Origin of the sequence: Aeromonas sp. Prich7-2 (genome assembly GCF_017939255.1) — a bacterium.
Taxonomy (GTDB): Bacteria; Pseudomonadota; Gammaproteobacteria; order Enterobacterales; family Aeromonadaceae; genus Aeromonas; species Aeromonas caviae.
Genome location: NZ_JAGKRI010000008.1, coordinates 1 through 56,554, shown reverse-complemented (window position 1 = coordinate 56,554; position 56,554 = coordinate 1). Strand labels below are relative to the sequence as shown.

Here is a 56,554-nt window from a genome sequence, read left to right as displayed (position 1 = left end):
CGGATCCACCCTTTCACAGTCAGGGTGGTGCCGACCGAATACTTACCGGCCAGCACATCAACTACGGATGCGTGCGTCATCGAAATATTGTCTCCAGCTTGTTCTTGCAGCGCTATTTGCAACACTAGGGGTCTGGCCCGGGCGCAGTTGGCCCACCATGGCAGACTAAGCCGTTCATCTTACCCGCGCAGGTTTGATAAACAAGCAAAAATGTCGGACCCTTGCGGGGATTTCCCCATGCATCGTGCATGGATCATGGCGGCTGGACGGGGGTGAAGGTGAAGGAGCGCAGGCGGGGGCCGGATGGCTGGATACGGGTGTTGCAGGGGCTGGTGATCCTCTGCTGGGGCGGCTTTGTCGCCCTGCTCTCCCTCTATCACTTCGCCCGGCCAGAGGTGGCTTACGGCTTTCTGGTCTATGGGGGCGTCAAGGTGCGCCAGAGCTGGGATCCCCTGCTTACCCCCTGGCTGGAGCGCGGGCTCTGGGGTTGCTGCCTGCTGACCCTGATGGTGCTGGTGCTGGCCCGTGGCCGCAGCCGTCGGCAGGAAGATGCCCGCCACGTCAATCTCTTCATCCTGCTGCTGATCCTGGTGGCCTGCCTGCTACTTTACTACCGGGGCTGAGGGCCGTCGCCGTCATCCAGCTCCTGAGAGGCGGGGCGCTTGCCTATCTGGCGCTCCACGCTGTCGAGCATCTGGTTGTAGGCGAGCGCCACCCGGCCAATCTCGTCCCCTTCATCCCCCTCCAGCCTGTGGCCGAAGTCGTTGCGATCGGTGGCCTCCTCCATGGAGCGGGTCAGCTGGTTGAGGGGGCGGACTATCCAGGTGCGGATGACCCAGAGGGTGAGCAGGAGTCCCAGCCCGAAGATGAGGGTGAGGCTCAGGGCCGAGGTGAGGATGTTCTGCTCCACCCGGGTAAACAGGGTGTCGAGGGAGTAGTCAAAACGCACCGCTCCCAGTACGGTGTTTTCCGGCACCTGGTGGCAGCTGGTGCAGTCGGTACCGCGAAAATCCTTTCTGGCCAGCAGCGGGCGGGTCACCACCAGCCGGCTGTGCATGCCCTCATGCTCTACCTCCAGGCTCCCCTTGCCCGCCAGCGCCAGGGCATCGTACCTGTCCTTCGGGGCCTCGACGTCACGGCCCGGCCCGTACTGCTTGTTGACCGCCGCCCCGCGCACGATGCGGGCATCTTCCACGTGGGCGTGATCGAGAAACTTGGCGCGCAGGGTGTCGCGGGCGTCCATCTTGCCGGTCAGCATCAGCATGTTGAGGCCGTCGAAGTAGGCCTCGGTCTGCTCGCGGCTCTGTTCCTTGATGAGGGTCAGGATGAGGTCACGCTCGCGCACCGCCTGATAGGCCGCGGAAAACACCAACACCATGGAGAAGATGAAGAGCAGGAAGAAGTTGATCTTGGCAGCAATGGAGAGGCGCATGGGACTGGTACATCTGTTGGGTAAAACCCGCGCAGTCTACTCTCCTCGCCGGACGGGTTTTGGTGTCTTGCTCACATTCTGATGAAAAAGCGCCAAAAGGCCCTGCGTTCTCATGCAGGGCCCGTTCAGCCGGACTCAATATTCGCCGCTGGTGATGGCCTCGTGGATGGCGCCGGTCAATACCCGCAGCTCTTCAGGGGTGATGACGAAGGGGGGCATCAGGTAGATGAGCTTGCCAAAGGGACGGATCCAGGCGCCCAGCTCCACGAACTTGCGCTGGATGCGCGCCACGTCCACCCGCTCCTTCATCTCCACCACCCCGATGGCGCCGAGCACCCGCACATCCGCCACCGCCCGGTGCAGGGTCAGCTCCACCAGTTCGGTTTTGAGTTGGTGTTCGATGGCTTGCACTCGCGCCTGCCACGGGGAGGCGAGCAGCAACTCGATGGAGGCGTTGGCTACCGCGCAGGCAAGCGGGTTGCCCATGAAGGTGGGGCCGTGCATAAAGACGCCTGCCTTGCCGTCACACACGGTGCGAGCCACATGCTCGGTCGTGAGCGTGGCCGACAGCGTCAGGTAGCCGCCGGTAAGCGCCTTGCCCAGGCACATGATGTCGGGGCTGATCCCTGCCCAGTCGCAGGCAAACAGCTGGCCGGTGCGGCCAAAGCCGGTGGCGATTTCATCTGCTATGAGCAGCACGCCGAACTCGTCGCACAGGGCGCGCACCCACTGCAGGTAGCGGGGGTGGTAGAAGCGCATACCGCCCGCCCCCTGGACGATGGGTTCGAGCACGATGGCGGCAATTTCCTCGTGATGATCCGCCACCAGGGTGGCCAGCTCCACCACGCTCTGCTCGTCCCACTGGGCGTGGAAGCGGCAGCTTGGCGCTTCGACGAAATGGTGTTCGGGCAGGAAGCCCTGGTAGAGCTCGTGCATGCCGCCATCCGGGTCGCACACGCTCATGGCGCCGAAGGTGTCGCCGTGATAGCCGCCCCGAAGGGCGACGAATTTGGCGCGGGGCGTCCCTTTGGCATGCCAGTACTGCTGGGCCATCTTGAGGGCCACCTCCACCGCCACCGAGCCGGAATCCGCCAGAAAGACCCGATCCAGCCCCTTCGGGGTGATTTCCACCAGTTTGCGGCAGAGCTCGACCGCCGGGGCATGGGTCAGGCCGCCAAACATCACGTGGGACATCTTGCCGAGCTGGGCGGTGGCGGCCGCGTCCAGTTCCGGCACCTGATAGCCGTGAACGCAGGCCCACCAGGAGCTCATGCCATCCACCAGCTCGCGCCCGTCCGTCAGGGTGAGGGTCACCCCTTTGGCGCTGGCCACTTCATAGCAGGGCAGGGGATGGGTGAGGGAGGTATAGGGGTGCCAGACGTGGTGTAGGTCGAATTCTTGATTGGTCATTTTGTGTTCTGTTGTAAATTGATTTGATCTGGTCGGTGTTGACAGTCTACGCGTGCTCTCTACACTAGCCAACAATTTCAGCCACTTGGCTTCGCGAACGCCCTGGCATCGCGCTGTCCAGCTGGCGGGTCTTGCGGCGAACGCTCTCTTGAGCGCGGCGCAGGATCCCACCAATAACAACCGGAAGCCATGTATGAATGCTCTCACCGTGGGTGCCCACGCCCTTCGTCACGACTGGACCCTGTCCGAGGTTCAGGATCTCTTTGCCCTGCCATTCAACGATCTGCTGTTCCAGGCCCAGACGGTGCACCGCGCCCATTTCGACCCGAACGAGGTGCAGGTAAGCACCCTGCTCTCCATCAAGACCGGGGCTTGCCCGGAAGATTGCAAATATTGTCCCCAGAGCGCTCGCTACCACACCGGGCTCGAGACCGAGCGGCTGATGGAGGTGGAAAAAGTGCTGGAGCGGGCCCGGGAGGCCAAGGCCAACGGCTCGTCCCGCTTCTGCATGGGGGCAGCCTGGCGCAACCCGAAAGAGAAGGACATGCCCTACATCCTGCGCATGATTGAAGAGGTGCGCGGGCTCGGCATGGAGACCTGCATGACCCTGGGGATGCTGACCGCCGATCAGGCGGCGCGTCTCGGGGCTGCTGGGCTCGATTACTACAACCACAACCTCGACACCTCGCCGGAGTTCTACGGCGACATCATCACCACCCGCACCTATCAGGACAGGCTCGACACCCTGGAGCATGTGCGCGGCGCCGGCATGAAGGTCTGCTCCGGCGGCATCGTCGGCATGGGGGAGCAGGCGAAAGATCGGGCGGGCCTCTTGATGGCGCTGGCCAATCTGCCGCGCCACCCGGAGAGCGTGCCCATCAACATGCTGGTCAAGGTGAAGGGGACGCCCCTGGAGAACCAGGAGAACCTGGACCCGTTCGAATTTATCCGCACCATCGCCGTGGCGCGCATCATGATGCCGGCCTCCCACGTGCGCCTCTCCGCCGGGCGGGAGAAGATGAACGAGCAGATGCAGGCCATGTGCTTTATGGCCGGGGCCAACTCCATCTTCTACGGCTGCAAGCTGCTGACCACCCCCAATCCGGACGAGAACAGCGACATGCAGCTCTTCAAGCGCCTTGGCATTCGCCCCGCCCAGCGGGCCCAGAAGCCGGATCAGGTTCAAGAGGAGGAGCTGCTGGCCGAGGTGAACCGCCAGAGCGAGCCGAGCGAACTCTTCTACGATGCCACCCGTTCCCGCGCAGATGTCCTCCGTCCATGATGACGCCCGTTGTTACCGGCCCCTTTGCCCTGGGGGAGGCGCTGGCCGAGCGTGAACAGGCCACCCTGCTGCGCCGACGCACCCCGGTGGAGGTGGCGAGCGGTGGGCGGATCCGGGTCGGGGGGCGTGATTACCTCAACGTCTCTGGCAACGACTACCTGGGCCTTGCCGGTCACCCCGCCATCAAGGCCGCCTTCACGGCGGGGGTGGCGCAATATGGCGCAGGGGCAGGCGCCTCGCCCCTGGTGACCGGTTACAGTCGCGCTCACCAGCAGCTGGAAGAGACGCTTGCCGACTGGCTCGGCGTGGAGGCGGTGCTGCTGTTCAACTGCGGCTTCTCCGCCAATCAGGCGGTGCTCAAGGCGCTGCTCGGCAAGGATCACCTGCTGTGGCAGGACAGGCTCAACCACGCCTCCCTGCAGGAGATGGGGAGCCAGCTCCCCTGCAAGATGAAGCGCTTTTGCCACAACGACATGGCGGCCCTTGAGCGGCTGCTTGAGCCAAACCGGGGCCTGATCGTCTCGGAAGGGGTCTTCAGCATGGACGGGGATCAGGCCCCCTGGGCTGAGCTGGCCACACTCGCATCCCGAAGCGGCAACTGGCTGATGATTGACGATGCCCACGGCCTCGGCGTGCTGGGTGCCGAGGGGCGCGGCACCCTGGCGGCCCAGGGGGTTGCTCCTGCCAGCGTGCACATCCAGATGGGGACCTTCGGCAAGGCGCTCGGGGTGGCCGGCGCCTTTGTGGGTGGCAGTCGCGAGCTGGTGGAGTACCTGGTCAATTTTGCCCGCCACTATGTCTACAGCACCCATATGCCCCCCGCCCAGGCGTGCGCCGTGCGCCAGAGCATCGAGCTGGTACGCGTAGCCGACGAGGCCCGTGCCCACCTGGCTCGCCTTGTCGCCCGGTTCCGGCAGGGGGCGCAGGCGCTAGGCTGGCGGCTTGGGGGAAGCGATACCCCCATCCAGCCGCTGCTGGTGGGGGAGAGCGTCGCTGCCCTGCAACTGGCCGAGCGGCTGCGGGAGTGCGGTGTCTGGGCCGGCGCCATCCGCCCGCCCACGGTGCCGGTCGGCACGGCGCGCCTTCGCATCACCCTGTGCGCCGCCCATGGCGAAGATGACGTGGATCGCCTGCTCGAGGCCCTGGGGCCCCGCCAATCCACTGACGAGAGAGGGGGCGCCCATGGTGCATGAGCGTTTCCAGTCGGTGGACAAGGCACAGCTCGCCCGCCGCTTCGGGGCGGCGGCCCGCCACTACGACGCCCACGCCCGCTTCCAGCAGGAGGTGGGGCAGTCGCTGCTGGCGCGCATGGACGAGGGGGGCGTGAAAGAGGTGCGCTCAGGGGCCGGGCTGGATCTGGGTTGCGGTACCGGTTTCTTCCTGCCTGCCCTGGCGCCGCGCTGCGAGACGCTGATCGGGCTGGATCTCGCACCCGGCATGCTGGCCCAGGCCGCCCTTCGCGGCAGCGGAGCCCGCCTGGTGTGCGGCGATGCGGAGGGGCTGCCCTTTGCCGACCAGAGCCTGGACTGGGTCTTCTCCAGCCTGGCCCTGCAGTGGTGCGAGCGACCGGCCCAGGCCTTTGCCGAGCTCAACCGGGTGCTCAAACCCGGTGGCCAGGTCTTCTTCTCGACCCTGCTTTCGGGGTCACTGTGGCAACTGCGGGAGGCCTGGCGGGCCGTGGATGGTCGTGACCATGTCAATCGCTTCCTGACGTTGCCCCAGTTGCAGCAGGCGGCCCGTGACGGGGGCTTCGAGGCCCCGGCACTCTGCCCGCTGACCTGGTCCCTCGCCTACCCGGCGCTCAGCGGACTGCTGCGCGACCTCAAGGGGATAGGTGCGAGCCAGGTCAACGACGAGCGGTCTGCGGGCCTGGGTCATCGCCAGCGCCTGGTGCGACTGGGGGAGGCCTACGAGTGCCACCGTCAACCGGACGGCCTGCTGGCCGCCAGCTACGAGGTCTGCCTCGGGCGCCTGGTGCGGCGCTGACACAAAAAGACCCGGCGCACCCACCCCTTCAGCGGCAGGACGCGCGCCTGCCTTTCACCATGGATATCGGGGCGCCTCTGCGCCCCTGCACTGCATCGAGGAATCATCATGGGGACATCTTATTTCATCACGGGCACGGACACCGACGTGGGCAAAACCCTGGTGGCCCGCACCCTGTTGCTGGCGCTTGCCGCCAGAGGCATTCGCTGCGCCGGGTACAAACCGGTGTCGGCGGGCTGCACCCGCACCCCGGAGGGGCTTCGCAATCTGGATGCCTTGCTGTTGCAGCAGGCGGCCACGGTTGCGCTGCCCTACGAGCAGGTCAATCCCTATGCCTTCGAGCCGCCCATCGCCCCCCATATCGCCGCCCGTGAGCGGGGGGTGAGCATCCCCTTCGAGGGTCTCTCCGCCGGCTTGCGGGAGATTGAGGGAGCTGGGGCCGATCTCGTCATTGTCGAAGGGGCGGGGGGCTGGTTCCTGCCGCTGGATCATCAGCGTCTGCTCTCGGAGTGGGTCGCCCAGGAGCGGCTGCCGGTGATCCTGGTGGTGGGGGCCAGGCTGGGCTGCCTCAACCATGCCCTGCTCACCGTCAGCGCCATTCGCCAGCAGGGGTTGACCCTGGCGGGCTGGGTCATCAACCGGGTGGATCCGCACATGAGCCGCTACGAGGAGAACCTGGACACCTTGAAAGCCATGTTGCCGGCCCCATTTCTGGGGGAGCTCCCCTTCGTGGACGCGGTGAATGAGGTGGATTTGCACCACTGTCTCGATGTGTCGCCCTTGCTCTGAGGCCAGACATTCAGCAAACATTCATCGAGTCTGTCTATTATCTGGGGCAAGTGTGGCATCGGTCGCCCCTGGGGGGCACCGAACCATGCATCCATATCTCACAAGGAGTCAATATGAAGCGAATTATGCTATTCCTGGTGACCAACCTGGCCGTCATGCTGGTGCTGGGGGTGGTACTCAATATCCTGTTCTCGGTTCTGGGGATCAACAAGTCCAGCATTTCCGGTCTGTTGGTGTTCTGTGCCGTGTTCGGTTTTGGGGGTTCCTTTATCTCCTTGCTGATGTCCAAGTGGATGGCCAAGCGCAGCTATGGCGTCCAGGTCATCGAGCAGCCCCGCAACGAGACCGAGCACTGGCTGGTGAGCACTGTTGCCCGTCAGGCCCGTGAGGCTGGCATCAAGATGCCGGAAGTGGGGATCTACGACTCCCCCGAGATGAACGCCTTTGCCACCGGCGCCCGCCGTGACGACTCCCTCGTCGCCGTCTCCTCCGGTCTGCTCTACAGCATGAGCCGCGACGAGGCGGAAGCCGTGCTGGCCCACGAGGTGAGCCACGTGGCCAACGGCGACATGGTGACCCTGACCCTGATCCAGGGGGTGGTGAACACCTTCGTGATGTTCTTCGCCCGCATCGTGGCCGGCGTCATCAGCAACTTCTTCAGCTCCAACAACGAGGAAGAGAGCAGCAGCACCGGCGGTTTCGCCTACATGATCACCGTGTTCGTGCTGGAGATGGTGTTCGGCGTGCTCGCCTCCATCATCGTCATGTGGTTCAGCCGTCAGCGCGAGTTCCGTGCCGACGCCGGTGCCGCCAAGCTGGCCGGCCGCGACAAGATGATCGCCGCGCTCCAGCGTCTCGCCCGCGGTGCCGAGCCGCAGATGGAGGGTTCCATGATGGCGTTCGGCATCAACGGCAAGCGCTCCATGAGCGAGCTGTTCATGAGCCACCCGCCCATCGAGCAGCGCATCGCCGCCCTGCGTGGCTGATAGCCAGTCATCTAAAGAAAACGGCTGCCCCTGGGCAGCCGTTTTGCATTCCGGGGACGGGGTTTTGCCCCCCGATCACCCTATTTGATCACCAGATCCGTCAGGGGCACGGCGCAGCAGGCGAGGATCTTGCCCTCGGCACGCTCGGCGGCGCTGATGGCGGGGGCATCGGGGTGATCCACCTCGCCCGAGACCAGGGTCTGCTTGCAACTGCCGCAGATGCCGGCACGGCAGCTCCAGGGCAGCTCTACCCCCTGCTTGTTGGCCTGATCCAGCACGGTGCCCTGGTTGTTGCCCGCAAACTCCCGCTCGCCGATACGCAGTTGCACCGCCTGATGGGGGCGGGCCACCGAGAGCAGGGCCCCGCCAAAGCTCTCCTGGCGGATGCGCCCGGCCGGTACGCCGAGGGCGCTCAGCCGGTTGGCTGCATCGGCCATGAAGCCGTGGGGGCCGCAGATGAACACCTCCCGCTCCTGCAAACCCCGGATCCGGCCCAGATGATCGTCATTCAGACGGCCGCTGAGCCCCTGCCAGTGTTTGTCAGGCTGGCTCAGGATCAGGGTGAGGGTCATTCCCTGCTGCGCCATGGCGTGCAGCTCGCTGGCGGCAGGGATGTCTGCCTCGCTGCGGCACAGGTGCATGAAGTGAACGTCACCGAGCTCCCCCCGTAGTGCCAGAGTGCGGGCAATGGAGAGCATGGGGGTGACACCGGATCCCGCCGAGAGCAGCAGCAGCCTGCGCTCGGACCCTAAGTGAAACTCGCCGGCCGGGGGGGCGGCCAGCAGGTGATCGCCCACTTTCAGCTCATGGTGCAGCCAGGGGGAGAGGCGGCCATCGGCCAGCTTCTTGACGCTGATGCTGTAACGCTCGGGCCGCTCCGGCGTGGAGCTCAGGGTGTAGCGGCGTTGAACCCGTGTGTTTTTGATATCGAGGCTGATGGGCAGGTGCTGGCCAGGCAGGTAGTCGGGCAGGGGCTCGCCGTCGGCGGCCTCGAACCAGAAGGTTTCCAGATCCCGGGCCAGGGGTTCCCGGGCGACGCACACCAGCTCCCGCTTTTTCGGGGCCGCGTTGGGGTAGACCGGCGCCCGGGCCCGCTCCAGCACCTCGATCTCGCTGCCCGCTTCAATCCACCCCTCGTTCAGGGCCACCAGATTCTGGCCGAAATAGACCTCACCATCTTCGCCACGGCGGTAGCGGGTGAGGGTGGCCAGCGGCTCTTTCAGGGCATTGAAGCGCTCCGTGCCTGCCTCCACCGTGGTCATGATGCAGCGGCTGCACGGCTTGTCCACCCGAAACTCCACCTCGCCGATGCGGATCCGCTTCCAGCCATCCTCTTCGAAGGGGCGGGTGCCGCTCGCCACCAGGTTGGTACGAAACTGGCTCATCTGGTGCAAGGCATCGGATCTCAGGTTGAGATCCTCAAGGGAAGCCTGGCTGATGAGCAGCAAGGGGTAGCCGTCCGCAAAGCTCACCCGGGTGCCGGTCTTCTCCCGAAAACGATCGGATGCCTCCCCGAGCCAGAGCAGGCGCACCGGCTCCCTCGCCACCCGGCTCAGCCACTCATCGGCGTCGGGCCCGGTGTGCAGGGCGGTAAAGCGATCCCCCCAGACACCGGTGTGCTGAGGGGCGCGACTGAACGCCGCCTCCATGAGGGCAAGGGGGGGCAGACCCGGATAGCGCAGTTGCAGCCCTCCCTCGACGGGGGTGGCCACCACCTGCTGCAACTGGGGATGGGTGCGGGCGGTGATAAAGGTGCCATCCGGTTTGACCACCATGTAGCGGCGATCCCCGGCAAGTCCCTCCTGGGTCACCCGGGCGCGCTCCAGCGGCATGCCTGCCGTCGATTTGATGGGGTAGAGATGTATGCTGGCGAGGGTCGGCATGTCCTGGTCCTTGTGCTGTGGCGATTCCTGTGAAGAGGGGAAGATAACGATTCCTGCCCCGGGCGGCAATCTTCTCCTGCTGCCCACGTCGAGGACGGCGAGGGGGCTCGGGCGACAGGCCCGAATGGCTGCGGGGTGTGACGGGGATCCGGTTGTGAAGGGGGCGACCCATAAAGCGCAACATTTATTGATCCTGATCCACCATGTCGTACAAAAAACGGCCCATCATCGAGCCAGCTTCCAGTTTCTGACGCTTTCGCTTCTTCCCTCTCCGGCCACCGTCTGCCCAGGCAACACGGTATCAAGCGCATTCGGATGGGGCCTGTCACACAAAAAGAAGAAAGCAATGTATGAGCAAACAACTGGATATGACCCCACAGCCGGATCTCTCCCAGAAAACGGGAACAGGCCCGGTCCGTACCCGGCTGCCCGTCTGGCGGCCGGCCCTGCCACCTTGCAACCATGCCTGCCCGGCTGGCGAGAACATCCAGGCCTGGCTTGCCCTGGCCGAAGCGGGCCGCTTTGAGGCGGCCTGGCAACGACTGATCGAAGAAAATCCCCTGCCTGCGGTCCACGGGCGGGTCTGTTATCACCCCTGCGAAACGGCCTGCAACCGTGCCCAGGTGGATGATGCCGTCTCCATCCACGCCATCGAACGCTTCCTCGGCGACGAGGCGCTGGCCCGGGGCTGGCAGCCTGCGCCGCCTGCCCCCGCCAGCGGCAAGAAGGTGCTGGTCATTGGCGCCGGTCCCTCCGGCCTCTCCTGCGCCTGGCACCTCAACCGGCTCGGCCATCAGGTGGAGATCCGCGAAGCGGGCCCGCTCGCCGGCGGCATGCTGCGTTTCGGTATTCCCGCTTATCGTCTGCCCCGCGACGTGCTGGATCGGGAGGTGGCCCGCATCGTGGCGGCCGGGGTGACCCTGACCCTCAACCACAAGGTGGAAGACGTGCTCAAAGCGCGCGACGAGGGGGGCTTTGACACCGTCTTCATGGCCATCGGCGCCCATCTGGCCAAGCGGGTCGACATTCCGGCCCGCGAGGCGGGCAAGATCCTCGATGCGGTGAGTTTCCTCGAGCAGGCCAGTCTGGCGGAGGAAAAAGGCTTGCCGCCGCCAAAACTGGGGCGGCGGGTGGCCATCTACGGCGGCGGCAATACCGCCATGGATGCGGCCCGTACCGCTCGTCGCCTCGGGGTCGAGGAGGCGATAATCATCTACCGCCGCGACCGGGACCATATGCCAGCCCACGCCTTTGAAGCCGATGAGGCCGAGGAGGAGGGGATCAAGATCAACTGGCTGCGCACTATCCGCCAGCTCGACAGTACCAACATCGAGGTGGAGGTGATGGCGCTGGATGCCGAGGGCAAGCCGGTGCCCACCGGCAAGTTTGAAACCCTCGAAGCGGACTCCCTCATTCTGGCGTTGGGTCAGGAGGTCGACCTCTCGGTGCTTGAGAGCATCCCCGGCGTGCGGGTCAACAAGGAGGGAGTAGTACAGGTTGGCGAGAACCTGATGACGGATGTGCCGGGCCTCTTTGCCGGCGGCGACATGGTGCCCTCCGAGCGCACTGTCACCATCGCCACCGGCCACGGCAAGAAGGCGGCGCGCCATATGGATGCCTGGCTGCGCGGTCGCCTCTACCACAAGCCGCTCTCCTATTCATTGGTGGGGCCCGAGCAGTTGCAGCTCTGGTTCCAGACCCATGCGCCGGCCAGCAGCCAGCCGATCAAACCGCCCTCGGCGCGGGACGACTTTGGCGAGATCATCGGCGGGCTGGATGAGGTGGCCGCCCGCTACGAGGCGGCGCGCTGCTACTCCTGCGGCAACTGCTTTGAGTGCGACGGCTGTTATGGCAGCTGCCCCGAGCAGGCCATCGCCAAGCTGGGGCTGGGTCTGGGGTATCAGGTGGATGCCGAACTCTGCACCGGCTGCGGTGTCTGTCATGACCAGTGCCCCTGCCACGCCATCGAGCTTCGCCAACCGGAGGAGTCCCAATGAAACATGAACTGATCATGGTTGACGGCAACGAAGCCGCGGCCCGGGTGGCGTACCAGCTGAGCGAAGTGTGTGCCATCTACCCCATCACCCCGAGCTCGACCATGGCCGAACTGGCCGATGCCTGGGCGGCAGAGGGGCAGACCAACCTGTGGGGCAACATCCCCACGGTGGTGGAGATGCAGAGTGAAGGGGGGGCGGCTGGCACGGTACACGGCGCCCTGCAGGCGGGGGCGCTCGCCACCACCTTCACCGCCAGTCAGGGACTGATGCTGATGCTGCCCAACATGTACAAGATCGCCGGTGAACTGACTTCGGCGGTGTTCCATGTGGCGGCCCGATCCTTGGCGGCGCAGGGGCTGTCGATCTTTGGCGACCATCAGGACGTGATGGCGGCGCGCAGCACCGGCTTTGCCATGCTCGCCTCCGGCTCGGTGCAGGAGGCGCAGGACCTGGCCTTGGTCGCCCACAGTGTCACCTTGCAGTGCCGGGTGCCCTTTATCCACTTCTTCGACGGGTTCCGTACCTCCCACGAGGTGAACAAGATCACCGCGCTGCACAAAGATGAGATCCGGGCGCTGATCGACAACGACTGGGTGCGGGCCCACCGTGCCCGAGCGCTCAACCCGGATCATCCGGTGATGCGTGGCACCGCCCAGAACCCGGACACCTATTTCCAGTCCCGCGAGAGCGTCAACCCCTTCTACGAAGCGGTACCGGCCCGGGTGCAGCAGTGCATGGAGAGCCTCGGCGAGCTGACCGGCCGCCACTATCGGCTGGTGGAGTATCACGGCGCGCCTGATGCCACCGACGTCATCGTGCTGATGGGCTCGGGGGCGGCTACCGCCCGCACCACCGTGGATTGGCTCAACCAACAGGATCGCAAGACAGGGGTCTTGGTTGTGCGCCTCTATCGCCCCTTCCCGGTACAGGCGCTGCTCGATGCCCTGCCCGCGAGCGTTCGCCGCATGGCGGTGCTGGATCGCACCAAGGAGCCGGGTGCCGGTGGCGAGCCGCTGCTGCTGGATGTGCAGAGCGCGCTGATCGACGGTTTGCAGCGCGGCCTTATCAAGCGGCTGCCCTGGCTCAGTGGCGGTCGCTACGGCCTCTCTTCCAAGGAGTTCACCCCCGCCATGTGCGCGGCCGTGTTCGAGGAGCTGGCATCCGATGCGCCGCGCCCGCGCTTTACCGTGGGGATCGTCGATGATGTGTCGGGCCTCAGTCTGGCCTGGCACCCCATCGGCGATCTGGAGCCTGCCAGCCGGGTGCGGGCGCTCTTCTTCGGTCTCGGCGCCGACGGCACTGTGGGCGCCAACAAGAACAGCATCAAGATCATCGGCGAGCTGGAGGGGTTCCACGCTCAGGGCTACTTCGTCTACGACTCCAAGAAGTCGGGCTCGCGCACCGTCTCCCACCTGCGCTTTGGCCCCGAGCCCATCGATGCCCCCTGGCTTATCGAGCAGGCGAGCTTTATCGGCTGCCACCAGTGGGGCTTTGCCGAATCGGTCGATCTGCTGGAGCACGCCGCCGAAGGGGCGACCCTGCTGCTTAATGCTCCCTATGAGCCTGAGCAGGTCTGGGCCGAGCTGCCCGAGCGGCTGCGCGCCCGCATCCGCGCCCTCGATATCCGGCTCTATTGCATCGATGGGGATCGGGTGGCCGAGCGCAACGGCATGGGCAATCGCATCAACACCATCATGCAGACCTGCTTCTTCGCCCTGGCTGGCATCTTGCCGCGGGATGAGGCGATTGCGCTGATCAAGGAGAGCATCGAGAAGAGCTATGCCCGCAAGGGGCCCGAAGTGGTCGAGCGCAACTTCGCGGCGGTGGACGACACTCTGGCTCATCTCCATCAGGTGGCCATCCCGGCCGGTGAGGAGCAGATCAGCGACTATCCGCTGCCACTGGCACCGGGTGGCAGCGAATTTGTCCAGCGGGTCACAGGCCCGATGCTGGCGGGGCGCGGCGATCGCATCCCGGTCTCCATGCTGCCGGTGGATGGCACTTACCCCACCGCCACCAGCCGCTTCGAGAAGCGGGATATCGCCCGCGAGATCCCCATCTGGCACTCCGATATCTGCATCCAGTGCGGCAACTGCGTCTTTGTTTGCCCCCATGGGGCGCTGCGGGCCAAGTTCTACCATCAGGACTGGCTGGCAACGGCCCCCGAGGCAGCGCAGTCGGTGCCCGTCACCGCCAGGGGTTTCCCCGACAGCCGCTACACATTGCAACTCTATCCGGAGGATTGCACCGGTTGTGGCCAGTGCGTGCAGGCTTGTCCGGTGCGGGCCGGAGCGGATGCCCGCCATCAAGGCGAGAGTGCAGAAGGAGAGAGCCATGAAGGCGAGCGTGCCATCGTCATGATGGACAAGGCGCCCCATCTGGCTGGCCAGAAACAGGCGCTGTGCTGGTTCGAGAGCCTGCCGTGGCCTGCCCGCGAGCGGGTGGACTTCTCCACCGTGCGCGGCACCCAGTTCCTCGAACCCCTGTTCGAGTTCTCCGGTGCTTGCGCCGGCTGTGGCGAGACCCCCTATCTCAAGCTGCTGACCCAGCTGTTTGGTGATCGCATGCTGGTGGCCAACGCCACCGGTTGCTCCTCCATCTACGGCGGCAACCTGCCGACTACCCCCTGGGCCAAAAACGGTGAAGGGAAGGGGCCGGCCTGGTCGAACTCATTGTTTGAGGACAACGCCGAGTTCGGCTTTGGTTTTCGCCTCACCGCCGATCAGCACCACGGTCAGGCAGTGGCAGCCTTGCAGGCGATGAAGGGGGAGATCGGGGAAGCGTTGGTCGAGTCGCTGATCAGCGCCCCGCAGCGGCTGGAGTCGGAGATCCGCGCCCAGCGGGGCCGAGTGGCGCAAGTGCGGGAGCGGCTGGAAGAGGTGAAATCCGGCAAAGCTCGCGAACTGCTCTCCTTGATTGATCAGCTGGTGCGCCGCTCGGTCTGGATAGTGGGCGGCGATGGCTGGGCCTATGACATCGGCTCGGCGGGGCTCGATCATGTGCTCGCCTCCGGCCGTGATGTGAACGTGCTGGTGATGGATACCGAGGTCTACTCCAACACCGGCGGTCAGATGTCGAAATCGACCCCGCTCGGTGCCGTCGCCAAGTTTGCGGCGGGGGGCAAGACCCTGGCCAAGAAGGATGTAGCCTTGCAGGCCATCTCCTACGGCAACGTCTATGTTGCCCGCATCGCCTTTGGGGCCAATCCGCAGCAGGCGCTGCAGGCCTTGCGTGAGGCCGAAGCCTATCCGGGCCCGTCCCTTATCATCGCCTACAGCCACTGCATCGCCCACGGCCTCGACATGGAGCAGGGATTGGCCCAACAGAAGCGTGCGGTCGATTCGGGCCACTGGCCGCTGATGCGCTACAACCCGGTACTGCGCAGCGCCGGGCAGAACCCCTTCAGCCTCGACAGCCTGCGCCCCTCCATCCCCCTTGCCGAATATCGGCAGCAGGAGACCCGTTATAGGGTGCTGGCCCAGAGCCATCCACAGGAGGCCGAGCGGCTGATGCAGGTGGCGCAACAAGTGGCGTGGCAGAAGTGGGCCACCTACGAGGAGATGGCCACCCGCGAGGCCAGCCATTTCCATCCGCCGGTGTGATCATGGGATGAAACAGGTAAGACAAAGCGGGCCATTGGCCCGCTTCGTTTTCCGGTGCCAAGGGAAGTGGCCGTTGCCGCGCCTTGGGGCGGCCAACAAAAAGCCCGGCGTCGGGCCGGGCTGGCAGGATAAGTTGCTTATCCAGGTATTCGTCGAGGCGTCTAGTGTGGATGTTGTTTGAGGATGTCGTATATCTCCTCTTTCAGTTTAAGTTTCTGTTTTTTCAGATCCTTCACCTCGGAGCTGTAGTCGCTGGCGTGGTGTTTCTCCAGCTTTCTGATCTCCGCATCCAGGTCGTTGTGCAAGTCAAACTTCTTCTGGAAATGGACATCACTGCTCTTCAGTTTCGAGATGAGATCTCTGTACTCCGGAAACATGTAATGAAGCCTCCTTGTTGTCGTTTGATTGTGCCTGCAAGACCAAAGTACCCCTTACTGCCGGGGAGAAACGTGATCCCGATCCAATTCGGGGCCACGGATTTGCTGCATGGGAAGGGCGATTTTTAACTGTTTGAATTACAAGATGATTGCCTGCTGACCCAGGGGCAGCAGAGGAAAGAAGCGGGATCCGCTTCACATTCGGGAGAGGGGGTCTGCAACGGGGCGGGCAACAGAAAGGGGCGCGAGGCCCCTGACTGGAAACGGGTGAGCCGTTTACTCTTTTTTCTTTTTCTTCTCGGGCAGGGGCTTGCCGTCTCTGGCAATCACCTTGCCTGCCTCGAAACCGATCTGCGCCGCCAGCTCTTCCAGATCCGGCGCCTTGGCCTCGTTGCCGATGGCGTACTGGTAGTTGGCGATGGAGATCTTCTCCGCCACCGGTGTGCCCGGCACGATGGGTTCGCGCCAGCCCTGACCGATGTGGGCCACCAGGGTGCCGTTCATGATGAGCTCGCCGACGATCTCCTGGGTGGGGATGCCCTTGCCGTAGGTGAGGCCCTGCGGGTGCTTCTTGCCAACCAGGGGCTCTTGGCTTGCGGGCATCAGCTTGGTGCGGATCAGCCACTTGGGCGATTTGGTCTTGCCCACCGCCTTGCCGGTCTGGTACTCGTTGATCTTGATGGTCTTGATCATCTGGGCCGTGAACTCCTTGGTCAGGGCCTTCTGGGCTTCGCTGGTCTCGTCGATGACGATGGGGGCCACATACCAGGTCTGGGGAGCCTGCGCCTTGGGAGTCGCCGGGGCGGTTTGCGCCATGGCGAGCGGGCTGAGCAGGATGGCCGTCAACAAGAGTCCGATTTTCTTCATGGTGATTCCGCTTATGTTTCGACAAGAATTTTGTTTTGCCAGCGACGACTGCGCCAGCGCCAGAACATGGCCAGACCGCGCACCCACTCGTCGCAGGTGAGGGCCAGCCAGATGCCTACCAGGCCATAGCCCTGCATGATACCAAGGAAATAGGCCAGAGGAACGGCAATGCCCCACATGGAGACGAGCGCCATGTAGAGTGGGAAACGGGCATCCCCGGTGGCGCGCAGGGCGTTGATCACCACCAGATTGAAGGTGCGACCGGGTTCGAGGATGAGGCTGATGAGGAAGAGCTGCGCCACCTGGGTGATGATGTCGGCGTCGTCGGTGAACAGGCTGATGATGGCGCGGCCGTTGAGGGCGGCGGCGATGGCGATGGCGGCGGTGACGATGAGGCCGAGTTTCAGGCTCTTCATCAGTTGGCGATAGGCCTGATCGAAGCGTCGGGCCCCCGCCAGGTGGCCGATGATGATCTCGTTGCCAAGGCCGATGGAGAGGCCGAACAACAGGATGAACAGGCAGATCTGGAAGAAGTAGGACTGGGTCGCCAGCGCCTTGTCGCCGAGCAGGCCGACGAAGGCGGTCACCACCATGAACTGCAGCATCCAGGAGAGGTTCTCCCCCGCCGCCGGCAGACCGATGTGCAGCACCTTGTCCAGCATGGCGCGGCTTGGGCGGACGATCTCGGGCAGACGCAGCCGGATGCCGGTCTTGCGCGCCACCAGCCATACCAGCAGCGCCACCCCGACGATGCGCCCCGCCACCGTGCTGATGGCGACCCCGGCGACCCCGAGCTGGGGCAGGCCGAACCAGCCATAGAGCAGCAGCAGGTTGCCGACGAAGGTGATGAGGTTGACGATGAGGGTCACGTACATGGCCTGGCGGGTGTGGCCGTGGGCACGCAGGGTGGCGGCCAGACAGAGGGCCGCCGCCTCCGGCAGCAGGCAAAGCCCGATGATCTGCAGGTAGAGGCTGCCGTCGCTCATCAGGTGGGCAGGCAGGTTCATCAGCGCCAGCATGGTGCCGGCCCCCGCCATGACGCCGACCGCGGCCACCAGTCCCACCAGCAGGTTGAAACCGATGGCGGTGTGGATGACGACGCGGGCTTTTTCCTTGTCTCCCGCCCCCAGATACTGGGTGATCACCACGCTGGTGCCGATGCTGACGAAGCTGAACAGGGTGATGGCGAGATCGAACACCTGGTTGCCCACCGCGAGGGCCGCCACCCCCTGATAGGAGACGTGGCCCACCATGAAGGTGTTGAGGGCCCCGGTCAGAAAGTGAAGGGCCAGATCGATGAACAGTGGCCAGGTCAGGGCGAAGAGGGAGCCCGGGCCTGCGTGGGATTGAGTCTGCATGGGATATCCAGGTGCTGGCGATGGCCCTCGTCAGGGCCAACTGGAGGGGCATTTAACACCAAGCGGGGGCGGGGTGCAATCCTGGTCGCAGGAGGAGGGGCCTGTGACCGGGGGATGTCTCTCAGACCGGCGTGGCGCCGGCCTCCTGCTCGCTGGGGCGGGTGAGGCGCGCCGAGTCGGGCAGGTCGTCATCGTGCGGCCAGCGGGTGAGCAGGGGATCCGTGGTGCTCTCCACCCCCTCGTCGTCCCGGAACACCGGCTCCCGGTAGCAGCGGGTCATGCGCAAGGCCTGGTACATGTCGGGGCAGAGGATGATGCCATCCTCGCCAACCCGGATCCCCGCCTGTTTGAACCACTGGCTCATCTGGCCGTGCCGACCGGCCATCACCATGTGGATGCCGCGCCGCTTGAGCTCCTTGTGCAGCTCTCCCACCATGCTCATCACGCTGATGTCCTGATGGGTGAAGCAGGCCACCGCATCCACCACCAGGCACCTGGGATTGTGGGGATCCTGCACCAGCAGTGCCAGCACCCGCCGCTTGAAGTAGGGGGCGTTGAAGTAGGTGAGCGGGGAGTTGAAGCGATAGACCAGGATGCCGGGAATCGCCTTGGCCTGCTCGTTGTCCCCCAGGGTGCGCACCACGCCCTCGTCGTCCATGCCGAGCAGCTGGTCGGTGGGGCGCATCACGTTGCGCAGGAACTGGAACAGCCCCAGCAGGACTGCGAGGGTGATGCCCGGAATGACCCCCATGGTGAGCACGCTGACAAAGGTCACCAGGGCGAGCCAGAAGGCGGCGCGGTCCGAGTCGCGCAGGGCCAAGAGGCCGCGAAAATCCGTGAGCGACAGGGAGGCCATCACCAGCACCACGCCGAGGGCGGCGGTGGGAATGTATTGCAGCGGTGCCGTCAGGTAGAAGGTGACCAGGGCGATGACGGCGGCGGCGATGATGGAGACCAGCTGGCTTTTGCCGCCGTTGGCGTCGTTCACCGCGGTGCGCGAATCCGCCCCGCTGATGGCAAACCCCTGGGAGGCGGCCGCCGCCAGGTTCGCCATGCCCAGCGCCCTAAACTCCTTGTCCGCATCAATCTCGTAGCCATTCTTGGCGGCGAAGCTGCGGGCGGTGAGCATCATGGAGACGAAGCTCACCATGGCGAGGTTGAGGGCGGGCAGCACCAACTCACGGATAAGCCCGGGGGGAAAGTCCGGCATCTGGAAGGCGGGCAGCCCCGAGCCGATGGTCCCCAGGGTGGCGATGTCGACACGGCCGAGATTGAACAGCCACACCAGGGCCGCCGTCACCACCATGGCCACCATGGAGGAGGGCCAGGCCGGTCTGTAGCGCTTGGCCAGCAGCAGGGTGAGCAGGGCGGTCAGGCTCATGGCCAGGGTGGGCAGATGGGTCTGGGTAATGTAGCTGGTGCCGTTCAGGATCCGCTCTATCAGGTAGCGCTCGCTGAAGGTGAAGCCGAAGATCTTGGAGAGTTGGCCCACCATGATGGTGATGGCCACCCCGTTGAGCAGCCCCATCAGGATGGGGCGGGAGAGAAAGTCTGCCAGCACCCCCAGTTTGAAGCGGCTGGCGATGAGGCACCAGAAGCCGGTCATGGCGGTCATGGTCATCACCAGTTGCCAGTGACGGGTGGGATCCCCGGCGGCGAGCGGCGTTACCACGGCGGCGATCACCGCGCAGGTGGCGGCATCCGGACCGACGATGAGCTGACGGGAGGTGCCAAAGAGGGCGTACACCACCATGGGCAGGATGCAGGAGTAGAGGCCGACGATGGCGCCCACCCCGGCGAGCTCCGAATAGGCGATGGCCACGGGCAGGGCCACGGCCGCGACCGAGAGGCCAGCGCGAAGATCCGGCATCAGCCAGGCCCGCTGGTATTGCAGCAAGGCGGCGAGCCCCGGCAGCCAGCGCTCGAGAGAGAAGAAGTCGCGCATTATTTAACCCATTGAGTTACAAACATCTTTTTCTTAGTGTGCCCAAGGTTGTCGATCCTTTGCAATCCGCTCATGGCCAGTTCACCACAAGGTCAGGCCAGATGCGTTGCCACTCCTTGGCCCTGACCCGTTCGCTAAAGATACGGCTCTCCTGGCGACAGCGCGGATTGGGGCTCACCACCAGGGACCAGTTGGGGGCAAAGCCGTAGGGGGCCAGCCACTCGAACGCATCATCTGCCAGCAGGCGGACCCCGATGCAGGTGGGTATCTCCACCCAGTGGCTGAGGGCCGACAGCGAGCTGGCAAAAGGAGGCACCTGCTGGCGCAGATGCATGCGGGCCTGGTTGCGCACCTCCCACTGCTGGCCCGGCATCCTGGCGGCGAGCCAGGCTTCGTGATCGGCCTCCTTCAATCCAGTCGGATCAGCGCTGTCCAGATAGATAAGATCGATGTCGTTGAGCGGGGTGGGCTCGGCCTTGTGATGGAGGTGATCCCAGATGAGGTTGCGCACAAACCCCGCCCCCAGGGCCCAGTCGGGCAGGGCCAGCTCCCGCGCAGCCCGGAGGCAATCCATGCGCGGGTGATCAGCCCGCAGCAGGGCCTCGGTGCAGGCCCGCAGGTGCGCCTCCCGCAGCGCCCCGGCTTCAACCGGCATTGCGGCGCAACCAGACGTCGATGTAGCTGCAGCTCGGCACTATGGTGAGCCCCTCGGAGAGGGTCCACTCGTAGAAGCGGCGGGCCAGCTTGTCGGCAATCCCCTGTCCGCGCAGCTCGGGGGGAACCTGGGTGCTGTAGGCGTCCACCGTGGTGGCGTCCAGCCGGCGATAGGCAAGGCGGGAGAGCTTGCCGTCCACGGTGCAGACAAACTGCTGCTGATCGGCCTGGTGAAGGATGTCGCTCATCGGGAGTCCTCTCTGGGTGAATGGGAAGATCAGAACATGGCGGACAGGGTTTGCCAACGCCATTCTTTGCGCCCATGGCGGGCTCGCTTACACTGGCCGGCCTGCGAATGGTCGCAAGGCAAGGTATAGAACATTGAGAGAGGATGGATCCGTCATGGCCTTCGCCACCCTGGACGATCTGATAGGCAACACCCCGCTGCTGGCGCTGCGCCGCATCAATCCGCACCCCGGCGTCACCCTGCTGGCGAAGCTGGAGGGCAACAACCCCGCCGGCTCCGTCAAGGACAGGGCGGCGCTGAACCTCATCAGACAGGCAGAGGCGAGTGGTCACTTAGCGCCAGGGGCCCGGCTCATCGAGGCCACCTCCGGCAATACCGGCATCGCGCTGGCCATGGTGGCGGCGTCCCGGGGTTACCGGATGCGGCTCATCATGCCGAGCAACATGAGCCAGGAGCGGCGCGACGCCATGCAGGCCTACGGCGCCGAGCTGGTGCTGGTGGAAGAGGGTATGGAAGCGGCGCGAGACCTCGCCCTGGCCATGCAGGCGCGGGGGGAAGGACTGGTGCTCGATCAGTTCAACAACCCCGCCAACCCGGATGCCCACTACCGCTCCACCGGCCCCGAGATCTGGCGCCAGAGCGGCGGGGCGGTCACTCACTTCGTCTCGGCCATGGGCACCACGGGCACCATCATGGGGGTCTCCCGCTACCTCAAGGAGCAAAACCCGGCGGTGGCGGTGATCGGCTTGCAACCGGCCGAGGGGAGCCAGATCCCCGGCATTCGCCGCTGGCCCGAGGCCTACCGGCCCGCCATCTTCGAGCCTGCGCGGGTCGATGGGGGGCTGGATGTGACACTGGAAGAGTCCCTCGTCATGATGCGCCGCCTGGCGCGGGAGGAGGGGATCTGCTGCGGTGTCAGCTCGGGTGGCGCCGTGGCCGGGGCCTTGCGGGTGGCGGCGGAGATCGGGCAGGGGGTGGTGGTGGCGATCATCTGCGATCGGGGGGATCGCTATCTCTCCACCGGGGTCTTCACCCCCGATGTCTGACGGGCAAGGGGCCTGCTACTCCCAGGCCCGCTCCAGCAGGGCCAGCAACTGGTCCCTGTCCGCATCCTTGCGGTTGTAGAGCAGGGCGCCGTCGTTGATGGCGAGATCCCGGATCCCGGGCAGCAGCGCCTTGTCGGTGAGGCCCGCCTCCCGCAGGGTGCGGGGCAGCTTGACCGTCTGCCACAGGGTATCGCGCAGTGCCTGCAACGCCTCGATGGTGGCCTGGGGTCTCCCCTCGGCCGGGGTCGCGGCAAAGCGCTCCGGCCCCACCAGGGGCAGCAGCAGGCGGGCCAGCTCGGGGTCGATGCCGGGCCGGTTGTAGTCGAGCACGGTGGGCAGGAAGAGGTTCATACAGAGGCCATGGGGCAGGTGGCAGCGCGCCCCCAGACTGTGGCCAAGGGCGTGTACCAGCCCCACCATGGAGTTGGAAAACGCCATGCCCGCCAGGGTGGAGCCCTCCGCCAGTTGCAGCCGCAGGCCCTTGTCCGTCGGGTGGGCCAGCACCCTGGGCAGGGCGGTGGCAATCTTCTCCACCGCCATCAGGGCCAGGGCGTCACTGACCGGGTTCTTGCCGTTGCCGATGAAGGCCTCGATGGCGTGGGTCATGGCATCCATGGCGGTGGCGGCGGTGATGGGCAGCGGCAGCCCCTGGGTGAAGCGGGGATCCAGCACCGCCAGCCGGGGCAGCAGGAAGGGGGAGGTGAAGGGCACCTTGCGCCCGCTCCCTTCGTCCTTGATCACTGCCACCAGCGTCACTTCGGAGCCGGTCCCCGCCGTGGTGGGGACCACCGCCAGGGGGTTGAGGGGACGGGTCAGGCAATCCGCTCCGGCATAGTCGAGCAGCCGCTCGCCCCCCAGGGTCGCCAGTATGTTCACCGCCTTGGCGGTGTCGATGACGGAGCCGCCGCCAAGGGCGAGCAGGCTGTCACAGCCCAGCTCCCGGTAGTGGCGGGCGATCCGCTCCACCACGGCGGTGGAGGAGTCCGCCGGGATCTCGTCCCAGATGGCGGCGACCGGCAAGGCCCCTTCGGCCATCACATCGGCCAGCAGGGTGGCGAGCCCGCTGCCGCTGACCCCCATGTCGGTGAGAAGCAAGGGGCGGCCAGCTCCCAATCCCCTCAGGGCATCCGGCAACTGCTCCAGTGCCTGCTCCCCCGCCATCAGCTTGACCGGGCAGAAAAAATCGTAATAACGGCTCATCCCGTTCTCCTCGTGTTCAACCGGTCAGAAGACCCAGATAGATGTGGCAGGCCCGCGCGAGCTTGCGATGCGGGTCCGGGTAGTGGCGAAGCAGGGGCCGCGCGATGAAGGCGGGCAGGATCAGGCTCTGCAACTGCTCAAGCGCTCGCACCAGGTGCATGGCCGCGTCGAGATCCCCATCCACCAGCAGCCGGTTTTCGCAAAAGGCCTGGTTGATGCCGAGGCGAAAACTGAGGGCGCGAAAGGCGACGGCGGGATGCTTGAAGCGCACCCGCAGGGGGTGGGGGCCGTCATGGGCACAGGTCGAGTGCGCCCTGCCAGCCTCCTCACCGCAGTGCCAGCGCCCCGCGAACTTGTAGAGACTCAGCCCCCGGGTCATGCCGTTTACCTCCAGCCTGATGGTGAGGCCGTCCGGCAGGGGGGCAAGCTCGCGGCGCACCGCCTCGTCGACCCGGGCGGCGCGGCACAGGGTGCGGCCGATGATCCAGAGCAGGCTGCCAATCCAGAGGCGCCTGCCGGTGGCAAGCAGGGCGTCAGGGCGCATGGGAACCTCCACTGATGGCGGACCAGAAGAGGGCGAAGGCGCTCTCCTGCCAGTGGGGGTCTTCTCCCAGTTCAGGCTGATCGACAAAGAGGGAGGCGCAGGCCAGAAACTGGCCCTGGCACACCTCCAGCATCAGGGCAGGCGGGGCCGACATCAGCTCGCCGCTGGCCTGGCCCCGGGCGAGCAGGCCCGGCAGAAAATGCAAGGTCTCAGCCAGGATCTGGCTGCGCAGGGGGCGGGCCAGCAGGGGGGAGTGGAAAAAGCCCAGCACGAACCTGAGCTCACGGGGGTGGGCCTGCATCCAGCCCATGGCCTGGTGCCAGTAGTGGCGGGCCTGCTCCTGGAGCGGCAGGGCGGCATCGGCCTCGGTGATGGCGGCGCCAAGGCGTGTCTTGATCTCCTGGTAGAGGCACTGGATCAGCACCTCCTTGCTGGGAAAGTGATGAAACAGGGTGCCATTGGCCACCCCGGCCGCCTTGGCGATGCGAGCGGTGGCGGCGCCCTGCAGGCCATCCTCCGCGCACAGGGCCAGGGCGGCATCCAGGATCTGGCGGCGTTTGTCGGTCATGGTCTCTCGCATCTCGCCTCCTAGCGCAGGAACAGGGCCATCATCAGCCGCTGGTACCAGCGCCGATAGGGGGGGTGAATGAGGGAGCCTGTGCTGAAGCGCCCGCGGCGCAGCACGGTCTTGGCCTTGGAGAAGGTGAGAAACCCCTCGCGGCCGTGATAGTGGCCCATGCCGGAGGGACCGATGCCGCCGAAGGGGGCATCGTCCGCCGCCACCTGGAACAGACTCTCGTTGATGGCCATGCCCCCAGCGTGGGTCTCCCGGATGAGGCGGCGCTGCAGCGTCTCGTCCAGGCTCATCAGATAGAGCGCCAGGGGGCGGGGGCGGGCCGCCACATAGGCCAGGGCCTCCTCGATGTCGTCATAGGGCACCAGGGGCAGCAGGGGGCCGAAGATCTCCTGCTGCATCACCTGGCAGTGGCCGGGCACCTCGGTCAGCAGGTGGGGCACCAGCTTGCGGGTGGCGTCATCCCGGGCGGGCGTGACGCAGGGGTGGATCTGGGCGCCGGCCTGCCTCGCCTCCTCCAGCCAGGCGGTGAGCCGCTCGTACTGGGGAGCGTTGATGATGGCGCCATAATCCGGGCTCTCGAGCCCTTTGGGGTAGAGGCGGCGAAAATGGGCCTGATAGGCCTCGATAAAGGCCTGCTCCTGCCCCCTCGGCAGCAGTACGTAGTCGGGGGCCACGCAGATCTGGCCGGCGTTGAGGCTCTTGCCGAAGATCATCCGCTCTACCGCCAGGGCCAGGGGCATGTCGGGGGCGATGAGACAGGGGCTCTTGCCGCCGAGCTCCAGGGTGAGAGGGGTGAGCTGGGGGGCGGCCGCGGCCATCACCAGCCGACCCACCGCCGTGGAGCCGGTGAAGATGAGATGGTCGAAGGGGAGGGCGCTGAAGGCGGCCGCGATCCCTGCATCCCCCTCGATGACCACCACCTCGTCACTGCCGAGGGCCTCATCGAGCAGGATGCGCAGCACGGCGTTGGTGTGAGGGGTGAACTCGGAGAGCTTGATCATGGCGCGGTTGCCGGCGGCGAGGGCGCCGATGAGGGGCCCGAGGCTCAGCATCACCGGGAAATTCCAGGGCACCATGATGCCGACCACGCCGAGGGGCTGATAGTGCACCTCAACCCTGGCGGGGGCCAGCAGCAGGCCGGAATGACGGCGCTCCGGTTTCATCCACCCCTTGAGCCGTTTCAGGGTGTAGTTGATCTGCATGACGCAGGGGAGCACATCGGCGATCAGGCTGTCGTAGTCGCTGCGCTGGCCGTAGTCCCGGGCCAGGGCCTGACACATTGCCTGTTTGTGGCGCAGCAGCCCCTGCTTGAGGGCGTCAAGTCTGGCGCGGCGGGACGCCAGATCCGGCATGGGAGTGGCCTGGCTGGCCTGCCTGAGCCGATGCAGTTGCTCGGGGAGGGAGAACTTGTCCGGTGAGGCGGGGGTGACGGTGGTGTCCATGGCATGCTCCGCACGAAAAGTGACCGACTGATTAGTCGGTCCAAATCTAGCGATTCGTTGCCGACTTGTAAACCGGGCGGGGGCAGAGGGTGGCTGCCAGTGGGGAGCGTTGTCCGGAACTGTGTCCGGGCTCCCATTTTTGAGGCATTCGGATTGGTCTTATATCCAATAAGGGGTAATTGTGGGGCACCAACTCGGAGGGAGAACCGCACATGACCAGGGAATTGCATAGCCTGCTGGCCCGGCTGGATGACGTGATCGCGCGCATGCCGGACAGTTTCAATACCTATGAGTTTGCCCAGAAGCTGGCGCTGCAACATCAGCAGGAGTATTTCGCCGCGGGCCACTCCCTGGCGGGCCAGGAGAAGAACCTGCTGCGCCTGCTCCACGAGAAGATTGCCCTGGCGCTGGCGAGCCATGAGGGCGTCATCGAGGGGGCCCTGCTGCCCTGTATGACCCCCTGGGGGGAGCGTGCCACCTCGCCCCGCTGGCACCGCAAGCACTGACCCGGCAACAACATGAAAAGGCCCCTCGGGGCCTTTTCATGTTTGGGGTCGCACCTACTGGACCAGCCTGCGGGCCTGCCAGTAGCGGCTGTTCCAGTAGACGTTGTCGAGGCGCGAGCGGATCACGCCCTTGCTGGTGGAGGCGTGGATGAACTCACCTGCCCCGGTGTAGACCCCGACGTGGTACTGCTGCCAGCCGGTCTTGAAGAAGACCAGGTCCCCGTGCTGGAGACGGTATCTGTCCACCGGGCGGCCGAGGCTCGCCTGGGATTCCGTGGTGCGGGGCAGGGTGAAGCCCAGCACCTGGCTGTAGGCGAGCTGGGTGAAGGCGGAGCAGTCGAGACCGGCGCGGCTGGTACCGCCCATGCGATAGGGCACGCCGCGCCACTGCTGATAGAAGTTGTCGAATGCGCCGCTCTGGCGCACGGGAGGGGGAGGCTCCGGCGTGCTGGAGCAGGCGGCGAGAAGCAGGGCCAGCAGGGGCAGCAGCAAGGTGCGAAACATCTCAACTCCTTGATAGGGCACGGGGTTCATCATAGACGATGATCCTGCCTGGAACCTGAATGACAACGGCATTGACGAGTGGCCGCCTGTGGGGCAGCCACTGGATCACCCCGCCGGTTTGGGGGTAATGAGCGGCGTCAGCAGCTCGGCAATCTTGTAGAAGGTCTGCACCCGCGTGGTGCTGGGGCGCCACACCAGGCCTATCTCCCGATAGGGTTTCTCACCGGGCAGGGGGATGGCCACCAGGTCCGTGTTGTCGAGGATGCCCGCATCTATGGCCATCTGGGGCAGGAAGGTGGTGCCAAGACCGGCCCCCACCATCTGCACCAGGGTGTGCAGACTGGTGGCGGCGAACGGGTTGATCTTGCTCTTGTCCCGCAGCCGGCAGGCGCTCACCGCGTGCTCCGTCAGGCAGTGCTCCCGCTCCAGCAGGAAGATGCTCTGGTTGGGCAGCTCCTTGTAGTCGAACGGCATGTGCAGGCCCGCCGCCATGTGGGAGGGCATCACCATGTGGAAGGGATCCTGGCCGACGGTCTTGCTGTGGAAGCCGCCGATCTCCACCGGCAGCGCCAGGATCAGCAGATCGAGCTGCCCCTGCTCCAGCTGCTTGAGCAGATTGGTGGTGGTGTCTTCCCGCAGCAGCAGCTCCAGATCCGGATAGGCCTTGCCGCACACCTGCAGCAGCTTGCTCAGCAGGAAGGGGGCGATGGTGGGGATGCAGCCCAGGCGCACCGTGCCGTGCATGACGCCCCCCTGCTGCTGCCCCAGCTCCATCAGATCCCGGGCGTCGGAGAGCAGGTTGCGCGCCCGCGCCACGATCTCCATGCCGACCGGCGTCATGATGAAGCTCTTGTGATCCCGCTCCACCAGTTGCAGGTTCATCATGTCCTCCAGGGTCTGGATCCCGGTACTCAGGGTCGACTGGCTGACATGGCAGGCCTTGGCGGCGCGGTTGAAATTCTTGTGCTCGTCCAGAGCGACCAGATACTGGAGCTGCTTCAGGCTGGGCCAACGTTGCATAGGAGAAACCCGATCGATGCTATCTATTTGATTTGATTAATCTACCATCGAGAAGCCCCGTTGTCGTCGACAAATCGGTGCCCCCTGGCAGGCGCACTGCCTCACGCACATGGGGTGGCCTGCGCCGATGAGCTGGTCACCCCTCATTGGTCAGGAGCTTATCCCCTTGTGCCGCGCCATTGAAGGGGCGCCGCCATGGGATGTGACGGGGATCGGCCTTCGGGCGGGGCGCCCTGCGCGCAGGAGCGGCCATAAAAAAACGCGCCGGTGGGCGCGTTTTTGCAGAAGGGGGGCGGACTATTCGTCGAAGATACCGAAGTGATCCTTGGCGAAGTTGACCCGCTGCTCCACGTTCATCTTGACCTGACCCAGCTTCTCGATGGTCTTGAGGTTGGGCACCAGGCCGCGACCGTTGGCGATCTGGATGGCAAGGCCCGGACGGGCGTTGAGCTCCAGCAGCATGGGGCCGCGGAACTTGTCCAGCACCATGTCAGTCCCGATGTAGCCAAGACCGGACATCTCGTAGCAGGAGGCCGCCAGGTTGAGCAGGGTGTCCCAGTGAGGCACCTTCAGATCGTAGAGATCCAGGCCGGTGTCCGGGTGGTGGCGCAGCGGGTTGCCAAACTGCACCGCCCGCAGGGCGCGGCCGGTGCGCAGGCACAGCCCCACCCCCACGGCGCCCTGGTGCAGGTTCGCCTTGCCATCGGAAGCCGAGGTGGAGAGGCGCATCATGGCCATCACCGGGAACCCCTTGAAGATGATCACCCGGGCATCGGGGACCCCTTCGAAGGAGTAGCCGTCGAACACGTCGTCGAAGTTGATGAGCCCTTCCACCAGCGCCACGTCGGGCTTGCCGCCGAGGGAATAGAGCCCCGCCAGGATGTTGGAGACATGGCGCTCCAGATCCTGGCCGTTGGCGGCGCTGCCGTTGGGCTTGTAGAAGAGGCCGTCCTCCTGGCGCAGGATCACCAGGATCCCCTTGCCGCCGGAGCCGCGGGCCGGCTTGATGCAGAAGCCCGGCCAGTCCTTCACCAGCGCGGTGATGCGAGTCACGTCGTGCTGCTCGCGGATGGTGCCGATGAGTTCAGGCACCGTCACCCCCGCATCCAGCGCGATGCGCTTGGTCTTGAGCTTGTCATCCACCAGCGGATAGAGGCGGCGCGGGTTGTAGCGGCTGATGTAGGAGTGGTTGCGCTTGTTCATGCCGAGGATGCCTGCCTGGGACAGGCTCCACGGACTGGTGTATTTCTGCCAGAACCACATCTGTTACTTGTCCTTACCCGGGGTGGCACCAGACTTCATTTCGTCCACCAGCGGCTTGAAGCGCTTGAGCTCGCTCAGCTTGTAGCCGGTGTAGTTACCCATCAACAGCACGGTCGCCATCAGCACCAGCTGCAGGCCGAGGAAGTTGAAGGTGAGGTGACGAATGAGCTCGTTGTCCATGGCCAGGTAGGCGATGACCGCCACCAGCAGGGAGCCGCCGCCCTGGCGGAACACCTCTTTGGGACCCTCTTCTTCCCACAGGATGGACATGCGCTCGATGGTCCAGGAGAGGATGATCATCGGGAAGAAGGTGATCTTCATGCCGTCGGTCAGCCCCAGCTTGAAGGCGAACGCAGAGAAGATGCCGATCATCGAGATCACCATGATGATGATCGCCGATATTCGGGCGACCAGCAGCAGGTTCAGCCTCGAGAGGTAGGAGCGGATCACCAGGCCGGTGCCGACGATCAGCAGGAAGCCGATGAGGCCGGTGACCAGCGAGGTCTGGATGAAGGCGACCGCGATCAGCACCGGCATGAAGGTGCCGGAGGTCTTGATCCCCACGATGACCCGCAGGAACACCACCATCAGCACGCCGATGGGGATGAGCAGCAGACCCTTGAACAGGGCTTGCTCTTCCAGGGGCAGGCTGTGGATGGAGAAGTTCATCATCTCGGATTTTTCGAACTTCTGGGCCAGGGCCACGTTGACCGGTTGCTCCTGCTCGATCATCGAGAAGGTAACGCGGGAGTTGTGACCGCCGGTGACGTCCAGGAGGGCGCCGGAGTTGTACTCCCACAGCAGCAGGTTGGCCGGTTGACCCTGTTCACCGCTTTGCGGGTTGAACAGCTTGTAGTCGGTCGGGCTGTTGAAGACCTGCAGGTAATCCACCAGCTCCTGACGGCGACGGCCATCTTCCAGGCTGAGGGCGTGAACCACCCGGGCCGGGACGTCCGCGTTGTTGAGCAGCTCGGCAATCAGATTGGCGCGGCTCTTGTGGGACTTGAGCAGCTCGGCGTTCTGTTCCTGCTTCTCGATCTCCTTGATGATCTCGCGGGTCAGGGTGTAGCCGTCGGCGGAGCGCTCCTGGGCGCGCTCCAGGATCTGCTTCATGGCCGTGGCGTAGGGCTCGCTCTCGATCTGCTTCTCGATGGCGGGCGGCTGCGGGTTGGCGGCGGGCTTGGCATGGGCATCGGCCATCATGTCGACCCGGTAGTAGAGCTCCTGACGGCCGGAGGCGGTGCGGATGGACCACTCGGCGCGGGCATCCCCGTCTTTTTCCACGAACGACAGGCCATAGCCCGGGCTCGCGGCGTTCTCGTTCATCAGGGTGAAGCCGGGCTGGGTGCCCGGAATGGCCAGGGAGGCGATCACCGGCTCGCCGGTGGCCTCGAATTCGAGCTTGGCTTCGATGGACCAGATCTGGCGCTTTTCACCCGGCGTGAGCGGGACGTCCAGCGCGATGTGATGATAGAAGGTCATCCCCAGGCCGACGATGTAGAGCAGGGCGACCAGCAGATAGAACGGCTTACGGGAAACCATGGATTATTTCACATCCTTGAGCTTGGGTTTGGGTTGGATATATTCGCGGGCCACGTCGACCACGGCGATGTCTTTGAGGAATTCACGGCCCAGCAGCACGGGGAAGGTCATGTCGCTGCGGTCCTTCAGGGTAAATTCGGCCTTCTCGGTCATGTCGCCGATGCGCACGGCGAGGCGAACCACGGGGCGACGGTCGAGATCGTCGGCGGAAGCCTGACGGACCCGCACGTGACGCACCAGGGGCGCTTCAATCTGGATCTTGTCGTCCATCTCCTGGTGGCTCAGGAAGAAGCGCACCCAGTTCTTGCCGTTGCGCTCGAAGATGGTGATCTCCTGAGCGCTGATGGAGGAGGTGGTGGCGCCGGTGTCGACCCGGGCCTGGAAGGCGTCGTTGGCGGCGTCAACCCAGATCCACTCCGCTTCACCCACCAGCAGCTTGCCATCGACGGTGTGGCCCTGGCTCGGCGCCGGGCACTTCTCGGTGGGAATGGGCATGGCCTTGGGCGGCTCGGGAGGCAGGGTAGCCAGCTTGCTGTCGACTTTCTTCACGGACTCTTTCATGTTGGTGACATCGGTGTTGAGCTGAACCAGCAGGTGCTGTTGCTGCACATACTGCTTCTGTTGCTGTTCCATGGATGTTTGCAGACGTTGCTCGCTCAACGAGATCTCGTTGCGCAGCTCGGCCAGCGTCAGGGTCGGGGCCGGGGGGGCTTTTTCCATACTGACACACCCGCCGAGACTGAGCAGGGAGAGCAGGGTCATTCCTTTTAATTTGCTTTTCATGTCATTCATTTAACTGTGCTTCCTGGAATTGGGTCAGTGTAACTTCCACAGCCGCCATCGGCTAGTCTTTGGCCTTTCTGGCGATCAGTACGGCACGTTTGGGTGCCGGGTATCCTTCGACCGTGAGTGCAGGATTGTGTGGATCCAGATAGTCACTCAGGGACTCGTTAATCATCCAGTCGGTACGACGCTGTTCGTCGGTGCTGGTCATATTCTCGTCGACGATGCGCACATCGGTGAACCCGCAGCGCTCGACCCAGCGTGTGAGGGCCGCGCTCGAGGGGAGGAACCAGACGTTGCGCATCTTGCCGTAGCGATCGGAGGGCATCAGCACCTGGTTTTCGTCGCCGTCCACCACCAGGGTCTCGAGCACCAGCTCCCCATCGTCTTTGAGCTGGTTGCGCAACTGCTCGATGTGCTCGATGGGGGACTTGCGATGATAGAGCACCCCCATGGAGAAGACGGTGTCAAAGGCCCGCAGCGCCGGCAGCTCCTGGATACCGAGCGGCAGCAGGTGGGCGCGCTGGTCGTTGCCTGCGAAGTGGCGAATGGCTTCGAACTGGCAGAGGAACAGCGGGCTTGGGTCGATGCCGACCGCCAGTTTCGCCCCTTCCCCCACCATGCGCCAGAGGTGGTAGCCGCTGCCGCAGCCCACGTCCAGCACGTAGCGGCCCTGGAGCGGGCTGATGTGGGGCAGCACCCGATCCCACTTCCAGTCGGAGCGCCACTCGGTGTCGATGTGGATGCCGTGCACATGGAAGGGGCCCTTGCGCCAGGGCATGAGCTGGCGCAACAGGCTCTCGGTCTTCTTGCGCTCACCCTCTCCCAGGCTATCGGAGCCGCCGATGGCGACCCGCTCTTTGAGCTCGATCCGGCCGGGGGCCACGACGGGCAGCTTGGCGAGGGCGCGGTTCCAGCGCGGCAGATCCCCGTGCAGGTTGTCGTGCTGCCAGGCGTGCAGCTGGGCGGGCAGGGTGTGCAGCCAGTGGCTCAACCGGTTCTTGGCGATCAGTTGATAAAAATGGGCGAAATCGATCATGGCTTAGTTGGTGTCGCTGGCTTTGATGGCAATCATGGAGCCGAAGTTGAAGCACTGGAACCAGAGGTCCAGGTGGGTGAAGCCGGCGTCCCGCAGGCGCGCCTGATGGACCGCCAGGGTGTCGGTGCGCATCACGTTCTCAAGGGCGGTGCGCTTCTGGCTGATTTCCAGCTCGCTGTAGCCGTTGGCCCGCTTGAAGTCGAGGTGCAAGTCGATGAGCAGCTTGTTGACCTGCTCGTCATCGAAGCGGAACTTCTCGCTCAGGATGAGGATGCCGCCGGGGCGCAGGCCGTCAAAGATGCGCGCGATGAGGGCGGCCCGCTTCTCGGGGGCGACGAACTGCAGGGTGAAGTTGAGCACCACCACGGAGGCGTTCTCGATGGGGATGTCGCAGATGTCCGCCTCGATGAGTTCCACCGGTACCTCGGACTTGAAGCCCGAGAGGTGAGCGCGGGCCCGCTCGATCATGGGGTGGGAGAGATCCACCGCCGTGATGTGGCAGCCGGGCTGGGTGACGTGGCGGCGCATGGCCTGGGTCGCGGCGCCGAGGGAGCAGCCGAGATCGTAGAGGCGGCTCTGGGGCTGGGCGTAGCGGGCGGCCATCATGCCGATGGCGGAGATGATGTTGCTGTAACCGGGCACCGAGCGCTGGATCATGTCGGGGAAGACATCGACGACCTGCTCGTCAAAGCAGAAGTCTCCCAGACGGGCGATGGGGGCGGCAAAAATCTGATCGTGCATGCTGACGCAACCTGACAGCCGGTGTGGTAGGCGGCTGTTTTATTCAATTGAATCTTGGGTGGACGGGCATCGAAATGGCGTCGTCACCGGTTGACGAACGGGGTGGCTTGCTCCGGGATCCTTCGGGCTGCCCCTGTTCGCAACGGGCCATGGTCCGGGCCCTCAGGGTGCCGGGCTGGGGTGGGCAACGCATTGCCATGCACCCAGGCCCGGGACCTTACTTGGGGCGCTAGTGTAGAGGAAAGGCGGGCGTTTGTCTTGACGCCAACCCCGGTGGGGCCACAAAAAAAGCGGCTTTTTTTGGGGACGGAGAAGGGGCGGGGAGGGGGCCGCTCAAAAGGGCAGCACCCCCTGGCGGGCGCGATCGTTTTCTCCTGGCCAGGGGGCCATCTCCTGGCCGAGCAGGCGGCTGATCTGCCGTGCGAGTTCGGGGGCCCGGGCATTGTCGGCGGTGTGAACAAAGAGGTAGAGATCCTTGCCCTCCTGGAGCCATTGTTTCCAATGTGGCAACCATGGTGGCAAAAAAGGGTGATTGTCCTCGATTTGAGGCAAACCAATCAGGCGCACCACCGGGGCACCCCCTGTGGCCAGCAGATGGACCGGCAACCTGGGTTTCTTGCCCTGGGCATCGATCATGGCGGCCGTGGTGGCGGGCACCGAGAAGAGCGGACGGCTGTCGAGCATGATGCGATTGATGCCCCGCGCCATCAGCATCCGGTTGAGGGCCCGTTCCGCCTCCCCCTTGGCGAAGAAATCGGGGTGGCGCACCTCGAGGGCATAGGTGAAATCCTGGGGCAGCCGCGCGAAGAAGGCATCCAGACGGGCCAGCCCCTCTGGCCCGAAGCGGGCGGGCAGTTGCAGCTTGAGCAGTCCCAGCTTGTCATGCAGGGGGGCCAGCAGGCGGATGAAGGCCGTCACCTGTTTGTCCGCGCTCATCAGATCGCTCTGGTGGCTGATCTCCTTGGGAAACTTGAAGCTGAAGTGAAAGTGGTCGGGGACAGCATCGGCCCAGCGCTGCACCGTCTCCGGGGTCGGCGAGGCGTAGAAGGTGGTGTTGCCCTCCACGGAGTTGAACACCCGGGCATAGTCGGCGAGGTGCTCGGCGGGCCTGGCATTCATCCCCAGCAACTGGCCGGGCCAGGCCGGGTGTGACCACTGGGGCAGGCCCAAATAGAGGCTCATGATGGTTCCTGTCGGCAGGTTGGCGCACTTTTGCCCTCCTTTTTGCGCCAGAACAACAAAAAACAGGGTAAAGGGGGCTGCGGGCCATTTTACCCAAATGGAGGTTTTCCTCTATAATGCCAACCCTTTTGTTTGCCACATTGTCGTAATGCGCGCGACCGAGCCCCCGGGTGACGATGATCGCGGCCCGGCAGTGGCCAGACAACGACGCCAGCCGATACCCCGGCGCCCACTCGTCATCCCGGTCGGGAGCGGGGGCATGCCTGGGGCGGCGGCAAGAATCCGGCTCGGGGAGCCGGATGACCCGAGACAGATTTCAAACCGGGCAAGAAGCAGGATCTGGCCAGCTGTGAGACAGACGGTGCTTGCCAGTCGTGCCCGGCGACCCAGGATGAACCGTCTCTCTACCATTTCGAAGGAAGAAGTCCATGCGCTCTATCTATTGCGGACAGGTCAACGAGGCCCATGCCGGGCAGACCATTACATTGTGCGGTTGGGTCCATCGTCGTCGTGATCTCGGCGGCCTCATCTTTATCGACATGCGCGACCGCGAGGGCATCGTGCAGGTGTTCTTCGATCCGGACAAGCCGGACGCCTTTGCCCTGGCCTCCGAGCTGCGCGGCGAGTTCTGCATCCAGGTGACCGGCGTGGTGCGTACCCGCCCCGACTCCCAGCGCAACAGCGACATGGCCACCGGTGCCATCGAGGTGTTCGCCCACGAGCTGACCATCATCAACCGTGCCGAGCCGCTGCCCCTTGACTTCAACCAGGTCAACAGCGAAGAGGTGAGCCTCAAGTACCGCTACCTGGACCTGCGTCGTCCCGAGATGGCCAAGTACCTGAAGACCCGTGCCAAGGCCAGTGCCTTCGTGCGCCGCTTCATGGACGAGCACGGCTTCCTCGACATCGAGACCCCGATGCTGACCAAGGCGACCCCGGAAGGGGCCCGTGACTACCTGGTGCCGAGCCGCGTGCACAAGGGCAAGTTCTACGCCCTGCCGCAGTCCCCCCAACTGTTCAAGCAGCTGCTGATGATGTCCGGCTTCGACCGCTACTACCAGATCGTCAAGTGCTTCCGCGACGAAGACCTGCGTGCCGACCGCCAGCCGGAATTCACCCAGATCGACGTGGAGACCTCCTTCATGACCGCACCCCAGGTGCGTGAAATCATGGAAGAGATGATCCGCAAGCTCTGGCTGCACATCCTGAACGTGGACCTGGGTGACTTCCCCATCATGACCTTCGACGAAGCCATGCGCCGCTTCGGCTCCGACAAGCCGGATCTGCGCCTGCCCATGGAGCTGGTCGATGTGGCAGATCTCTTGACCGAGGTGGAGTTCGCCGTGTTCGCCGGCCCCGCCAAGGATCCGAAAGGCCGTGTGGCGGCTCTGAAGGTACCGGGCGGCGCGGAGCTGTCTCGCAAGCAGATCGACGAGTACACCAAGTTCGTCGGCATCTACGGTGCCAAGGGCCTGGCCTGGATGAAGGTCAACGACGCCGGGAGCGGCCTAGAAGGGGTGCAGTCCCCGGTGGCCAAGTTCCTCTCTGACGCCATCGTGCGCGAGATCCTGGCCCGCACCGGCGCGATGGATGGCGACATCATCTTCTTCGGCGCCGATTCCAAGAAGGTGGTGTGCGATGCCATGGGCGCCCTGCGCCTGAAAGTGGGCCGCGATCTGGGCCTGGTGGAGAACGTCTGGAAGCCCCTGTGGGTCATCGACTTCCCCATGTTCGAAGAAGATGGCGAAGGCGGTCTGGCGGCCATGCACCACCCCTTCACCGCCCCGAGCAACCTGGGCCCGGCCGAGCTGAAAGCGAACCCGGTGGGCGCTTACGCGAACGCCTACGACATGGTGATCAACGGCTACGAAGTGGGTGGCGGCTCTGTGCGTATCCACAACAGCGAGATGCAGTCCACCGTGTTCGACATCCTGGGGATCACCCCGGACGAGCAGCGCCTGAAGTTCGGCTTCCTGCTGGATGCCCTGAAATACGGCACCCCGCCCCACGCCGGCCTGGCCTTCGGTCTGGATCGCCTGAGCATGCTGCTGACCGGCACCGACAACATCCGGGATGTCATCGCCTTCCCGAAAACCACGGCGGCCGCCTGTCTGATGACAGACGCCCCGAGCTTTGCCAACCCGGCCCAACTGGGCGAGCTGGCGATTGCGACCACCGTCAAGGGTGACGAATAAGCCGTTATCGGCAACAAAGGCCGCAGCGATGCGGCCTTTCCCGTTTCCCCCTGGGCGCAACCAGTGTTACTGAAATTTCCAACTATAACGGAGAGTCCCTATGGCAGGTCACAGTAAATGGGCCAACATCAAACACCGCAAGGCGGCGCAAGACGCCAAGCGCGGCAAGATCTTCACCAAGCTGATCCGCGAAATCACCACCTCCGCGCGTCTGGGTGATGCCGATCCTGCCAACAACCCCCGCCTGCGTGCGGCGGTGGCGGCAGCCCTGACCAGCAACATGACCCGCGACACCATCAACCGCGCCATCGCCCGTGGGGCCGGCGGCGGTGACGGCGAGCAGCTCGAGACCATCGTGTACGAAGGGTACGGCCCGGCCGGTTCCGCTGTCATGGTGGAGTGCCTGACCGACAACCGCAACCGTACCGTGGCCGAAGTGCGTCACGCCTTCAGCAAGTGCGGCGGCAACCTGGGGACCGACGGCTCCGTGGCCTATCTGTTCACCAAGAAGGGGGTGCTGACCTTCGTGGGCGCCGATGAAGACGCCCTGATGGACGCCGCCCTGGAAGCCGGTGCCGACGACGTGGTGACCGAAGAGGACGGCTCCATCGAGGTGTATACCACCCCGAACGATTTCGGCACCGTGCTGGACGGTCTGGAAGCTGCCGGCTTCAAGCCCGAGAGCGCCGAAGTGACCATGATCCCCTCCACCGAGGCGGAACTGGATGCCGAGACCGCACCCAAGCTGATGCGCCTCATCGACATGCTGGAAGATCTGGACGACGTGCAGGAGGTGTACCACAACGGCTCCATCTCCGACGAGATCGCCGCGACCCTGTGATCCCCCAGAGCAAAGGGGAGGGCGATCACAACGGTCCTCTCCCCCTGCTCCGACGAGATTGCCGCGACCCTGTAATTGCCTCTCGGGAACGCTGTGAGACCCAGGGCAGGGGGGAGGGCGACCACAACGGTCCTCTCACCCGGCTCCGACGAGATTGCCGCGACCCTGTTCAGGTTCGCGAACACACAGGTGCCACACCTTGTTTACCTTCGCAAGAACGGCAGCTCGGGCTGCCGTTTTTTTATGTGCCAGACCGCGCACCTCCCCTTGTGGTTCGATTTCCTCTCTTAATGTTCGCTTAAGTTTGCCGTCCTAGGATGACCCCGTATCTGGACCTCCCTGGCTCTTGTCCTGTTTTTCAGGGCCGAGTGTCGGGATGGTCACCACGAAGCCTGCTGGCAGGTTGTTAGTTCCACTGGTTTGTCGGAGTCTCTCTATGCGTCTCACTCTGGGAGTGATGAAGGTCAATCTGTTGCTGGTGCTGCTGTTTGCACTGGTCTTCAACTGGCCCATTTTCCTGCACTTTTATCGCATTCTCAGCGCCCTTGAACACGTCAAGGCGGGGTTTGTCCTCTCCATTCCCCTGGTACTGGTGGCGGCCCTCAACGCGGTGTTCCTGCCCTTTACCTTCCGTTATCTGCTCAAGCCCTTTTTCGCCTTGCTCATCCTGACCGGCTCCCTGGTCAGTTACGCCATGCTCAAGTACGGGGTGATCTTCGACATGGGCATGATGCAGAACATCATCGAGACCAACAGCGGGGAGGCGGGCTCCTACCTCAACGGCTCCGTGGTGCTCTGGTTCCTGCTGACCGGCCTGCTGCCGGTGCTGGTCCTGCTGTGGGTGAAGATTGAGTATCCCCGTCCCTGGTACAAGGGACTGGGTCTGCGCCTCGGCTCCATCGCCCTCTCCTTGCTGTTTCTGGTGGGGGCTGCCGCCCTTTATTACCAGGATTACGCCTCGGTCGGGCGCAATAACAAGTCCCTCGGCAAGGAGATAGTGCCCGCCAACTATGTGCACGGGCTCTACAAGTACGCCCGGGATGTGGTCTTCGCGACTCCCATTCCCTACCAGCAGATCGGCACCGATGCCAGGGTGATCGGCCAGCATGAGAAGCCGACCCTGATGTTCCTGGTGGTGGGGGAGACGGCCCGCAGCCAGAACTACTCCCTCAACGGCTACAAGAAGGAGACCAACGGCTTCACCGAGAAGGAGGCCAATGTGGTCTCGTTCAGGAACGTGCGCTCCTGCGGCACCGCCACGGCGCTCTCCGTGCCCTGCATGTTCTCGAACATGACCCGGCGCGGCTATGACGAGGCCAGGGCCCAGTCCCAGGATGGCTTGCTGGACGTGCTGCAACATGCCGGGATCTCGGTGCTCTGGAAGGAAAACGACGGCGGCTGCAAGGGGGTGTGCAAAAACGTTCCCACCATCGAGATTGAGCCCAAGGCATTCCCCGCATACTGCTCCGGCAATGCCTGTCATGACGAGGTGCTGTTGCAGGGGCTGGATCAGCAGATCGCCGACATGCAGGGCAAGCAGGGCAGCAAGCTGGTGGCCTTCCACCTGATGGGCAGCCACGGTCCGACCTACTATCGCCGCTACCCGGCCGCCGATCGCGTCTTCCTGCCGGACTGCCCGCGCAGCGACATCGAGAACTGCAGCAACGAAGAGCTGGTGAACACCTATGACAACACCATCCGCTACACCGACAAGGTGCTGGCCCAGCTCATCGACAAGCTCAAGAGCCTGGAGAGCCAGTACAACGTGGGGCTGGTCTATCTGTCGGATCACGGCGAATCCCTCGGTGCCATGGGGCTCTATCTGCACGGCACCCCCTACAAGTTCGCACCGGACGATCAGACCCGGGTGCCGCTCCTGACCTGGTTCTCTCCCCAGTTGCAGGCAGACCGTCAGCTCAATCTGGATTGCCTGCAACAGGAGGCAGCCAGCAAGCGCTTCTCCCACGACAACCTGTTTCACTCCATGCTCGGCATCATGGACGTGCAGACCCAGGTCTATGACGGCAAGCTGGATCTGTTCAAGCCGTGCCGGGCAGGGTGAACCACGGCGTCCGATTACGCCGCTACGGGGCTAATCGAACCTACGCTCTGTTCAAACCTTGTAGAGCGGGGTGAACCGGCGAAAACAGACCATAAAAAAACGGCAGCCACTGGCTGCCGTTTTCGTATCCGAAGGGGTGGGCCTACTTCTGCTCCATGATGATCTGCAGCAGATCCCCTTCCAGCAGGGAGCGCTTGACCAGGGCGAAGCCGCCGATGGTGGGCTGGTTCTGGAAGCGCGCCTTCACGATGGGCAGGCCGCGATGGAAACTTGGCAGAGACTGGTGTTCGACGCAGCGGCGGATGGCCGGGATCAGGATCTCTTCGGCGGCGGTGATTTCACCGGCGATGAGCACCTTCTGGGGGTTGAACAGGTTGACCGTGATGGCGATGGCGCGCCCCAGGTGCTCCCCCACGTTCTCGATCACGCTGCGGGCCAGCTCGTCACCGGCCACCGCCGCCTTGCACACCTCCTGGATGGTGATGTGCTTCTCTTGCAGCGAACTCAGGTGACCGCGGCTGATGAGCTCCTTCACCTTGTCGACGATGGCCTCGTTGGAGGCGATGGTCTCGAGGCAGCCGAAGTTGCCGCAGTGGCAGCGCTTGCCGAGCGGTTCGACCTGGATGTGGCCTATTTCACCGACGTTGCGGTTCTGGCCGAGAAACACCTTGCCCTTGGTGATGATGCCAGATCCCGTCCCTTGGTGGACACTCACCAGGATGGAGTCCATGCAGTCGCGGGACTCGCCGAAGAAGTGTTCGGCCAGCGCCAGCGAACGGGTGTCGTTGCCCACGTAGCAGGGGAGGTTGAAGTGGTGCTCCAGGAGCTTGGCGAGCCCCAGGTTGCGGATCTGGTAGGTGGGGGTGTAGATGACCATGCCGGATTCCGGGTTGACCAGACCCGGCATGGTCAGCGCGATGCTGATGAGGTTGCGGCTGCGATCCTGATTGGCGTCGATGAAGGCGCCAATCTCCCGCAGCAGCATGTCCACCACGGGTTGCTGCTCGATCTCGGTCACCTGGGTGATGTGTTGATCGAGCTCCTTGCCGTCGAGGTCATACAGGGAGAGCTGCAGGTAGCCGCGACCCAGCTTGGCGGACACAAACTGGAAGCGATGCTTGATGGTGGTCAGGGAGATGGCGCGGCGCCCGCCAGTGGAGGCTTGCGGCGAGGTTTCCCTGATGAGACCGTGCTCGATCAGTTGCCGGGTTATCTTGGTCACGCTGGCCGGGGCCAGCTGACTCAACTCGGCAATTTTGACCCGCGAGATGGGCCCCTGCAGGTCAATGAGGCGATAGACGACCGCACTGTTTACCTGCTTGATAAGATCTACGTTTGCTATTTGTCCGCCAGTCATAGTGTCACTGTGTTGTGTAGTGTCCGTTAACCACGGTCCCGCAGACCGCGAAGGCCTGATCAAAGACGGTGAGGTTGGCAATTTTTCCGACCTGGATACTACCGAGACGCGAGTCCCATCCAATGGCGCGAGCGGGGTAAAGGGTGGCCATTCTCAGTGCTTCGTCGAGCGGCAATCCGACCTGTTTGACCAGATTTTCCACCCCTTCGATCATGGTGAGGGCGGAGCCGCCGAGTGTACCATTCTCATCGACGCACTGACCATCGCGGAAATAGACGGTTGCACCGCAAAAATCAAATTTCTCAAAGCCTTCCGGTGCGCCTGCCGCCGCGGTGGCATCGGTGACCAGCACCAGCCGCTCCCCCAGCATCCTGTGCGCCAGGCGCACGTTGGCCCAGTGTACGTGGTGGCCGTCGACGATGATGCCCGCATAGACATCCTTGCGATCGTAGATGGCACCGACCACGCCGGGCTCGCGACCGTTCAGGGTCGGGGTCATGGCGTTGTAGAGGTGGGTGGCAAAGCGCATGCCGTTGTCAAAGCCCGCCATGGCCTGGTCGTAGTTGGCGGCGGTGTGGCCGGCGGAGACCAGGATGCCGGCCTCCACCAGACGGCGGATGTGCTCGGGCTTGTTGCGCTCCGGCGCCAGGGTGATCTTGGCGATGGCGTCCGCGTTGTCGCAGAAGAAGTCGATCATCTCGTCGGCGGGCTGGCGGATCTGTTCGGCCGGGTGGATCCCCTTGCGCTTGAGGTTGGTGTAGGGCCCTTCCAGATGGACGCCAAGCACCTCGTTGGGGTGGGCGGCCATGTAGTCGCGGGTGACGGCGACGGCCTGCTTCATGTCCGCATCCGGGCTGGTGATCAGGGTCGGCAGGAAGCTGGTGGTCCCGGATTTCAGGTTGGCCGCCTGCATGGTGGCCAGGGTGTCCGTGGTGATGTGACCGTTGAACATGACGCCACCGCAGCCGTTGAGCTGGACGTCGATGAAGCCGGCGCTGAGGTTGGCGCCCTGGAGGTCAATCTGCTCGATGCCGGCGGGCAGTTCTGCCTGGCGGTAGATGGCGACAATCTTGTCGCCATCGATGACCACGCCATAACCGGTCAGCACGCAGCTGCCGGTGTAGAGAGTGCAATTAGTCAGAGCGTACATGGGAGCTCCTCAGAGGTGCTTGATATTGTCGGCTTCCAGTTGCTGGAAGTAGCGCACCGTCTTGACCTTCAACTCCATGGTGGAAGGTTCGTCGCACACCACAATCCCTTTCGGATGCAGTTGCAGGGTGGAGATGGTCCACATGTGGTTGACGCAGCCCTCCACGGTGGCCTGCAGGGCCTGGGCCTTGGCGTGACCGACCACCAGGATCAGGATCTCTTCGGCGTCCATCAGGGTGCCGACACCCACGGTCAGGGCCAGCTTGGGCACCTGCTCCATGTCGCCGCCAAAGAAGCGGGAGTTGGCGATGCGGGTGTCTTCGGTCAGGGTCTTGACCCGGGTACGGGAAGCCAGGGAAGAGGCCGGTTCGTTGAAGGCGATGTGGCCGTCATTGCCGACGCCGCCCATGAACAGGTGGATCTTGCCGTAGGACTTGATCTTGTCTTCGTAGCGCTGGCACTCGGCCACCAGATCCTCGGCGTTGCCATTGAGGATGTTGATGTTTTCCGGGCGAATGTCCACGTGATTGAAGAAGTTGTTGTGCATGAAGCTGTGGTAGCTCTCCGGGTGTTCCTTGGGCAGCCCCACGTACTCGTCCATGTTGAAGGTGACCACGTTCTGGAAGCTCACCTCGCCGGCTTTATGCAGCTCAATCAGGCGCTTGTAGGTGTTGAGCGGGGTGCCGCCAGTGGGCAGACCCAGCACGAAGGGGCGCTCGGCAGTGGGTTTGAACGCATTGATGCGGTCAACGATGTAACGGGCAGACCAGAGACCCACCTGGCTGGCAGACTTCAACGGGATCAGGCGCATTCTATATACCTCAGTACGGTTGCCGCACAGGGAGTGACGGCAAGGGACCAGACACGGATTCAAGTTGTTTTATAGCGTAAATAAAGATTGCAAACTAAGCCACATCTATCGGCTACCTTTATCTCTGTTGAGTGATAATGATCACGAAAGCTGGTTTATTAATTTGCGCAGCGAAATAAAACACATAGACTGCCAATCAAGCCTTGATGGCTTATGCGTCGAACGTGATAAGCACTTAATTTCTAGAAAAACACCAACTAAGGAGAGGAACCGTGAACATTCTCGGTTATTTGCAAAAGATCGGCCGTGCCCTGATGGTGCCGGTAGCGGTATTGCCTGCCGCCGCGATCCTGATGGGGATTGGCTACTGGATTGACCCGAACGGTTGGGGTGGCGGAAGCCCTCTGGCTGCGTTTCTGATCAAGGCGGGCGCCGCCATCATCGACAGTATGCCCATTCTGTTCGCCGTCGGCGTCGCTTACGGCATGTCCAAGGATAAAGACGGTTCCGCCGCGCTGGCCGGTCTGGTCGGCTTCCTGGTGGTCACCACCCTGCTGAGCCCGGGCGCCGTGGCCCAGATCAAGGGTATCCCGGCCGACCAGGTGCCGGCAGCCTTTGCCAAGATCAGCAACCAGTTCGTCGGCATCCTGTGTGGTGTCATCGCCGCCGAGCTCTACAACCGCTTCAGCAGCGTGGAGCTGCACAAGGCGCTGGCTTTCTTCTCCGGTCGTCGTCTGGTGCCGATCGTGACCTCCGTGGTGATGATCGTCGTCTCCTTCATCCTGATGGCCGTCTGGCCGGTCATCTACGGTGGCCTGGTGAGCTTCGGTGAATCCATCGTCAGCATGGGCTCCACCGGTGCCGGCATCTATGCCTTCTTCAACCGTCTGCTGATCCCGGTTGGTCTGCACCACGCCCTGAACTCCGTGTTCTGGTTCGACGTGGCCGGCATCAACGACATCCCGAACTTCCTGGGTGGCCAATCCTCCATCGACGCCGGCAAGGCTGTCGTGGGCGTGACCGGCATGTATCAGGCCGGCTTCTTCCCCATCATGATGTTCGGTCTGCCGGGTGCCGCACTGGCCATCTACCACAGCGCGAAGAAAGAGAACAAAGAGAAGGTTGCGTCCATCATGATCGCTGCCGCCTTTGCCGCCTTCTTCACCGGGGTGACCGAGCCGCTCGAGTTCTCCTTCATGTTCGTGGCGCCGGTACTGTACGTCATCCACGCCCTGCTGACCGGTATCTCCGTGTTCATCGCAGCCTCCATGCACTGGATCGCCGGTTTCGGCTTCAGCGCCGGTCTGGTGGATATGGTGCTCTCCAGCCGCAACCCGCTGGCGACCCAGTGGTACATGCTGCTGGTACAGGGTCTGGTCTTCTTCGGCCTCTACTACGTGGTCTTCCGCGCCGTGATCGCCAAGTTCAACCTGAAAACCCCGGGTCGTGAAGATGACGAAGCCGTGCCGGTACAGGCTCAAACCACCGACCGCACCGAGCTGGCCAAGCAGTATCTGGAAGTGCTGGGTGGTCAGGAGAACCTGGTGACCATCGATGCCTGCATCACCCGTCTGCGTCTGACCCTGAAAGACCGCAGCATCGTTGACGAGCGCAAGCTCAAAGCCCTGGGCGCGGCCGGTGTGGTCAAGCTCGGTGAGCAGAACCTGCAGGTGATTCTGGGCCCATTGGCCGAGATCATCGCCGGTGAGATGAAAGCCCTGCGTTAATCGAGCGACTCGCTCACCTCAAGTCTAAGTCCATTGTTGACATAACTAAGGGCCCCGCCTCGGGGCCCCATATAAAAAAAGCCAAGAAAATCCAACCTTTACTTCAAATGAGAGCAGCAGTTATGAACTTGAAACATTCTCTGTTAGCCATTGCCATGTCTACCGTTTTCGCCGGTCCCGCACTTGCAGCCGATGCTGCCAGGCAAGCGGTGGTCGACGCCCTCGCCAGCAACCTCGTCGTCAAGTACGAAGTCGTCACCAATGACGGTGCCGGCGCCGGTCTTGACTGCCAGGCCCTGGGCTCCGAGTGGGCAAGCTGCGGCGTTGCCAAGCTGCACCTGACCAATACCGGTGCCGACGTCACCTCCAAGGACTGGAGCATCTATGTCTCCTCCATCCGCCGCATCCAGCGGGTGGACAACGACCAGTTCACCATCACCCACCTGACCGGCGACCTCTATCGTTTGACGCCGACCGAGAAGTTCCAGGGCTTTGCCAAGGACGCCACGGTCGAGGTGCCCCTGGTGGTGGAATACTGGGTATTGTTCGAATCTGACATCATGCCGAACTGGTATGTCGCCAGTGAAGGGGCCGAGCCGAAAGTGCTGGCCAGCATGAGCAACATCGACGATGCCAGCACCTACGAGAAGCCGATGCCGGCCGATGGCTGGAAGCGCACCAAGGATGACAACAACATCCTGATGAACAGCGAGACCCGTTTCGCCGCGAACCAGACCAGTACCCTGCTGCCTGCCGGCAAGATTGACGACCGCATCCTGCCAAGCCCGATGAAGCAGGTGGTCAAGGCCGGCCCGCAAGTCGACTTCTCCACCATCAAGCTCAATGCCCTTGACCTGCCGAGCGATCGCGCCGAGGCCCTGAAGGCGCAACTGACCAAGCTGGGTGTTACCCTCTCCGACACCGGCTACCCGGTCACCATCAAGCTCGGCAGCAAGCTCAAGCAGGCCGAAGGCTACGACATGACCATCGGCCAGAAGGGCACCGTCATTCAGGGGCACGACGTTGACGGCGCCTTCTGGGGCGCCCAGTCTCTGATCTCTCTGCTGGGGGTTGACGACAAGCTGGTGAGTCAGATGAGCGTCGAGGATGCGCCGCGCTTTGAATACCGGGGCATGCAGACCGACGTGGCCCGTCACTTCCGAAGCCCGGAGACCATGAAGAAACTGGTGGATCAGATGTCCGCCATGAAGCTCAACGTGCTGCACCTGGGGCTGACCAACGATGAAGGCTGGCGTCTGGAGATCCCGGGCCTGCCGGAGCTGACCGACGTCGGCAGCCAGCGTTGCCATGACGAGTCCGAAACCAAGTGCCTGATGCCGCAGCTCGGCTCCGGCCCCACCAGCGACAACCAGGGCTCCGGTTTCTACAGCAAGGCGGACTACATCGACCTGGTACGCTATGCCAAGGCGCGCGGTGTGACCGTGATCCCCGAGATCAACATGCCGGCCCACGCCCGTGCCGCCGTGGTCTCCATGGAGGCACGCTACAAGCGTCTGATGAGCGAGGGCAAAGAGGCCGAGGCGAACCAGTTCCGTCTGACTGACCCGGCCGATACCTCCAACGTCACCTCGGTGCAGTTCTACGACAAGATGTCCTTCATCAACCCCTGCCAGCCGGGTGCCGCCACCTTCGTGGCCAAGGTGATGGATGAAGTGGCCCAGATGCACCAGGCCGCCGGCCAGCCGCTGACCGCCTGGCACTACGGTGGTGACGAGGCGAAGAACATCATGCAGGGCGGTGGTTACCAGGATCCGGCCGTCACCAAGAAAGAAGAGCTGGTGGCATGGAAGGGCAACGTCGACTCCAGCAAGCAGGACAAGCCGTTCGGCAAGTCCCCGATGTGCCAGAAGATGATCGACGATGGCAAGATCAAGGACGTGGCCGAGCTGCCGGTCTACTTTGCCAAGGAAGTGAGCGAGATGGTCAAGGGTCACGGCTTCTCCACCCTGCAGGCGTGGGAAGATGGTCTGAAATACGCCAACAGCGCCAAGGACTTCGCCACCGACAACACCCGTGTCAACTTCTGGGAAACCCTCTACTGGGGTGGCTTCAACGAAGCGATGAAGTGGGCGCACAAGGGTTATGACGTGGTGCTCTCCAATCCGGATTACCTCTACTTCGACTTCCCGAACGAGGTACACCCGGCCGAGCGTGGCTACTACTGGGCAACCCGCTTCAACGACACCCGCAAGGTGTTCGCCTTCGCCCCGGAAAACCTGCCGCAGAACGCCGAGACCTCGGTTGACCGCGACGGCAACGCCTTCGTGGCCAAGGGTGACCAGGATCCGGTCAAGTTCAAGGGGATCTCCGGTCAGCAATGGAGTGAAACCGTGCGCACCGATGCCCAGTACGAGTACATGGTCTACCCGCGCATCTTCTCCGTGGCCGAGCGCGCTTGGCACAAGGGCGGCTTCGAGCTCGATTACGTGAAGGGTCGCGAGTTCTCCGGCACTACCAAGCATGTCAACAAGGCCACCCTGAACAAGGAGTGGAACCAGTTTGCCAACGTGCTGGGTCAGCGAGTGCTGCCCAAACTGGACCAGGCCGGGGTGGAATATCGCCTCTCCGTACCGGGTGCCAAGGTGGTGAACGGTGTGCTGGAAGCGAATGTGGATCTGCCGGGTCTGCCCATCCAGTACAGCCTGGATGGCAAGAGCTGGAGCGCCTACGACGCTGCCGCCAAGCCGACCGTGGATGGCAAGGTCTGGCTGCGTACCACCAGCTTCGATGGCAAGCGTACCAGCCGCGTCACCGAGCTGAACTGATAGCTCTCAATCCATAACGCAAGGTGGGTCGCAAGACCCGCCTTTCCCAAGGTCGATGGCCATCGGGTTTGGGAAAGGTTGACTCTGCGTGTGAACCTTTGTTGTGTGTGTTTTGTCTGTTTTTCATCACTTGAGACCCCGCCCCGTGCGGGGCTTTTTTTGACCAGGATCTCTGCAATTTCTCCCGTTTCGCCGTTTTTGGTGCGCCAATGACCCGAATTGGCCAAATTCAGGTTGAGGCAGGGCGCGTAATGAGGGATCATACCCGGCTTGACGGCGGGGGTATGAGGGTGCCAGCCGGCACAACGTCCGCCAGTGACGCATTTTTGAGGTGAGCCATGAGTCAGGCGAACAGCCCAACTAACTTTATTCGTCAGATCATTGATGAAGATCTGGCCAGCGGTAAGCACAGCAGCGTGCATACCCGTTTCCCGCCGGAGCCGAACGGTTATCTCCATATCGGCCACGCCAAATCCATCTGCCTGAACTTCGGCATCGCCCGCGACTATCAGGGTCAGTGCAACCTGCGTTTCGATGACACCAACCCGGCGAAGGAAGACATCGAGTTCGTGGAGTCCATCAAGCAGGACGTCCAGTGGCTGGGCTTCCAGTGGAGCGGCGAGATCTGCTACTCCTCCGACTATTTCCACAAGCTGCACGGCTACGCCATCGAACTCATCGAGAAGGGACTGGCCTATGTGGACGAGCTCTCCCCGGAGCAGATGCGCGAATACCGCGGCACCCTGACCGCCCCTGGCAAGAACAGCCCGTTCCGCGATCGCAGCGTGGAAGAAAACCTGGCCCTGTTCGCCAAGATGAAGAACGGCGAGATGGCCGAAGGGAGCGCCTGCCTGCGCGCCAAGATCGACATGGCATCCCCCTTCATGGTGATGCGCGATCCCGTCATCTATCGCATCAAGTTTGCCCACCACCACCAGACCGGTGACGAGTGGTGCATCTACCCGATGTATGACTTCACCCACTGCATCTCGGATGCCCTGGAGGGGATCACCCACTCCCTGTGTACCCTGGAGTTCCAGGACAACCGTCGCCTGTATGACTGGGTGCTGGACAACATCAGCATCGACTGTCACCCCCGTCAGTACGAGTTCTCCCGTCTGAACCTCGAATACACCGTCATGTCCAAGCGCAAGCTGAACCTGCTGGTGACCGAGGGGCACGTGAACGGCTGGGATGATCCGCGCATGCTGACCGTCTCCGGTCTGCGCCGCCGTGGTTACACCCCGGCCTCCATCCGCGAGTTCTGCAAGCGCATCGGTGTGACCAAGCAGGATAACATCGTCGAGATGAGCATGCTGGAAGCCTGCATCCGCGACGATCTCAACGAGAACGCCCCGCGCGCCATGGCCGTGCTGCACCCGGTGAAGGTGGTGATCGAGAACCTGGCGGCCGACGAGGTGCTGACAGCCCCTGCGCACCCGAACAAGCCGGAGATGGGGACCCGTGAGCTGCATTTCTCCCGCGAAATCTTCATCGACGAGGCGGACTTCAAAGAGGAAGCCAACAAGCAGTTCAAGCGGCTGGTGCTGGGCAAGGAAGTGCGCCTGCGCAACGCCTACGTCATCAAGGCCGAACGGGTCGAGAAGGATGCGGACGGCAAGGTCACCTGCATCTACTGCTCTTACGACCCCGAGACCCTGGGCAAGGATCCGGCGGACGGCCGCAAGGTGAAAGGGGTGATCCACTGGGTCAGCGCCACTCACTCCCTGCCGGCCGAAGTGCGTCTCTACGACCGTCTGTTCAAGGTGCCGAACCCGGGCGCCGAGGATGACTTCGAAGCGGCTCTGAATCCGGAATCCCTGGTGATCATCGAAGGGGCCCGGGTGGAAGCTTCCCTGAAGGATGCCAAGCCGGAGTTTGCCTACCAGTTCGAGCGTGAAGGTTACTTCTGCGCCGACAACAAGCTCTCCAGCGCCGAGCGCCTGGTGTTCAACCGCACCGTGGCCCTGCGTGACGTCTGGGGCAAGGCCGAGGCCTGATAGAAGAGGGCAGGGGAGACCCTGCCGCTTCTGGTCCGGATTGCGGACACAAAAAAGCCAGCATCATGCTGGCTTTTTTATTGCGCCGACCCGGCCGAATCAATCGTCGTGCTTGCAGTCACCGTTGGCGCAGTGGCCATACAGGTAAAGGCTGTGGTTGGTCAGGCGGATGTTGTGCGCCTTGGCGATGTCGCGCTGGCGCTGTTCGATCACCTCGTCGGAGAACTCGATCACCTTGCCGCAGTCGAGGCAGACCAGGTGGTCGTGGTGCTCCTGGGTGGCGAGCTCGAACACCGACTTGCCCCCTTCGAAATGGTGACGGGTGACGATACCGGCATCATCAAACTGGTTGAGAACGCGATAAACGGTAGCGAGACCAATCTCCTCGCCCTGATCGATCAGCCGTTTGTACAGATCTTCCGCACTGGTGTGCTGGCAGTCCGGCTGTTGCAGGATTTCCAGGATCTTGACACGGGGCAAGGTGATCTTGAGCCCGGCCTTTTTTAACGCTTGGTTGTTGTCTGCCATTTCTATTTATTCGCATTCTCGAAGGTGTGGTTATTCTGATTGACTGCCGCTGTAATGGCAACCACGAACTCGCTTGGCCTGTCATTATAGGTCGTAGCCAAGTTAAAAATAAACCCAGCAATTCAAGGGCTTTAGATCATCAAGCCCGTCATGGGAATATTCAGGCCCGCTTGCTCGACCAGAGAATGTTGATACTATGTGACTTCTTTATAGTCTGGTCGGATGAGATCCATGGATTGGCTTTTCGGCAATGCCGCCTGGGTGCGCTGCGCCCTCAACGCCTGGCCCCCCTTCTGGGGCGCAGGCATCAAGATAGAAACCCTGAGCCCCGATTTCCGCTTCTGCCGGGTGACGCTCAAGTCCCGCTGGTGGAACAAGAATGCCAACCGGACCCAGTTCGGCGGCAGCATGTTCGCCATGACGGATCCCATCTACCCGTTGATGCTGATGGGCTATTTCAAGAACCGCTACTACGTGTGGGACAAGGCGGGCAGCATCAATTTCATCAAGCCGGGCAAGGGCAAACTGGTGGCGGAGTTCACCCTGAGCGACGCCAAGCTGGCATCGATCGTGGCGGCGACCGAGGGGGGAGAGAAGCACTTTCCCGAGTTCGAGGTGCAGGTGCAGGATGGTCAGGGCGAGCTGGTGGCCCAGGTGAAGCGCACCCTCTATGTCAGATCCAAGCCCCAGCACAGGGGTGGCTGAATGCCTGCTGCAGATGCAACAAGGGCCCCGTCGGGGCCCTTGTTGCATGAAGAGGGAGGGAGATCAGATCACTCCAGCTCGCCCAGGCACATCTCTTCGTGCAGCTGTTTGCACCAGCCCTTGACACGCTCGGCTGTCAGTTCGGGTTGGCGATCTTCGTCGATGCCCAGGCCCACGAAGTGTTTGTCATCCACGAGCGCCTTGGAGGCTTCGAACTCGTAGCTGGCGGTCGGCCAGTGGCCGATGATGATGGCGCCCTTGGCTTCGACGATGTCACGCAGGGTGCCCATGGCGTCGAGGAAGTACTCGGCATAGTCTTCCTGATCGCCGCATCCGAAGATGGCCACCAGCTTGTTGTTGAAGTCGATCTCTTCGAGTTCGGGGAAGAAGTCGTCCCAATCGGCCTGGGCTTCGCCGTAGTACCAAGTCGGGATGCCGAACATCAGCAGATCGAAGCTGTCGATATCGGCCTTGCTGCTCTTGGCAATGTCACGGACTTCAATCAGTTGTTTGCCCAGTTCTTTCTGGATCATCTTGGCGACAGCTTCGGTATTACCGGTATCGCTGCCGAAAAACAGACCTACACTAGCCATAGTGTTTCGTTACCCGTATCTGGTGTTGATGCTTGACGGTTCAGATTGCGATGCCTGCTGCATGAGCAGACTCGATCTGTTGCTTCAGGATAGATTGGATCAGCTCGGCTCGGCTGACGTTCTGTTGCAGCGCAAGTTGGTTCAGGCGCTCCAGCAACTCGGCTTCCACCTTTAACTCGACCCGTTTCAGCCCGTTCTCACGATCGCGCTTGAGCTGGTTGCGCTTGTTGATCTTGAGCTGGGTCTCGCGGGGGAGTGGATTGGTCTTTGGCCTGCCGGGGCGCTTCTCAGTTGCGAACAGATCCAGTGTTGTTCGATCAGTTTGCTGTTTGGCCATACATCACAGATGAAAAGTAGTTAGCCGATCCCTGAGCCTTCCCAGCCCATTTCGATCAGCCCCTTGGCGACAAAACCCGCGCAACCCAGAAACAGCACCAGCCAGACGATGAAGCGGCCGAAGCGGGGCACATTGCCCCGTTTGAGCACGTCCTGAATGGCCAGACCAATCAGCAGGAAGATGGCCACGAAGAACAGTTTCAGGCCCAGACTCTCGATGAGATCGATGTGTTCACTCAGCATGGATTGCGCGCACTCCTTAAGACGGGCGCACTATATCACAAAGGATTTGAAACTGTTAACCGCCTGTCGACAGGAAATCCACAACCAGTTTGTTGAACAAAACCGGCTTTTCCGCGTGCAACCAGTGGCCGGTGCCGGCGATGACGCGGGCCCTGGCGGCCGGGAACTGGGCCATCGCGGCCCCGGTGTATTCGGGCAGCATATAGTCGGAGTCGCCCCCCTTGATGAAGAGTGTCGCGCCTTCGAAGCGGCGTTCATCGTCGGGCCAGCCCATGATGTTGGCGTAGTTGCGCTCAAGGGCCGGCACGTTGAAACGCCACCCCCATCCAGACTCCCCTTTGGCGAAGGATTTGAGCAGGAACTGGCGCACCCCGGCGATCTCGATGTGCTCGGCCAGCATGGCTTCCGCCTCGCTGCGGCTCTGGGGGGGCGTGGCCAGCGTGGCATTGAGCCCGGCAAACACGTTCTTGTGGCGGGCGTGGGGATAGGCCACCGGGGCGATGTCCGCCACCACCAGCTTGCTGACCCTGTGAGGGGCCTGCTTGGCGACCTGCATGGCGACCTTGCCCCCCATGGAGTGGCCCACCAGGGCCACCTGCTCAAGTCCAAGATGGTCCAGCAGGGCCAGGATGTCCGCCGCCTGGGCCGGGTAGCTCATCTCGTCCGAGTGAAAGGAGGCGCCGTGATTGCGCAGATCGACGCTGATGACCCGGTATTGTTCGCAGAGGGGGCGCGCCAGCAGGCCGAGGTTGTCCAGGCTGCCAAAGAGGCCATGGATCAGCACGACAGTCGGGCCTTCGCCCTGATCCTTGAAGTTCAATCGTGGGTATTGTTGCAAAATGACACCTTATCGGTCGTGGGCTCTATCGCCATAATTTTTAACACACTGAAAGAAAAGGATTTCATTCCTGGTGGGGGATTTTTTTGTGGTTTTTTTTCAAAAATATCGCCCCGGGATCGGCTATCAGTGCGGGGGATCACACACTTGGCCCGTCATTATGCCGTATTCTCAAGGAGATTCATGCACATCTGTCCGCCCCTTGCTTGGGCTGCCGGGTCTGCCTATGTATAATCGCCGCATCCGAATTTCGACGAGTCCAGCGCATCCCTATGAAAACCATCGAGCTTGATGACGATCTCTACTTCTTTATCGCGAGCCAGACCCGGCACATCGGCGAGAGTGCGTCCGATATCCTGCGTCGCCTGCTGGAGCAACCCGCCCAGGCCGGCACGGCAACCGTGGCGGCCGCGCCTGCGATGCAACCGCAACCCGTGGCAGATGCCCTGGGGCTGGAGGCGTTGCTGGACTCCGGCGAGCTTCAGAAAGAAGAGAAGTCCATCAACCGCTTCATGCTGGTATTGAGCACCCTCTATCGGGACAACCCGGAAGGCTTCACCCAGGCGACCGAGATAAAAGGGCGCAAGCGCGTCTACTTCTCCCGTGACCCGGAAGCGCTGCGTGCCAGTGGCAGCACCACCAAGCCCAAGCCGGTACCGGAGACCCCGTTCTGGGTGATCACCAATACCAATACCAGCCGCAAGCAGAACATGGTGGCCCAGCTCATGAACAGCATGGGTTATGACGAGGATCTGACGGCTCGGGTGTGCGGCGCCGTTTAACCCATCAATGACTTCAGGCCTTGCCGGGCAAGGCTCAGCTCAAGGAAAACGCCATGGCACAGCATTCCCACGCCGGTCAGCCGGCTCGTCTTTGCGATCTGACCAACATTCCCCGTCTGGTCAGCGCCTACTACCTCAACAAGCCGGACATGAGCCGCCCTGAGCAGCGGGTCGCCTTCGGCACCTCCGGTCACCGCGGCAGCGCCCTGCACAGCGCCTTCACCGAATCCCACATTCTGGCGGTGACCCAGGCGCTGGTGGAGTACCGCCAGCAGGCCGGTATCACGGGGCCGCTGTTCGTCGGCATGGATACCCATGCCCTGTCCGAATCCGCCTTTGCCAGCGCGGTGGAAGTGCTGGCGGCCAACGGTGTCGAGACCCGCATTCAGGCTGGCCTCGGCTTCACGCCGACCCCGGTCATCTCCCATGCCATCCTGCGCCACAACGCAGGCAAACCCGTGGCCCAGGCGGACGGCGTGGTGATCACCCCGTCCCACAACCCGCCGGAAGATGGTGGCTTCAAATACAACCCGCCCCACGGCGGTCCTGCCGAAGGCGAGATCACCAAGTGGGTGGAGGATCGCGCCAACGCGATCCTGGAAGCGGGCCTGGCCGGCGTGAAGCGGATGCCGTTTGCCGAGGCCCTCAAGAGCCCGTTCGTGGTGGAACACGACTATGTCACCCCTTATGTGGATGATCTCGAAAACGTGCTGGATCTGGCCGCCATCAAGCAGGCTGGCATCAAGATCGGCGTGGATCCGCTGGGTGGCTCCGGCGTCGCCTACTGGGACGTCATCGCCAGGCGCTACGGTCTGGACATCGAGGTGGTGAACTACAAGGTCGATCCGACCTTCTCCTTCATGACCCTGGACAAAGACGGCAAGATCCGGATGGACTGTTCCAGCCCGTTCGCCATGGCGAGCCTGATTGCCCTGAAAGACAAGTTCGACATCGCCCTTGGCAATGACCCTGACTACGACCGTCACGGCATCGTCACCAAGGCGGGCCTGATGAATCCGAACCACTATCTGGCGGTGGCGATCCAGTATCTGTTCACCCACAGAACCGGCTGGCCCAAGGGGGCGGCCGTCGGCAAGACGCTGGTCTCCTCTTCCATGATCGACCGGGTGGCCGGCGAGATCGGTCGCACCCTCAAAGAGGTGCCGGTCGGCTTCAAGTGGTTCGTGGACGGTCTCTACAGCGGCGAGTTCGGCTTTGGCGGCGAGGAGAGCGCGGGTGCCTCCTTCCTGCGCAAGGACGGTACCGTCTGGACCACCGACAAGGATGGCTTCATCCTGGCGCTGCTGGCGGCCGAGATCCTGGCGGTGACCGGCAAGGATCCCCAGGCCCACTACGATGCGCTCGAAGCCAGATTCGGCCGCTCCAGCTACCGCCGCATCGATGCCCCGGCCAACAGCGCCCAGAAGGCGGTGCTCTCCAAGCTGGATCCGGCCCTGGTGGAAGCCTCCACCCTGGCTGGCGAGCCCATCCTCGCCAAGCTGACCAAGGCGCCGGGCAACGATGCCGCCATCGGCGGCCTGAAAGTGGTGACCGAGAACGGCTGGTTCGCGGCGCGCCCCTCCGGCACCGAGTCCATCTACAAGATCTACATGGAGAGCTTCAAGGGGGAGGCGCACCTGGACCTCATCCAGCAGGAAGCCCAGCAGATCGTCTCCGCCGCCCTGGCCAAGGCAGGCGTTTGACCCTAACGGCAACAACCCATGTGAAAGAGGAGCCCTGGTGGCTCCTCTTTTTTTGTGTCGGGTTGACTGCGGATCAGCCGTTGTCGACGCTGCCGATGGCGGCCTTGCGGTTCTGCCAGCGCTTGAGGAAGGAGCGGGCCGGCAGCTTCATCAGGAAGAGAGAGAGCAGGATGATGCCGATGCCGAGCCACTGACGGCCATCCAGGGTTTCTCCCACCATCAGCACACCGCAGGAGACCGCCACCATGGGATTGGTGAGGGCCAGCATCCCCATCACCTCCGGGCCATGGCGTTTGAGTCCCCAGAGCCAGGCCCAGTAGGCCAGGGCCGTGTTGAGGATCACCAGCCAGATAAGCCCGGGAGTGGCGTCAGCCTTGGGCAGGGGCATGGGGCCGGCCAGCCACCAGGCCAGCGGGATCAGCATCAGGCCGCCCAGCAGCAGCTGCCAGGCGGTCAGAGCCAGCAGATCGTCCACCGGCCAGCGTTGCATCCAGCGGCTCGACTGGCCGATGAGCAGGGTGGCGAGCAGGGCGCACGCCACGCCGACGGGATCCAGATTGGCAGAGGGATTGAGCAACAAGAGCACCCCGACGAGCCCCATCACCCCCAGCAACAGCCACTTGAGCGTCGGTCTGACACCGTCTTGCAGCCAGGCCAGCCCCATCAGGATGAGGGGCAGCGTCGCTCCCAACGTACCCGCCACGGCGCCGGGCAGGCGAAACGCCGCCACGAACAGCAGGGCGAAGAAGGCGGTGATGTTGCAAAACGCCAGCAGGAACTGCCTGCTCCAGACGAGAGGCGGTCTGCGGGGATGGAGCAACAGCAGCAGCACCCCGGCGGGGAGGGCGCGCCACACGGCCACCCAGTAGGGGGAGTAGTCGGTCAGGTAGAGACTGACGACGGCATAGGTGCTGCCCCAGAGCAGGGGGGCGAGCAGGGCGATCAGCAGCGGCATGGTTATCTCGTAACAAAGTATCTTTAAGTAAAGATACATTAGCCGCGAGTTGGTTTATTATCAAGTATCTTCATGTAAAGATAATGGAGCCCGAATGGAGAGTGATCATGTAGATCAGCTGCTGGCCCAGTGGGCCCGGCAGCGCCCGGACCTCGACTGCACCCCCATGGGGGTGCTGGGGAGGGTGGCGCGCATGGCGGCGATCGCCGGGCGCGAAGTGAGCGAGACCCTCAAGGAGTGCGGTCTGCTGGGGTCTGACTTCGATATCCTGGCGACCCTGCGTCGGGCCGGTGAGCCGCTGACCCCGACCGCGCTCTACCAGTCCGCCATGCTGAGTTCAGGGGCCATGACGGCCCGGCTCGACAAGCTGGAGCAGCGTGGCCTGATAAGACGTGAAGCCTCCCCCGATGACAGACGCAGCCTGCTGGTCTGCCTGACGGAGCCGGGGCGGGAGCTGGTTGACCATGCGGTGGAACAGCACGTGGCGAACGAGCGCCGCCTGCTGGCCCCATTGAGCCTGGCCGAACAGGAGCAGCTGGCCGCCCTGCTCAAACGCTGGCTGCTGGAAAACGAATAAAAAAAACGGGCCTGCGGGCCTAATGCCAGTCAGTTAAGCCTGACTGGCATTGTTTTTACTAGGTTTTCTCGTCGCATACTTCTGTGGTTTGGCTTTGATGCACCTTGGGTAACTTCGTTCTCGGCGGGCGGGTAACTTGAACTGCTCTGCCTGTTTGTCCAA

General features: G+C 63.3%; 51 protein-coding genes (1 of these 51 cut by a window edge). 20 read left to right on the top strand and 31 right to left on the bottom strand.

Annotation, left to right across the window (positions count from 1 at the left end; translation table 11 throughout):
- Positions 1–80: the 5' portion of an asparagine--tRNA ligase gene (gene asnS, locus J9892_RS02220; protein ID WP_039039869.1), read on the bottom strand. It extends 1,321 nt beyond the left edge of the window; 80 of the gene's 1,401 nt are visible here — the first part of the coding sequence; it begins with the start codon at positions 78–80; the stop codon falls past the left edge of the window.
- 240 nt (positions 81–320) lie between these two features.
- Here asnS and J9892_RS02215 point away from each other — a divergent pair, with 240 nt between their 5' ends.
- On the top strand, positions 321–623 hold the full coding sequence (locus J9892_RS02215; protein ID WP_119196831.1) for a hypothetical protein: 303 nt from the start codon (positions 321–323) through the stop codon (positions 621–623).
- On the opposite strand, the gene J9892_RS02210 is transcribed toward J9892_RS02215, so the two are convergent.
- Positions 611–1,432, bottom strand: coding sequence for a HAMP domain-containing protein (locus J9892_RS02210; protein WP_210537957.1), 822 nt, complete (start codon positions 1,430–1,432; stop codon positions 611–613). The two genes, J9892_RS02215 and J9892_RS02210, sit on opposite strands and share 13 nt — an antisense overlap.
- Before the next feature lie 135 nt (positions 1,433–1,567).
- A complete protein-coding gene (bioA, locus tag J9892_RS02205; RefSeq protein ID WP_113977945.1) occupies positions 1,568–2,842 on the bottom strand; it encodes an adenosylmethionine--8-amino-7-oxononanoate transaminase in 1,275 nt (424 codons plus the stop codon).
- Positions 2,843–3,035: 193 nt separating this feature from the next.
- On the opposite strand from bioA, the gene bioB reads away from it, so the two are divergent.
- The 5 genes from bioB to htpX all read left to right on the top strand — a co-directional run bounded on the left by bioB (position 3,036) and on the right by htpX (position 7,885).
- Complete coding sequence (bioB, locus tag J9892_RS02200; RefSeq protein WP_210537956.1) at positions 3,036–4,124, top strand: biotin synthase BioB; 1,089 nt, start codon at positions 3,036–3,038, stop codon at positions 4,122–4,124.
- Entirely contained in the window at positions 4,121–5,317 is a 1,197-nt protein-coding gene (gene bioF, locus J9892_RS02195) for an 8-amino-7-oxononanoate synthase (protein ID WP_210537955.1), read from the top strand. Before bioB ends, bioF begins: the two co-directional genes overlap by 4 nt.
- Positions 5,307–6,110, top strand: coding sequence for a malonyl-ACP O-methyltransferase BioC (gene bioC, locus J9892_RS02190; protein WP_210537954.1), 804 nt, complete (start codon positions 5,307–5,309; stop codon positions 6,108–6,110). Before bioF ends, bioC begins: the two co-directional genes overlap by 11 nt.
- Before the next feature lie 108 nt (positions 6,111–6,218).
- Positions 6,219–6,899 carry a dethiobiotin synthase gene (bioD, locus tag J9892_RS02185; protein ID WP_041212695.1) on the top strand — a complete coding sequence of 227 codons (681 nt, stop codon included), beginning with the start codon at positions 6,219–6,221 and terminating at the stop codon, positions 6,897–6,899.
- Positions 6,900–7,012: 113 nt separating this feature from the next.
- On the top strand, positions 7,013–7,885 hold the full coding sequence (gene htpX / locus J9892_RS02180) for a protease HtpX (RefSeq protein WP_010674070.1): 873 nt from the start codon (positions 7,013–7,015) through the stop codon (positions 7,883–7,885).
- Positions 7,886–7,965: 80 nt separating this feature from the next.
- Here htpX and J9892_RS02175 read toward each other — a convergent pair whose 3' ends face one another.
- Entirely contained in the window at positions 7,966–9,768 is a 1,803-nt protein-coding gene (locus J9892_RS02175; protein ID WP_210537953.1) for a hybrid-cluster NAD(P)-dependent oxidoreductase, read from the bottom strand.
- 350 nt (positions 9,769–10,118) lie between these two features.
- Between J9892_RS02175 and J9892_RS02170 the strand changes: the two genes are divergently transcribed.
- Together J9892_RS02170 and nifJ are read left to right on the top strand one after the other, a co-directional pair.
- Positions 10,119–11,765: an NAD(P)-binding protein gene (locus J9892_RS02170; protein ID WP_210537952.1), complete on the top strand. Its 1,647-nt coding sequence runs from the start codon at positions 10,119–10,121 to the stop codon at positions 11,763–11,765.
- Positions 11,762–15,367: a pyruvate:ferredoxin (flavodoxin) oxidoreductase gene (nifJ, locus tag J9892_RS02165; RefSeq protein WP_210537951.1), complete on the top strand. Its 3,606-nt coding sequence runs from the start codon at positions 11,762–11,764 to the stop codon at positions 15,365–15,367. Before J9892_RS02170 ends, nifJ begins: the two co-directional genes overlap by 4 nt.
- 161 nt (positions 15,368–15,528) lie before the next feature.
- Here nifJ and J9892_RS02160 read toward each other — a convergent pair whose 3' ends face one another.
- The 6 genes from J9892_RS02160 to J9892_RS02135 all read right to left on the bottom strand — a co-directional run bounded on the left by J9892_RS02160 (position 15,529) and on the right by J9892_RS02135 (position 20,816).
- Positions 15,529–15,744, bottom strand: a complete 216-nt coding sequence (locus tag J9892_RS02160) for a DUF465 domain-containing protein (RefSeq protein ID WP_005313020.1) — start codon at positions 15,742–15,744, stop codon at positions 15,529–15,531.
- A gap of 276 nt (positions 15,745–16,020) precedes the next feature.
- Positions 16,021–16,611 (bottom strand): hypothetical protein, encoded by a 591-nt coding sequence (locus J9892_RS02155; protein ID WP_039039859.1) that lies wholly within the window; start codon positions 16,609–16,611, stop codon positions 16,021–16,023.
- 11 nt (positions 16,612–16,622) lie between these two features.
- Entirely contained in the window at positions 16,623–17,969 is a 1,347-nt protein-coding gene (locus J9892_RS02150) for an MATE family efflux transporter (protein ID WP_113977958.1), read from the bottom strand.
- 121 nt (positions 17,970–18,090) lie between these two features.
- Positions 18,091–19,914, bottom strand: a complete 1,824-nt coding sequence (locus tag J9892_RS02145) for a SulP family inorganic anion transporter (RefSeq protein ID WP_210537950.1) — start codon at positions 19,912–19,914, stop codon at positions 18,091–18,093.
- Positions 19,915–19,984: 70 nt separating this feature from the next.
- On the bottom strand, positions 19,985–20,569 hold the full coding sequence (locus tag J9892_RS02140; protein WP_113977960.1) for a nucleotidyltransferase family protein: 585 nt from the start codon (positions 20,567–20,569) through the stop codon (positions 19,985–19,987).
- Entirely contained in the window at positions 20,559–20,816 is a 258-nt protein-coding gene (locus J9892_RS02135) for a GNAT family N-acetyltransferase (RefSeq protein WP_113977962.1), read from the bottom strand. Before J9892_RS02135 ends, J9892_RS02140 begins: the two co-directional genes overlap by 11 nt.
- Positions 20,817–20,970: 154 nt before the next feature.
- On the opposite strand from J9892_RS02135, the gene cysM reads away from it, so the two are divergent.
- Entirely contained in the window at positions 20,971–21,861 is an 891-nt protein-coding gene (gene cysM, locus J9892_RS02130) for a cysteine synthase CysM (RefSeq protein ID WP_210537949.1), read from the top strand.
- Between the two features lie 15 nt (positions 21,862–21,876).
- Here the strand turns inward: cysM and J9892_RS02125 are convergent, their stop codons facing one another.
- Genes J9892_RS02125 through J9892_RS02110 form a run of 4 tightly spaced genes read right to left on the bottom strand, consistent with a single transcriptional unit; the run spans position 21,877 to position 25,624 of the window.
- Positions 21,877–23,061 carry an iron-containing alcohol dehydrogenase gene (locus tag J9892_RS02125; RefSeq protein ID WP_210537948.1) on the bottom strand — a complete coding sequence of 395 codons (1,185 nt, stop codon included), beginning with the start codon at positions 23,059–23,061 and terminating at the stop codon, positions 21,877–21,879.
- 16 nt (positions 23,062–23,077) lie between these two features.
- A complete protein-coding gene (locus tag J9892_RS02120) occupies positions 23,078–23,605 on the bottom strand; it encodes a hypothetical protein (protein WP_210537947.1) in 528 nt (175 codons plus the stop codon).
- A complete protein-coding gene (locus tag J9892_RS02115; RefSeq protein ID WP_143237321.1) occupies positions 23,595–24,185 on the bottom strand; it encodes a TetR/AcrR family transcriptional regulator in 591 nt (196 codons plus the stop codon). Before J9892_RS02115 ends, J9892_RS02120 begins: the two co-directional genes overlap by 11 nt.
- A gap of 8 nt (positions 24,186–24,193) precedes the next feature.
- Entirely contained in the window at positions 24,194–25,624 is a 1,431-nt protein-coding gene (locus tag J9892_RS02110) for a coniferyl aldehyde dehydrogenase (RefSeq protein ID WP_210537946.1), read from the bottom strand.
- Positions 25,625–25,836: 212 nt separating this feature from the next.
- On the opposite strand from J9892_RS02110, the gene J9892_RS02105 reads away from it, so the two are divergent.
- Entirely contained in the window at positions 25,837–26,130 is a 294-nt protein-coding gene (locus J9892_RS02105; RefSeq protein ID WP_010674084.1) for a hypothetical protein, read from the top strand.
- Between the two features lie 54 nt (positions 26,131–26,184).
- Here J9892_RS02105 and J9892_RS02100 read toward each other — a convergent pair whose 3' ends face one another.
- From J9892_RS02100 to J9892_RS02065, 8 genes are all read right to left on the bottom strand, one after another.
- A complete protein-coding gene (locus J9892_RS02100) occupies positions 26,185–26,634 on the bottom strand; it encodes an NlpC/P60 family protein (protein ID WP_029314241.1) in 450 nt (149 codons plus the stop codon).
- A gap of 105 nt (positions 26,635–26,739) precedes the next feature.
- Positions 26,740–27,654: a hydrogen peroxide-inducible genes activator gene (locus J9892_RS02095; RefSeq protein ID WP_010674086.1), complete on the bottom strand. Its 915-nt coding sequence runs from the start codon at positions 27,652–27,654 to the stop codon at positions 26,740–26,742.
- A 297-nt stretch (positions 27,655–27,951) separates the two neighbouring features.
- Positions 27,952–28,917 carry an alpha-L-glutamate ligase-like protein gene (locus tag J9892_RS02090; RefSeq protein ID WP_010674087.1) on the bottom strand — a complete coding sequence of 322 codons (966 nt, stop codon included), beginning with the start codon at positions 28,915–28,917 and terminating at the stop codon, positions 27,952–27,954.
- A gap of 3 nt (positions 28,918–28,920) precedes the next feature.
- Positions 28,921–30,459, bottom strand: coding sequence for an inactive transglutaminase family protein (locus J9892_RS02085; protein ID WP_010674088.1), 1,539 nt, complete (start codon positions 30,457–30,459; stop codon positions 28,921–28,923).
- 3 nt (positions 30,460–30,462) lie between these two features.
- Positions 30,463–31,221, bottom strand: a complete 759-nt coding sequence (locus J9892_RS02080; protein ID WP_010674089.1) for an ATP-dependent zinc protease — start codon at positions 31,219–31,221, stop codon at positions 30,463–30,465.
- A gap of 82 nt (positions 31,222–31,303) precedes the next feature.
- On the bottom strand, positions 31,304–32,281 hold the full coding sequence (gene cmoB, locus J9892_RS02075; protein WP_102948186.1) for a tRNA 5-methoxyuridine(34)/uridine 5-oxyacetic acid(34) synthase CmoB: 978 nt from the start codon (positions 32,279–32,281) through the stop codon (positions 31,304–31,306).
- Positions 32,282–32,284: 3 nt separating this feature from the next.
- Positions 32,285–33,022: a carboxy-S-adenosyl-L-methionine synthase CmoA gene (cmoA, locus tag J9892_RS02070; protein WP_210537945.1), complete on the bottom strand. Its 738-nt coding sequence runs from the start codon at positions 33,020–33,022 to the stop codon at positions 32,285–32,287.
- A 333-nt stretch (positions 33,023–33,355) separates the two neighbouring features.
- A complete protein-coding gene (locus tag J9892_RS02065; RefSeq protein ID WP_210537944.1) occupies positions 33,356–34,204 on the bottom strand; it encodes a DUF72 domain-containing protein in 849 nt (282 codons plus the stop codon).
- Between the two features lie 428 nt (positions 34,205–34,632).
- Between J9892_RS02065 and aspS the strand changes: the two genes are divergently transcribed.
- From aspS to J9892_RS02050, 3 genes are all read left to right on the top strand, one after another.
- Positions 34,633–36,399: an aspartate--tRNA ligase gene (gene aspS, locus J9892_RS02060; protein ID WP_010674093.1), complete on the top strand. Its 1,767-nt coding sequence runs from the start codon at positions 34,633–34,635 to the stop codon at positions 36,397–36,399.
- A gap of 100 nt (positions 36,400–36,499) precedes the next feature.
- Positions 36,500–37,240, top strand: a complete 741-nt coding sequence (locus tag J9892_RS02055) for a YebC/PmpR family DNA-binding transcriptional regulator (protein ID WP_104455637.1) — start codon at positions 36,500–36,502, stop codon at positions 37,238–37,240.
- Positions 37,241–37,676: 436 nt separating this feature from the next.
- Entirely contained in the window at positions 37,677–39,302 is a 1,626-nt protein-coding gene (locus tag J9892_RS02050) for a phosphoethanolamine--lipid A transferase (protein WP_029314244.1), read from the top strand.
- A gap of 142 nt (positions 39,303–39,444) precedes the next feature.
- On the opposite strand, the gene J9892_RS02045 is transcribed toward J9892_RS02050, so the two are convergent.
- The 3 genes from J9892_RS02045 to nagB are packed head-to-tail and all read right to left on the bottom strand — an operon-like array spanning position 39,445 to position 42,619.
- Positions 39,445–40,659: an ROK family protein gene (locus J9892_RS02045; protein ID WP_010674096.1), complete on the bottom strand. Its 1,215-nt coding sequence runs from the start codon at positions 40,657–40,659 to the stop codon at positions 39,445–39,447.
- Between the two features lie 4 nt (positions 40,660–40,663).
- A complete protein-coding gene (nagA, locus tag J9892_RS02040) occupies positions 40,664–41,809 on the bottom strand; it encodes an N-acetylglucosamine-6-phosphate deacetylase (protein WP_043155200.1) in 1,146 nt (381 codons plus the stop codon).
- Between the two features lie 9 nt (positions 41,810–41,818).
- Entirely contained in the window at positions 41,819–42,619 is an 801-nt protein-coding gene (nagB, locus tag J9892_RS02035) for a glucosamine-6-phosphate deaminase (RefSeq protein ID WP_043155198.1), read from the bottom strand.
- A 272-nt stretch (positions 42,620–42,891) separates the two neighbouring features.
- Between nagB and nagE the strand changes: the two genes are divergently transcribed.
- The 3 genes from nagE (at position 42,892) to glnS (ending at position 49,132) form a co-directional block, all read left to right on the top strand.
- Entirely contained in the window at positions 42,892–44,346 is a 1,455-nt protein-coding gene (nagE, locus tag J9892_RS02030; RefSeq protein ID WP_039039841.1) for an N-acetylglucosamine-specific PTS transporter subunit IIBC, read from the top strand.
- A gap of 122 nt (positions 44,347–44,468) precedes the next feature.
- Positions 44,469–47,132, top strand: a complete 2,664-nt coding sequence (locus J9892_RS02025) for a beta-N-acetylhexosaminidase (protein WP_043155196.1) — start codon at positions 44,469–44,471, stop codon at positions 47,130–47,132.
- A 338-nt stretch (positions 47,133–47,470) separates the two neighbouring features.
- Positions 47,471–49,132: a glutamine--tRNA ligase gene (gene glnS / locus J9892_RS02020; RefSeq protein ID WP_010674101.1), complete on the top strand. Its 1,662-nt coding sequence runs from the start codon at positions 47,471–47,473 to the stop codon at positions 49,130–49,132.
- Positions 49,133–49,231: 99 nt separating this feature from the next.
- On the opposite strand, the gene fur is transcribed toward glnS, so the two are convergent.
- Entirely contained in the window at positions 49,232–49,660 is a 429-nt protein-coding gene (fur, locus tag J9892_RS02015; RefSeq protein WP_010674102.1) for a ferric iron uptake transcriptional regulator, read from the bottom strand.
- Between the two features lie 231 nt (positions 49,661–49,891).
- Here fur and J9892_RS02010 point away from each other — a divergent pair, with 231 nt between their 5' ends.
- Positions 49,892–50,365, top strand: a complete 474-nt coding sequence (locus tag J9892_RS02010; protein ID WP_010674103.1) for a DUF4442 domain-containing protein — start codon at positions 49,892–49,894, stop codon at positions 50,363–50,365.
- Between the two features lie 68 nt (positions 50,366–50,433).
- On the opposite strand, the gene fldA is transcribed toward J9892_RS02010, so the two are convergent.
- From fldA to J9892_RS01990, 4 genes are read right to left on the bottom strand one after another with little or no spacing between them, the layout of a single operon-like run.
- Positions 50,434–50,958, bottom strand: a complete 525-nt coding sequence (gene fldA, locus J9892_RS02005; RefSeq protein WP_010674104.1) for a flavodoxin FldA — start codon at positions 50,956–50,958, stop codon at positions 50,434–50,436.
- Between the two features lie 40 nt (positions 50,959–50,998).
- Positions 50,999–51,295 (bottom strand): LexA regulated protein, encoded by a 297-nt coding sequence (gene ybfE / locus J9892_RS02000; protein ID WP_005325670.1) that lies wholly within the window; start codon positions 51,293–51,295, stop codon positions 50,999–51,001.
- A gap of 20 nt (positions 51,296–51,315) precedes the next feature.
- Entirely contained in the window at positions 51,316–51,537 is a 222-nt protein-coding gene (locus J9892_RS01995; RefSeq protein ID WP_010674106.1) for a DUF2788 domain-containing protein, read from the bottom strand.
- Between the two features lie 55 nt (positions 51,538–51,592).
- On the bottom strand, positions 51,593–52,357 hold the full coding sequence (locus J9892_RS01990; protein WP_113977976.1) for an alpha/beta fold hydrolase: 765 nt from the start codon (positions 52,355–52,357) through the stop codon (positions 51,593–51,595).
- A gap of 290 nt (positions 52,358–52,647) precedes the next feature.
- Between J9892_RS01990 and seqA the strand changes: the two genes are divergently transcribed.
- Together seqA and pgm are read left to right on the top strand one after the other, a co-directional pair.
- Positions 52,648–53,157 carry a replication initiation negative regulator SeqA gene (gene seqA / locus J9892_RS01985; protein WP_042017344.1) on the top strand — a complete coding sequence of 170 codons (510 nt, stop codon included), beginning with the start codon at positions 52,648–52,650 and terminating at the stop codon, positions 53,155–53,157.
- Between the two features lie 53 nt (positions 53,158–53,210).
- A complete protein-coding gene (gene pgm, locus J9892_RS01980; RefSeq protein WP_010674109.1) occupies positions 53,211–54,860 on the top strand; it encodes a phosphoglucomutase (alpha-D-glucose-1,6-bisphosphate-dependent) in 1,650 nt (549 codons plus the stop codon).
- A 73-nt stretch (positions 54,861–54,933) separates the two neighbouring features.
- On the opposite strand, the gene J9892_RS01975 is transcribed toward pgm, so the two are convergent.
- A complete protein-coding gene (locus tag J9892_RS01975; protein WP_043154179.1) occupies positions 54,934–55,815 on the bottom strand; it encodes an EamA family transporter in 882 nt (293 codons plus the stop codon).
- 94 nt (positions 55,816–55,909) lie between these two features.
- Between J9892_RS01975 and J9892_RS01970 the strand changes: the two genes are divergently transcribed.
- A complete protein-coding gene (locus tag J9892_RS01970; RefSeq protein ID WP_042017340.1) occupies positions 55,910–56,392 on the top strand; it encodes a MarR family transcriptional regulator in 483 nt (160 codons plus the stop codon).
- Positions 56,393–56,554 lie beyond the last annotated feature (162 nt).

Coding starts and splice junctions, on each gene's coding strand:
- ybfE (WP_005325670.1), bottom strand. CDS start 51,295: ATGGCCAAACAGCAAACTGATCGAACAACACTGGATCTGTTCGCAACT.
- J9892_RS02210 (WP_210537957.1), bottom strand. CDS start 1,432: ATGCGCCTCTCCATTGCTGCCAAGATCAACTTCTTCCTGCTCTTCATC.
- bioA (WP_113977945.1), bottom strand. CDS start 2,842: ATGACCAATCAAGAATTCGACCTACACCACGTCTGGCACCCCTATACC.
- J9892_RS02090 (WP_010674087.1), bottom strand. CDS start 28,917: ATGTGGTTCTGGCAGAAATACACCAGTCCGTGGAGCCTGTCCCAGGCA.
- J9892_RS01975 (WP_043154179.1), bottom strand. CDS start 55,815: ATGCCGCTGCTGATCGCCCTGCTCGCCCCCCTGCTCTGGGGCAGCACC.
- cysM (WP_210537949.1), top strand. CDS start 20,971: ATGGCCTTCGCCACCCTGGACGATCTGATAGGCAACACCCCGCTGCTG.
- nagB (WP_043155198.1), bottom strand. CDS start 42,619: ATGCGCCTGATCCCGTTGAAGTCTGCCAGCCAGGTGGGTCTCTGGTCT.
- J9892_RS02115 (WP_143237321.1), bottom strand. CDS start 24,185: ATGCGAGAGACCATGACCGACAAACGCCGCCAGATCCTGGATGCCGCC.
- J9892_RS02150 (WP_113977958.1), bottom strand. CDS start 17,969: ATGCAGACTCAATCCCACGCAGGCCCGGGCTCCCTCTTCGCCCTGACC.
- J9892_RS01995 (WP_010674106.1), bottom strand. CDS start 51,537: ATGCTGAGTGAACACATCGATCTCATCGAGAGTCTGGGCCTGAAACTG.
- htpX (WP_010674070.1), top strand. CDS start 7,013: ATGAAGCGAATTATGCTATTCCTGGTGACCAACCTGGCCGTCATGCTG.
- J9892_RS02100 (WP_029314241.1), bottom strand. CDS start 26,634: ATGTTTCGCACCTTGCTGCTGCCCCTGCTGGCCCTGCTTCTCGCCGCC.
- J9892_RS02145 (WP_210537950.1), bottom strand. CDS start 19,914: ATGCGCGACTTCTTCTCTCTCGAGCGCTGGCTGCCGGGGCTCGCCGCC.
- bioB (WP_210537956.1), top strand. CDS start 3,036: ATGAATGCTCTCACCGTGGGTGCCCACGCCCTTCGTCACGACTGGACC.
- nagA (WP_043155200.1), bottom strand. CDS start 41,809: ATGTACGCTCTGACTAATTGCACTCTCTACACCGGCAGCTGCGTGCTG.
- glnS (WP_010674101.1), top strand. CDS start 47,471: ATGAGTCAGGCGAACAGCCCAACTAACTTTATTCGTCAGATCATTGAT.
- bioD (WP_041212695.1), top strand. CDS start 6,219: ATGGGGACATCTTATTTCATCACGGGCACGGACACCGACGTGGGCAAA.
- fur (WP_010674102.1), bottom strand. CDS start 49,660: ATGGCAGACAACAACCAAGCGTTAAAAAAGGCCGGGCTCAAGATCACC.
- J9892_RS02085 (WP_010674088.1), bottom strand. CDS start 30,459: ATGGTTTCCCGTAAGCCGTTCTATCTGCTGGTCGCCCTGCTCTACATC.
- cmoB (WP_102948186.1), bottom strand. CDS start 32,281: ATGATCGATTTCGCCCATTTTTATCAACTGATCGCCAAGAACCGGTTG.
- J9892_RS01970 (WP_042017340.1), top strand. CDS start 55,910: ATGGAGAGTGATCATGTAGATCAGCTGCTGGCCCAGTGGGCCCGGCAG.
- nifJ (WP_210537951.1), top strand. CDS start 11,762: ATGAAACATGAACTGATCATGGTTGACGGCAACGAAGCCGCGGCCCGG.
- aspS (WP_010674093.1), top strand. CDS start 34,633: ATGCGCTCTATCTATTGCGGACAGGTCAACGAGGCCCATGCCGGGCAG.
- J9892_RS02135 (WP_113977962.1), bottom strand. CDS start 20,816: ATGAGCGACATCCTTCACCAGGCCGATCAGCAGCAGTTTGTCTGCACC.
- J9892_RS02155 (WP_039039859.1), bottom strand. CDS start 16,611: ATGAAGAAAATCGGACTCTTGTTGACGGCCATCCTGCTCAGCCCGCTC.
- J9892_RS02160 (WP_005313020.1), bottom strand. CDS start 15,744: ATGTTTCCGGAGTACAGAGATCTCATCTCGAAACTGAAGAGCAGTGAT.
- J9892_RS02065 (WP_210537944.1), bottom strand. CDS start 34,204: ATGAGCCTCTATTTGGGCCTGCCCCAGTGGTCACACCCGGCCTGGCCC.
- J9892_RS02010 (WP_010674103.1), top strand. CDS start 49,892: ATGGATTGGCTTTTCGGCAATGCCGCCTGGGTGCGCTGCGCCCTCAAC.
- J9892_RS02095 (WP_010674086.1), bottom strand. CDS start 27,654: ATGCAACGTTGGCCCAGCCTGAAGCAGCTCCAGTATCTGGTCGCTCTG.
- J9892_RS02025 (WP_043155196.1), top strand. CDS start 44,469: ATGAACTTGAAACATTCTCTGTTAGCCATTGCCATGTCTACCGTTTTC.
- bioF (WP_210537955.1), top strand. CDS start 4,121: ATGATGACGCCCGTTGTTACCGGCCCCTTTGCCCTGGGGGAGGCGCTG.
- J9892_RS02120 (WP_210537947.1), bottom strand. CDS start 23,605: ATGCGCCCTGACGCCCTGCTTGCCACCGGCAGGCGCCTCTGGATTGGC.
- J9892_RS02045 (WP_010674096.1), bottom strand. CDS start 40,659: ATGACTGGCGGACAAATAGCAAACGTAGATCTTATCAAGCAGGTAAAC.
- J9892_RS02125 (WP_210537948.1), bottom strand. CDS start 23,061: ATGAGCCGTTATTACGATTTTTTCTGCCCGGTCAAGCTGATGGCGGGG.
- J9892_RS02105 (WP_010674084.1), top strand. CDS start 25,837: ATGACCAGGGAATTGCATAGCCTGCTGGCCCGGCTGGATGACGTGATC.
- fldA (WP_010674104.1), bottom strand. CDS start 50,958: ATGGCTAGTGTAGGTCTGTTTTTCGGCAGCGATACCGGTAATACCGAA.
- bioC (WP_210537954.1), top strand. CDS start 5,307: ATGGTGCATGAGCGTTTCCAGTCGGTGGACAAGGCACAGCTCGCCCGC.
- J9892_RS02050 (WP_029314244.1), top strand. CDS start 37,677: ATGCGTCTCACTCTGGGAGTGATGAAGGTCAATCTGTTGCTGGTGCTG.
- cmoA (WP_210537945.1), bottom strand. CDS start 33,022: ATGCACGATCAGATTTTTGCCGCCCCCATCGCCCGTCTGGGAGACTTC.
- J9892_RS02055 (WP_104455637.1), top strand. CDS start 36,500: ATGGCAGGTCACAGTAAATGGGCCAACATCAAACACCGCAAGGCGGCG.
- J9892_RS02140 (WP_113977960.1), bottom strand. CDS start 20,569: ATGCCGGTTGAAGCCGGGGCGCTGCGGGAGGCGCACCTGCGGGCCTGC.
- J9892_RS02110 (WP_210537946.1), bottom strand. CDS start 25,624: ATGGACACCACCGTCACCCCCGCCTCACCGGACAAGTTCTCCCTCCCC.
- seqA (WP_042017344.1), top strand. CDS start 52,648: ATGAAAACCATCGAGCTTGATGACGATCTCTACTTCTTTATCGCGAGC.
- J9892_RS02080 (WP_010674089.1), bottom strand. CDS start 31,221: ATGACCCTGCTCTCCCTGCTCAGTCTCGGCGGGTGTGTCAGTATGGAA.
- pgm (WP_010674109.1), top strand. CDS start 53,211: ATGGCACAGCATTCCCACGCCGGTCAGCCGGCTCGTCTTTGCGATCTG.
- J9892_RS02170 (WP_210537952.1), top strand. CDS start 10,119: ATGAGCAAACAACTGGATATGACCCCACAGCCGGATCTCTCCCAGAAA.
- J9892_RS02175 (WP_210537953.1), bottom strand. CDS start 9,768: ATGCCGACCCTCGCCAGCATACATCTCTACCCCATCAAATCGACGGCA.